This window comes from Spirillospora sp. NPDC052242 (genome assembly GCF_040679555.1).
Classification (GTDB): Bacteria; Actinomycetota; Actinomycetes; order Streptosporangiales; family Streptosporangiaceae; genus Spirillospora.
In genome coordinates, this window is sequence record NZ_JBFAUZ010000019.1 from 1 (window position 1) to 57,671 (window position 57,671).

At 75.3% G+C, this 57,671-nt stretch carries 39 protein-coding genes (1 of these 39 running past the window's edge); 26 read left to right on the top strand and 13 right to left on the bottom strand.

Going from position 1 to position 57,671, the window contains the following annotated elements; translation table 11 throughout:
* The first annotated feature begins 122 nt into the window (after positions 1-122).
* From AB0L25_RS17310 to AB0L25_RS17320, 3 genes are read left to right on the top strand one after another with little or no spacing between them, the layout of a single operon-like run.
* Positions 123-2,186: an alpha-L-rhamnosidase-related protein gene (locus tag AB0L25_RS17310; protein WP_500173109.1), complete on the top strand. Its 2,064-nt coding sequence runs from the start codon at positions 123-125 to the stop codon at positions 2,184-2,186.
* Positions 2,183-4,702: a glycoside hydrolase family 127 protein gene (locus AB0L25_RS17315; protein ID WP_500173111.1), complete on the top strand. Its 2,520-nt coding sequence runs from the start codon at positions 2,183-2,185 to the stop codon at positions 4,700-4,702. Before AB0L25_RS17310 ends, AB0L25_RS17315 begins: the two co-directional genes overlap by 4 nt.
* An 8-nt stretch (positions 4,703-4,710) precedes the next feature.
* Positions 4,711-7,839, top strand: a complete 3,129-nt coding sequence (locus AB0L25_RS17320; protein ID WP_500173114.1) for a family 78 glycoside hydrolase catalytic domain — start codon at positions 4,711-4,713, stop codon at positions 7,837-7,839.
* Between the two features lie 56 nt (positions 7,840-7,895).
* Here the strand turns inward: AB0L25_RS17320 and AB0L25_RS17325 are convergent, their stop codons facing one another.
* A complete protein-coding gene (locus AB0L25_RS17325; protein WP_500173116.1) occupies positions 7,896-8,246 on the bottom strand; it encodes a DUF1801 domain-containing protein in 351 nt (116 codons plus the stop codon).
* 95 nt (positions 8,247-8,341) lie between these two features.
* On the opposite strand from AB0L25_RS17325, the gene AB0L25_RS17330 reads away from it, so the two are divergent.
* The 3 genes from AB0L25_RS17330 to AB0L25_RS17340 all read left to right on the top strand — a co-directional run bounded on the left by AB0L25_RS17330 (position 8,342) and on the right by AB0L25_RS17340 (position 10,179).
* Complete coding sequence (locus AB0L25_RS17330) at positions 8,342-8,785, top strand: MarR family winged helix-turn-helix transcriptional regulator (protein ID WP_500173118.1); 444 nt, start codon at positions 8,342-8,344, stop codon at positions 8,783-8,785.
* Between the two features lie 25 nt (positions 8,786-8,810).
* The gene (locus AB0L25_RS17335) at positions 8,811-9,215 is read left to right on the top strand and encodes a zinc-binding dehydrogenase (RefSeq protein WP_500173119.1); all 405 of its coding nucleotides are present in this window, start codon (positions 8,811-8,813) and stop codon (positions 9,213-9,215) included.
* A gap of 169 nt (positions 9,216-9,384) precedes the next feature.
* Positions 9,385-10,179, top strand: a complete 795-nt coding sequence (locus tag AB0L25_RS17340; RefSeq protein ID WP_500173293.1) for an aldo/keto reductase — start codon at positions 9,385-9,387, stop codon at positions 10,177-10,179.
* On the opposite strand, the gene AB0L25_RS17345 is transcribed toward AB0L25_RS17340, so the two are convergent.
* On the bottom strand, positions 10,180-10,629 hold the full coding sequence (locus AB0L25_RS17345; protein WP_500173121.1) for a hypothetical protein: 450 nt from the start codon (positions 10,627-10,629) through the stop codon (positions 10,180-10,182).
* Positions 10,630-10,766: 137 nt separating this feature from the next.
* Between AB0L25_RS17345 and AB0L25_RS17350 the strand changes: the two genes are divergently transcribed.
* The 6 genes from AB0L25_RS17350 (at position 10,767) to AB0L25_RS17375 (ending at position 17,207) form a co-directional block, all read left to right on the top strand.
* Positions 10,767-11,357 carry a hypothetical protein gene (locus AB0L25_RS17350; protein WP_500173123.1) on the top strand — a complete coding sequence of 197 codons (591 nt, stop codon included), beginning with the start codon at positions 10,767-10,769 and terminating at the stop codon, positions 11,355-11,357.
* 81 nt (positions 11,358-11,438) lie between these two features.
* Positions 11,439-11,657 carry a hypothetical protein gene (locus AB0L25_RS17355; protein ID WP_500173125.1) on the top strand — a complete coding sequence of 73 codons (219 nt, stop codon included), beginning with the start codon at positions 11,439-11,441 and terminating at the stop codon, positions 11,655-11,657.
* A 101-nt stretch (positions 11,658-11,758) separates the two neighbouring features.
* Positions 11,759-12,829 carry a LacI family DNA-binding transcriptional regulator gene (locus AB0L25_RS17360; RefSeq protein WP_500173127.1) on the top strand — a complete coding sequence of 357 codons (1,071 nt, stop codon included), beginning with the start codon at positions 11,759-11,761 and terminating at the stop codon, positions 12,827-12,829.
* Entirely contained in the window at positions 12,826-14,337 is a 1,512-nt protein-coding gene (locus AB0L25_RS17365; protein WP_500173129.1) for a sugar ABC transporter ATP-binding protein, read from the top strand. The genes AB0L25_RS17360 and AB0L25_RS17365 overlap by 4 nt, the downstream gene beginning before the upstream one ends.
* Before the next feature lie 18 nt (positions 14,338-14,355).
* Positions 14,356-16,299: an ABC transporter permease/substrate-binding protein gene (locus AB0L25_RS17370; RefSeq protein WP_500173131.1), complete on the top strand. Its 1,944-nt coding sequence runs from the start codon at positions 14,356-14,358 to the stop codon at positions 16,297-16,299.
* Between the two features lie 17 nt (positions 16,300-16,316).
* Positions 16,317-17,207 carry a ribokinase gene (locus tag AB0L25_RS17375; protein WP_500173133.1) on the top strand — a complete coding sequence of 297 codons (891 nt, stop codon included), beginning with the start codon at positions 16,317-16,319 and terminating at the stop codon, positions 17,205-17,207.
* Here the strand turns inward: AB0L25_RS17375 and AB0L25_RS17380 are convergent.
* Entirely contained in the window at positions 17,180-17,608 is a 429-nt protein-coding gene (locus AB0L25_RS17380) for a PH domain-containing protein (protein WP_500173136.1), read from the bottom strand. The genes AB0L25_RS17375 and AB0L25_RS17380 overlap by 28 nt on opposite strands.
* A gap of 100 nt (positions 17,609-17,708) precedes the next feature.
* Here AB0L25_RS17380 and AB0L25_RS17385 point away from each other — a divergent pair, with 100 nt between their 5' ends.
* Positions 17,709-18,638 carry a Ppx/GppA family phosphatase gene (locus tag AB0L25_RS17385; protein WP_500173138.1) on the top strand — a complete coding sequence of 310 codons (930 nt, stop codon included), beginning with the start codon at positions 17,709-17,711 and terminating at the stop codon, positions 18,636-18,638.
* Positions 18,639-18,671: 33 nt separating this feature from the next.
* Here AB0L25_RS17385 and AB0L25_RS17390 read toward each other — a convergent pair whose 3' ends face one another.
* From AB0L25_RS17390 to imuA', 3 genes are read right to left on the bottom strand one after another with little or no spacing between them, the layout of a single operon-like run.
* Positions 18,672-21,944, bottom strand: coding sequence for an error-prone DNA polymerase (locus AB0L25_RS17390; protein ID WP_500173140.1), 3,273 nt, complete (start codon positions 21,942-21,944; stop codon positions 18,672-18,674).
* Between the two features lie 44 nt (positions 21,945-21,988).
* Entirely contained in the window at positions 21,989-23,494 is a 1,506-nt protein-coding gene (locus tag AB0L25_RS17395) for a DNA polymerase Y family protein (protein ID WP_500173142.1), read from the bottom strand.
* Positions 23,491-24,228: a DnaE2-dependent mutagenesis accessory factor ImuA' gene (gene imuA', locus AB0L25_RS17400; protein ID WP_500173144.1), complete on the bottom strand. Its 738-nt coding sequence runs from the start codon at positions 24,226-24,228 to the stop codon at positions 23,491-23,493. Before imuA' ends, AB0L25_RS17395 begins: the two co-directional genes overlap by 4 nt.
* Before the next feature lie 143 nt (positions 24,229-24,371).
* On the opposite strand from imuA', the gene mtnA reads away from it, so the two are divergent.
* Both mtnA and recD2 read left to right on the top strand, forming a co-directional pair.
* A complete protein-coding gene (gene mtnA, locus AB0L25_RS17405; protein WP_500173146.1) occupies positions 24,372-25,436 on the top strand; it encodes an S-methyl-5-thioribose-1-phosphate isomerase in 1,065 nt (354 codons plus the stop codon).
* Between the two features lie 11 nt (positions 25,437-25,447).
* Positions 25,448-27,655: an SF1B family DNA helicase RecD2 gene (gene recD2 / locus AB0L25_RS17410; RefSeq protein WP_500173148.1), complete on the top strand. Its 2,208-nt coding sequence runs from the start codon at positions 25,448-25,450 to the stop codon at positions 27,653-27,655.
* 59 nt (positions 27,656-27,714) lie between these two features.
* Here recD2 and AB0L25_RS17415 read toward each other — a convergent pair whose 3' ends face one another.
* Entirely contained in the window at positions 27,715-27,903 is a 189-nt protein-coding gene (locus AB0L25_RS17415) for a hypothetical protein (RefSeq protein WP_500173150.1), read from the bottom strand.
* Positions 27,837-28,229, bottom strand: coding sequence for an SDR family oxidoreductase (locus AB0L25_RS17420; RefSeq protein ID WP_500173152.1), 393 nt, complete (start codon positions 28,227-28,229; stop codon positions 27,837-27,839). Before AB0L25_RS17420 ends, AB0L25_RS17415 begins: the two co-directional genes overlap by 67 nt.
* Between AB0L25_RS17420 and AB0L25_RS17425 the strand changes: the two genes are divergently transcribed.
* On the top strand, positions 28,228-28,971 hold the full coding sequence (locus AB0L25_RS17425) for a helix-turn-helix transcriptional regulator (RefSeq protein ID WP_500173154.1): 744 nt from the start codon (positions 28,228-28,230) through the stop codon (positions 28,969-28,971). The two genes, AB0L25_RS17420 and AB0L25_RS17425, sit on opposite strands and share 2 nt — an antisense overlap.
* A gap of 26 nt (positions 28,972-28,997) precedes the next feature.
* On the opposite strand, the gene AB0L25_RS17430 is transcribed toward AB0L25_RS17425, so the two are convergent.
* The 5 genes from AB0L25_RS17430 to AB0L25_RS17450 all read right to left on the bottom strand — a co-directional run bounded on the left by AB0L25_RS17430 (position 28,998) and on the right by AB0L25_RS17450 (position 34,545).
* Positions 28,998-30,038: a helix-turn-helix domain-containing protein gene (locus AB0L25_RS17430; RefSeq protein WP_500173156.1), complete on the bottom strand. Its 1,041-nt coding sequence runs from the start codon at positions 30,036-30,038 to the stop codon at positions 28,998-29,000.
* The gene (locus AB0L25_RS17435) at positions 30,035-31,027 is read right to left on the bottom strand and encodes an alpha/beta hydrolase (protein WP_500173158.1); all 993 of its coding nucleotides are present in this window, start codon (positions 31,025-31,027) and stop codon (positions 30,035-30,037) included. The genes AB0L25_RS17430 and AB0L25_RS17435 overlap by 4 nt, the downstream gene beginning before the upstream one ends.
* A gap of 156 nt (positions 31,028-31,183) precedes the next feature.
* Positions 31,184-31,636 (bottom strand): hypothetical protein, encoded by a 453-nt coding sequence (locus AB0L25_RS17440; RefSeq protein ID WP_500173160.1) that lies wholly within the window; start codon positions 31,634-31,636, stop codon positions 31,184-31,186.
* A gap of 49 nt (positions 31,637-31,685) precedes the next feature.
* The gene (locus AB0L25_RS17445) at positions 31,686-33,011 is read right to left on the bottom strand and encodes an FUSC family protein (protein WP_500173162.1); all 1,326 of its coding nucleotides are present in this window, start codon (positions 33,009-33,011) and stop codon (positions 31,686-31,688) included.
* A 121-nt stretch (positions 33,012-33,132) separates the two neighbouring features.
* Complete coding sequence (locus AB0L25_RS17450) at positions 33,133-34,545, bottom strand: type I glutamate--ammonia ligase (RefSeq protein WP_500173164.1); 1,413 nt, start codon at positions 34,543-34,545, stop codon at positions 33,133-33,135.
* A 118-nt stretch (positions 34,546-34,663) separates the two neighbouring features.
* On the opposite strand from AB0L25_RS17450, the gene AB0L25_RS17455 reads away from it, so the two are divergent.
* The 10 genes in view from AB0L25_RS17455 to AB0L25_RS17500 are tightly spaced (at most 52 nt apart) and all read left to right on the top strand, a layout consistent with a single transcriptional unit that may run on beyond the window.
* Positions 34,664-35,797: an amidohydrolase family protein gene (locus tag AB0L25_RS17455; protein WP_500173166.1), complete on the top strand. Its 1,134-nt coding sequence runs from the start codon at positions 34,664-34,666 to the stop codon at positions 35,795-35,797.
* Positions 35,798-35,843: 46 nt separating this feature from the next.
* Complete coding sequence (locus tag AB0L25_RS17460) at positions 35,844-37,232, top strand: FAD-dependent oxidoreductase (RefSeq protein ID WP_500173168.1); 1,389 nt, start codon at positions 35,844-35,846, stop codon at positions 37,230-37,232.
* A 47-nt stretch (positions 37,233-37,279) separates the two neighbouring features.
* Positions 37,280-40,684, top strand: coding sequence for a DUF4132 domain-containing protein (locus tag AB0L25_RS17465; protein ID WP_500173170.1), 3,405 nt, complete (start codon positions 37,280-37,282; stop codon positions 40,682-40,684).
* A gap of 40 nt (positions 40,685-40,724) precedes the next feature.
* Positions 40,725-40,895: a hypothetical protein gene (locus AB0L25_RS17470; protein ID WP_500173172.1), complete on the top strand. Its 171-nt coding sequence runs from the start codon at positions 40,725-40,727 to the stop codon at positions 40,893-40,895.
* Positions 40,892-44,227, top strand: coding sequence for a DUF4132 domain-containing protein (locus AB0L25_RS17475; protein ID WP_500173174.1), 3,336 nt, complete (start codon positions 40,892-40,894; stop codon positions 44,225-44,227). Before AB0L25_RS17470 ends, AB0L25_RS17475 begins: the two co-directional genes overlap by 4 nt.
* On the top strand, positions 44,224-47,502 hold the full coding sequence (locus AB0L25_RS17480) for a DUF4132 domain-containing protein (RefSeq protein ID WP_500173176.1): 3,279 nt from the start codon (positions 44,224-44,226) through the stop codon (positions 47,500-47,502). The genes AB0L25_RS17475 and AB0L25_RS17480 overlap by 4 nt, the downstream gene beginning before the upstream one ends.
* A gap of 52 nt (positions 47,503-47,554) precedes the next feature.
* Positions 47,555-50,908, top strand: a complete 3,354-nt coding sequence (locus AB0L25_RS17485; protein ID WP_500173178.1) for a DUF4132 domain-containing protein — start codon at positions 47,555-47,557, stop codon at positions 50,906-50,908.
* The gene (locus tag AB0L25_RS17490) at positions 50,905-54,234 is read left to right on the top strand and encodes a DUF4132 domain-containing protein (protein ID WP_500173180.1); all 3,330 of its coding nucleotides are present in this window, start codon (positions 50,905-50,907) and stop codon (positions 54,232-54,234) included. The genes AB0L25_RS17485 and AB0L25_RS17490 overlap by 4 nt, the downstream gene beginning before the upstream one ends.
* Entirely contained in the window at positions 54,231-57,563 is a 3,333-nt protein-coding gene (locus tag AB0L25_RS17495) for a DUF4132 domain-containing protein (protein ID WP_500173182.1), read from the top strand. The genes AB0L25_RS17490 and AB0L25_RS17495 overlap by 4 nt, the downstream gene beginning before the upstream one ends.
* A 16-nt stretch (positions 57,564-57,579) precedes the next feature.
* Positions 57,580-57,671, top strand: the start of a protein-coding gene (locus AB0L25_RS17500) for a DUF4132 domain-containing protein (RefSeq protein ID WP_500173184.1). It continues 2,098 nt past the right edge of the window; only the first 92 of its 2,190 coding nucleotides appear in the window; its start codon is at positions 57,580-57,582; the stop codon falls past the right edge of the window.

Below are 57,671 nucleotides of genomic sequence, written 5' to 3' on the forward strand. Positions count from 1 at the left end.
ACCGCACCGAGGACTTCGTCGACGCCGGCCCGTACGACGTGATCCTCGACCTGATCGGTGCCAAGTACCTGGCCCGGAACGTGGCCGGCCGTCCTGCTCAAGACCGGAATAGCGAGGAATCCATGCACTCCAGCGTATCCAGGCGCCGCCGCGGGGCGGCCGCCCTCGCCCTCGGGCTGTCCGCCCTGGTGGCGGCCCAGGGAACCGCCCTGGCCGACCCCGGCCGCGGCAACGGAAACGGAAACGGCAACGGGTACGGCGCCCGCCCCTGGGAGAAGTACATCCTGTCGCCGTCGTCCCGGACGGTCCGCCCGGTGTCGGTGTTCCGCACGACCGGGACCGTGCACGACGCCGCGGCCGTCCTCAAGGGCCGCCGGACGACGCTCAGCGGCGCGGGCTCGTCGATCACGCTCGACTTCGGCAAGGAGGTCGGCGGCCTCACCAGCCTGCACTTCGCCGGGTCGGACGGCGCGCAGCAGGTCGGCGTCGCGTTCGCCGAGTCGTCGGTGTACGTCGACACGACGAGCGACGCGTCCACGGGCGGCCCGCGCTCCCGCGACGGCGCCCTCTCCGTCGACGTGGACGGCCGCACGTCCTACACCACGCCCGACCAGCACCTGCGGGGCGGCTTCCGGTACCTGACGATCTTCCTGAAGACCGCGGGGACGGTCGAGCTCGACAAGGTGTCCCTGCACTTCACCGCGGCCCCCAAGATGGAGGACCCGGCGGAGTACGCGAACTACTTCTACTCGTCCGACGACCTGCTCAACCGGATCTGGTACGCCGGGGCGTACACCGTCCAGCTCAACACGATCTCGCCGAAGCGCGGCCGGATCTGGGAGCCGCCCGCGGAGCTGTGGGACAACAGCGGCACCGTCGGCGTCGGCGACACGATCCTCGTGGACGGCGCCAAGCGCGACCGGACGGTCTGGCCGGGCGACCTCGGCATCGAGGTGCCCGCCGCCTACGCCGCGTTCGACGACACCGAGTCGGCCGAGAACGCCCTCACCACCGTGTACCAGCACCAGCGCGACACCGGCGAGCTGCCCTACGCCGGTCCCGAGCTGGACAAGTACGGCTCGGACACCTACCACCTGTGGACCCTCGCCGCCACGTGGGACCACTACCTGCACACCGGCGACCGGCGCTGGCTGTCGACGGTCTGGGACGACTACACCGAGGCCGTCGACTTCATCTCCGGCAAGATCCAGGACAAGGGCCTCGTCTACATCACCGGGACGAGCGACTCCGTCCGGATCCTCGCCAAGGGCGAGAACCTCCTCGCGAACGTGCTGATGTGGCGCGTCCTCGACACCGGCTCCAAGATGGCCGAGGCGCAGGGCGACCGCGGCCTGGCCCGCTCGTACGCCGAGCGCGCCGGCGCGATCCGCGAGGCGATCGACGCGCACCTGTGGGACGAGGAGGCCGGGGCGTACCGGTTCTACCCCGACTCCGCCATCCACCCGCAGGCGGGCAACTCCGTCGCGGTCTGGTACGGCCTCGCGGGCGACGCCAAGGCGCGGCGCATCAGCGAGAAGCTGAAGGGCAACTGGACGTCGATCTCCTCGACCGCGCCCGAGAACAAGGGCAACCCGGGCGTGTTCTCGGGATCGATGGAGGTCAACGCCCACTTCAACGCGGGGAGCCGCGCCGCCGACCAGGCGGGCGTCGACATCATCCGCCGCCAGTGGGGCTACATGCTGAACCACCCGGAGGGCACCAAGAGCACCTTCTGGGAGTCGTTCCGCAACGCCGAGGACGGCTGCGTGTTCTGCAGCTCCTACGTGTCCCTCGCGCACGCCTGGGCGACCGGCCCGACGCCCGCGCTCACCTTCAACGTCCTCGGCCTGAAGCCGACCGGCGTCGGCGGGCGCTCGTTCGACTTCGTCCCGCACACCGCCGACCTGACGTTCGCGAAGGGCAGCATCACGACGACGCTCGGGCAGGTCGAGGCGTCCTGGAACGTGTCGAAGCACGGCGTGTTCACCGCCCGCCTGGACGCCCCGCACCGGGCGACCGGACGCGTCGGCGTGCCGACGTTCGGCGAGCGCGTCGAGGTCCGGGTGGACGGCCGCCTGGTGTGGGACGGCCGCCGGGCGCACGCCCGCGGCGTCTCGTCCGACGGCGCCTACGTGTACGTCGAGGGCCTGCGCGGTGACCACCACATCCGGAGCAAGCGGGCATGACGGCCGCTCCGTTCACCCGCCGTGCCTTCATCGGCACGGCGGGTGCCACCGCCACCGCGCTCGCGCTCCCGGCGGCGCCCCCGGCGCTCGCCGGCACCGCCCCCGGGCGCCCGGCGGGCGGGGCCCTGGCGCCCTTCCCGCTGTCCGACGTCGCGCTGCTCGACGGCCCGTTCCGCGCGAACATGGCGCGGACCTGCGCCTACCTGAAGTTCGTCGACGCCGACCGGCTGCTGCACACGTTCCGGACGAACGCCGGGCTGCCGTCGTCGGCCGAGCCGTGCGGCGGGTGGGAGGCGCCGGACGTCCTGCTGCGCGGGCACTCGACGGGCCACCTGCTGTCCGGCCTCGCGCAGGCCCACGCGAACACCGGCGACGACGCGTTCGCCGCCAAGGGCCGGTACATCGTCGCCGAGCTGGCGAAATGCCAGGCGGCGGCCGCGGCGGCCGGGTTCACCGCCGGCTACCTGTCGGCGTTCCCCGAGTCGGTGTTCGCGGACCTGGAGTCCGGCGGGAAACCGTGGGCGCCCTACTACACGATCCACAAGATCATGGCGGGGCTGCTCGACCAGTACACGCTGAGCGGGAACCGGCAGGCGCTCGACGTCGTGACCGGCATGGCGGCGTGGGCGGAGGCGCGCAACGGCAAGCTCTCCCACGAGGAGATGCAGGAGATCCTGCGGGTCGAGTTCGGCGGCATGAACGAGGTGCTGGCCGCCCTCCACCAGGTGACCGGCGACCCCGCGCATCTGCGGACGGCCCGCCGGTTCGACCACGAGGAGATCTACGGCCCGCTCGCCGAGCGCCGCGACGCCCTCGACGGGTACCACGCCAACACCCAGATCCCGAAGATCGTCGGCGCGATGCGCGAGTACGAGGCGACCGGCGACGCCCGCTACCGCGACATCGCGGCGTTCTTCTGGGACACGGTCGTCCACCACCACACGTACGTGATCGGCGGCAACAGCAACAACGAGATGTTCTGCCCGCCGGACCAGATCGCGTCCCGGCTCGGCTCGGACACCTGCGAGAACTGCAACAGCTACAACATGCTGAAGCTGTCGCGGCTGCTGTTCCTGCACGACCCGGACGAGTCCGCGTACATGGACTACTACGAGTGGACCCTGCTGAACCAGATGCTGGGCCAGCAGGACCCCGAGTCCGAGCACGGGTTCGTCACGTACTACGCGGGCCTGTGGCCGGGCTCGCAGCGCGAGCCGAAGGGCGGCCTCGGCGCGGCGCCCGGCAGCTACAGCGGCGACTACGACAACTTCTCCTGCGACCACGGCACCGCCATGGAGACGCACACGAAGTTCGCCGACAGCATCTACTTCCACACGAAGGACGAGCTGTACGTCAACCTGTTCATCCCGTCCGAGCTGACGTGGCGGGAGCGCGGCATCGGGCTCAGGCAGGAGACCGGGTACCCGTACGCCGAACGGACCCGCCTCACCGTGACGCGCGGCTCGTCCCGCTTCGCCCTCAAGCTCCGCATCCCGGGGTGGCTGGGCGCCCGGGGCGGGCACCCGCGCGTCCGGGTGAACGGGCGGGCGGTGCCGGTGCGCGTCCGTCCGGGCCGCTACGCCGAGATCGAGCGGCACTGGCGGCGCGGCGACGTCGTGGAGCTGTCGACGCCGATGGCCCCGGTGTGGCGCAAGACCCCCGACAACCCGAACGTGCAGGCCGTCACCGTCGGCCCGGTCGTCCTGGCCGGACGGTACGGGGACCGGGCGCTCGCCACCTTCCCGGCCATCGACCCGCGGTCGCTGCGCCCCGACCGCCGCCGGCCGCTGCACTACACCGCCCGGGCCGACGGCGCCGACGTCGAGCTGAAGCCGTTCGCGGACGTCCAGCACGAGCGCTACACCGTCTACTGGCTGACGCCGGCGCACCGGCACCGGCCGGGGCTGCTGGCGCACTTCCCGCTGCGCGGCCGCGGCCTCGCCGACGCCGCGGGCCGCTGGCCGGACGCGAAGCTCGCCGCCGGGGCGTCCTGGGCGGAGGACGGCGATTCCGTCGTCCTCGACGGCCAGGGCGGGCACGTGCTGCTCCCGCCCGGGCTGCTCGGCGGCCTGGACGAGCTGACGGTCGTGCTCCGGGTCCGGCTCGACTCGCTCGTGAACAACGTGCGGGTCTTCGACCTCGGCTTCAACCGCGAGACGTACTTCGCGGTGACCGCCCGCACCGGTGCGGGCCGGGCGCGGTTCGGGATGCGCGTCACCGGCATGGAGGGCGAGGACGTCGCTGACGCCCCGTCCGCCCTGCCCACCGGCGCGTGGACGCACGTCGCCGTCACGGCCGGGAACGGCTCGGCCGTCCTGTACATCGACGGGGCCGAGGCCGGGCGCAACGACGGCCTCGTCATGAGCCCCCTCGCGCTCGGCGCGACCACCGCCAACTACCTCGGCGACCAGCAGGACACCCGCCGCCCCCACCTGCACGGCGCGGTGTCCGATTTCCGCCTCTACGACCACGCCCTCACGGCGGCCGAGATCTCGGCCCTGGCCGACACCCCGTAGGAGACCCCTTGCCCAAGAAGAAGATGCGCGGGCTCGCCGCGGCGGCGATCACCGTCGCGCTCCCGCTGACGCTCGTCTCCGCGCCCGCGCACGCCGCGGGCGGCGTCCGTCCCGTCGGGCTGGAGGCGTTCCACCTGAACGAGGCCCTGGGGATCGACGACACCACCCCGCCGCTCACCTGGCAGCTCCGCGGCGGACGGAACGTCACCCAGAGCGCGTACCAGATCCAGGCCGCCACCAGCGAGCGGTCGCTGCACCGCGGGCGTCCCGACCTGTGGGACTCCGGCCGCGTGGAGTCGGCGTTCCCGCAGGCCGACTACGCCGGGAAGAAGGTCGGCAGCCGCACCCGCGTGTACTGGCGGGTCCGCGTCTGGACGGACGGGCGCCCGTCCGGCTGGTCGTCGCCGTCCTGGTTCGAGACCGGCCTGACCGCGCAGAGCGACTGGCAGGGCCGCTGGATCACCCAGGAGGACTGGCAGATCAAGGACAAGCAGCCCGCCCCGATCGTGGTGGAGCTGCCGGACACCACCGCCCAGTTCGTCCGGCTGAACGTGACGGAGCTGGGTCTGCCGCTGGAGGAGACCCTCGACGGCGACACCTACCGGCTGGCGCTCGCCGAACTCGAGGTCCGCGACTCCGGCGACCCGGACACGAACCTCGCGAAGGGACGCACCGTGACGCCGTCCGACAAGGGCGGCAACGTCAACCGCAAGTGGGACGCGCGGCACCTCACCGACGGCACCCGCACCACGAACCAGGAGAAGGCGGGCTGGCGCAGCTCCGCGCACGGCGACGCGGACCTGTCGGACGAGCCGCTGACGCTGACCGTCGACCTGCGCGAGGCGAAGGAGTTCGACCAGGTCGTCCTGTGGCCGCGCACCGACCTGCCCGGCGAGGGCGGCAAGGCGCCGCACACGCCCGCCGACTTCACGGTCGGCACGGCCGACGCCGCCGACGGGCCCTTCACCGCCCGCACGGAGGTCGCGGACCGGGAGCCGCCGCCGGCGATCGTGCCGGAGGCCATGCCGATCTTCGCGAAGGACTTCCGGCTGCCCGGCGGCGTCCGCGACGCCCGCCTCTACATCGCCGGCCTCGGCGTCTACGAGGCGCGGCTGAACGGCCGCCGCATCGGCGACGCCGAACTCGAACCGGCCAACACCGACTTCGCCGACCGCGTCCAGTACGCGACCTACGACGTGACGAAGCTGCTGCGCTCCGGCGGCAACACCCTCGGCGTCGAGCTGGGCAACGGCATCGCCAACGTGATCTCCACGCCGGACCGGTACCGCAAGTTCGCCGACACCTTCAGCGACCCGAAGATGACGGCGCAGCTCGAGGTGACCCTCCGCGACGGGTCCGTGCGGCGCATCGTCAGCGACGGGAGCTGGAAGACCGTCCTCGGGCCCGTCACCTTCTCCAACTGGTACGGCGGCGAGGACCACGACGCCCGCCGCGAGCGTCCCGGCTGGGACCGCCCCGGCGCCTCCCGCGACGGCTGGGAGGACGCCGTCCCCGTGGCGGCGCCCGGCCCGCCGGCCGGCCGGATGTCCGAGCCGGTCCGCGTCATCGACGAGCTGCGGGGCCGCGAGGTCGGCTCCGGCGACGGCTACAAGGTGTTCGACGTCGGCCGCAACATCGCCGGCCGCCCGGAGATCACGATCGACGCGCCCGCCGGGACGTCCGTGCGGATCCTGCCCGCCGAGAGCCTCAAGGACGGGCGCGTCAACCAGTCGATCAGCAACGTGGGCGCGCCGATCTGGGACGAGTACACGACCCGGTCGTCCCGTCCGGAGACCTGGCACCCGCGGTTCTCCTACCACGGGTTCCGCTACCTGGAGGTCCAGGGACTGCCCGAGGGCGCGTCGATCCGCGTCAACGGGCAGGTGCTGCACGCCGACAACGACTCGGCCGGCTCGTTCAGCTCGTCCAACGACCTGATCAACGGCATCCATGGGCTGGTCCGCCGCGCCGTCGAGGGCAACATGATGAGCGTGTTCACCGACTGCCCGAGCCGCGAGAAGCTCGGCTGGCTGGAGCAGGACCACCTCGTCGGCCCGACCCTCGCCGCGAACTACGACGTCCACGCGCATCTGCGCAAGGTCGTCCAGGACATGGCGGACGCCCAGACCGAGACGGGCCTCATCCCCTCGACCGTCCCGGACTACACCGTCCTGGCGGGCTCGTACCGGGACGACTCGAACTGGGGCGGCGCGTTCGTCCACGTGCCGTGGCAGCTGTACCAGGAGTACGGCGACGTCGAGACGATGCGGACGTACTACCCGCAGATGAAGCGGTACGCCGCGCACATCGAGGGCCGCGTCGAGAACGGGCTGACCGACTACACGCTCGGCGACTGGTTCAGCCCCGACCGCACGTTCCCCAAGGTCGTCTCGGGCACGTTCGGCTGGTGGAGCCTCAACAACACCCTCGCCAAGATCGCCGAGACGCTCGGGAAGCCGGACGAGGCCGCCGCGTTCCGGGCCAAGGCCGACCTCAGCGCCAAGGCCCTGTCGGACGAGCTGTACGACCCGGCGACCGGGACGTTCGGCGGCGGCGGGCACGGCGCGGAGGCGATCGCGCTCGACATGGGCGCCGTCCCGGACGACCAGCGGCAGCGGCTGCTCGACCACCTGATCGCGTCCATCGAGGACAAGGGCTGGAACCTCGTCCTCGGCGAGATCTCGCTGCCCTCCGCGCTGCGCGTGCTGCCCGACGACGTCCTCTACAAGATCGCCACCCAGACCGACAGCCCGAGCTACGGGTACCAGGTCGTGCACGGCAACACCGCGCTCGGCGAGACCTGGGACGGCGGCAGCGGCCAGTCGCAGAACCACTTCATGCTCGGCGCGATCGACGCCTGGTTCACCGGCCACCTGGCCGGGATCCGGCAGGCCGACGGTTCGGCGGGCTACCGGAAGCTGCTGATCGCGCCGTCCGTCGTCGGTGACCTGACCGGCGCGTCCGCGACGCGGCAGACGCCCTACGGCGAGGTCCGCTCGTCGTGGCGGCTGGACGACGGCCGCGTCACCTTGAAGGTGACCGTGCCGGCGGGCAGCACCGCCGAGGTGCGCGTCCCCGGCCGCGACGCGCCGGTGACCGTCGGCTCCGGCGAGCACACCTTCCGCGGCACGGTCTGACCGGCCTCCGGAACCGCACTCGAAACCGCCCCCGGGCCGTGCCCGGGGGCGGTTTCTCATGCGCGGTCGAGCGCGACGGCCTGGGCGATGTAGCCGCGCAGGGCCGTCTCGTCGAGGTCGGCCCCCGGCTTGATCTTGACGTGCCGGGTCCGCTTCCCGACGCCCTGCAGCAGGCCGTGCGGGTCGTCGAACTCCGCGCCGCGCTCGAAGGCGAAGGTCAGGTGCGTCTTGCTCGGGCTGATCACGGCGAGGATCTTCGTCCCCCGCCAGGCCGGGGAGCCGTAGGTGAGGCACTCCGCGGCGTCCGGCGCGGCGTCGGCCATCAGGGCGCGCAGGGCGGCGACGGTGTCGTGATGCTTCGGGTCGAGCTTGGTGTCGATGTAGACGTCCACGTCCGTGCTGCTCATGGGCCCGGTCCCTTCGGGGAGGTGCGTTGCGGTATGCCACCACGATATAATCAAGAACGTTGATGGTCAAGGATCGTGACTAAATTGGGGAGAAGATGGGCGAGGAGCAGGGAGGACCCGACTTGGGCATGCTCGCCGGGCAGCTGATGCGCGCGCTGCAGGACGAACTGTTCGAGCGGCTCGCCGAGCAGGGGCACCCCGACGTGCGCCCGCGGCACGGGAGCGTCCTGGCCTTCCTCGGCCGGGACGGCGCCCGCGCGACCGAGCTCGCCGCGCGCACCGGCCAGCACAAGCAGATCGTCGGCACGATCGTGGACGAGCTCGCCGCGCTCGGCTACGTCCGCCGCGAACCCGACCCGGACGACCGCCGCGCCAAGCGCGTCGTCCCCACCGACCGCGGCCGCGACGAGGTCGCCAAGGCCCGCGCGATCCTCGCCGACATGGAGCGCCGCCACGCCGAGAACCTCGGCGCCGAGCGCTACGCCGCCTTCAAGGACGCGTTCCAGGAGGTCGTCCGCGCGCAGCGCGAGCGCACTTGACCTCGAGCATGCTCGAGGTCCCAGGATGGTCCGCGTCACGAAAGATCGACGAGGGGGTCCTGATGAGGGTCGTGCGCGTGGAACGGTTCGGCGGGCCGGAGGTCCTGGTGCCGGCGGCGCGATCGGCCGCGCGGCGTTCGACGTGACCGCGGCGGGCGGCCGGTTCTCCGTGCACGGCGCGGCCGGGGGAGCCCCCACCGAGATCACGCCGGACGAGGCGGCCCGCCGCGGCGTCACCGTCATCGGCCTGGAGCAGCTCATGGAGCTGCGGGCGGGCGGCCGGGAACGGGCGGAGCGCGCCCTGGCCGAGGCCGCCGCCGGGCGGCCGGCGCCGGTCGTCGGCCGCACGTTCCCGCTCGAGCGCGCCGCCGAGGCGCACGCCGCGATCGAGGCGCGCGCGGTCGTCGGCAAGACGCTGCTGACCGCCTGAGGTCGGCCGAGCGGTCGCGGGGCGCGGATAGGATCACAATTTCGACCATCGTGGGCGTCGTGCCCGATTCGGACGCCGTCCACCGGGCACGAACGCCACCGCACGTGCACGCCAGAGGGGGGACGGAACCGTGACCGTACCGAACGTGGACCTCATCGACGGCCGCGCCATGCCGCAGCTGGGCTTCGGGGTCTTCCAGGTGCCCGACGACGAGGCCGAGCAGGCCGTGACGACGGCGCTGGAGAACGGCTACCGCAGCATCGACACGGCCGCCGTCTACCGGAACGAGCGCGGCACCGGACGGGCGCTGCGCGCGGCGGACGTCCCGCGCGAGGAGCTGTTCGTCACCACCAAGCTGTGGAACAGCGACCAGGGGCGCGACAATACGCTCCGGGCGTTCGAGGCCAGCATGGAGCGCCTCGGCCTCGACTACATCGACCTGTACCTGATCCACTGGCCGATGCCGCAGCACGGCAGGTACCTGGAGACGTGGCGCGCGTTCGAGGAGCTGCAGCGGGACGGACGGGTCCGCTCGATCGGCGTCTCGAACTTCACCGTCGAGACGCTGCGGCACGTCCTGGAGGAGACCGACGTCGTCCCGGCGGTCAACCAGATCGAGCTGCACCCCTACCTGCAGCAGGCGGGCCTGCGCGCCTTCCACGCCGAGCACGGCGTCCGCACCGAGGCGTGGTCGCCGCTCGGGCAGGGGCAGGGCCTGCTGGACGACCCGGCGCTCGCCGAGATCGGCCGCGCGCACGGCCGCACCCCCGCGCAGGTCGCGCTGCGGTGGAGCCTGCAGCTCGGCAACGTCGTCATCCCGAAGTCGGTGACGCCGTCCCGCATCGCCGAGAACATCGACGTCTTCGGCTTCGAGCTGACCGAGGACGACATGAAGCGGATCGGCGAGATGGACCAGGGCACCCGCGTCGGTCCCGACCCGGCCACCTTCGACGGCGGGGCCTGATCAGCCGATCGCCAGCCGGGCCCGGTACTCCGCGGCGGGCACCCCGCCCTGCCGCGCCGCGGGGGCCAGGCCCAGCAGGCGCACCGTGCGCCCGCCGGCCGCCGTCGCGGTGGCGAACCGGCGGTTGGTGTGCAGCTCCCGCGCGACCGGCGACGCCCCCGCGGCGGTGATCTCGACGGTCACCGTCGCGTCGCCCTCCCAGGCGCAGTCCACCTCTTGAGGGCACCGGCTGTCCTCCGGGACCCCGGTGAAGCGGACCGCGAACCCGTCGGCGGTCCGCGCCGCGCCCCCGGGCGCGAGCGTGAACTCCTCCCCGGCCCGCACCGTCCGGCCGCCGTCCCCGCCGGGTGCCGGACCGTCCGGTGGGGTCGCGTTCGCGGCGCCGCAGCCCGCCGCCCCCGCCACCGCCGCGCCGAGCAGCGCGCCCGCGATCAGCCGCCGCAACGCCATGGGACCCCTCCTCCGAGCGACGGACCGGACACCCTTCCGACGCACTCCCTACCCGTCCGGTTCCGGTAACACGCCGTCCGTCCCGGGCAGAACTCTCCGGCTCTTTCCCGCATCCAACCTCCCGATCGGAGGTGCGGATGAGGTACGCGGGCGCCGTGGTGGGCGTGCTGTTGGTGGCGGCGGCGATCTTCGGCATGGAGAATCCGTACCGCTGGCTCGGAATGGGCGGCCTCGGGCTGCTCTGGGCGGGCCTGCTGGTGGCCGGGCTCCTCGTGCTCGGCGTGGTCGTCGCGAGGACGAGGCTTCCCGGGCCGTCCTGGCTTCCGATGGCGGGCGCCTACGTTTTCGCCGCGCTCGCCGTCACCGTCACGTGCCTCGTCGCCTTCGTCTCCCTGATCGATTTCGGCGGCACCGGAAGCACCCGGGTCGTGGACGTGTCCGCGGACGGCGAGTTCCGGCTCGTGATGCACGACACGTCCAACATGATCGACCCGGTGGTGGCCCTGTACGTGGAGAGCGACGACGGGTTCTTCGCCAAGCGCGCGTTCCTGGGCTGCCGCAACTCCGATTCCGGGGTCGGCTGGATCGACTCCGCCCGCTTCGGCGGCCCGGACACCGTCATCGTCGAGGCCGAACGCCGGTGGACGCTGACCTTCGACCCGGACGACGTCCGCGCGATCGACACGCTGTCGGACGACATCTGCCTGCCCGGCCTCTACACGGGCTGACCGTCCCCCGCCGGGGGAGCCGGGCGCGCCCGGGCCACCGCGCCGTGAATGCGGAGAGTCAGTGATCGTAACGTTCTGTATATGGAGGACGTGCGTGCGAGCTGGGTGGGGCCCGACGGGCTGCAGGTGACGGCGGTGCGGTTGTCGGGGGCGCACCGCGTGTGGGCGGAGTTCATGGGCGTGCGGGGCGACAGCGCCCTGCTGGCGACCAGGGGCGGCGCCCTCGTGGGGCGGGGCTATTACCGGACGGTCGAGGAGCTCTCGGACGTCGTCGATCTCGCGGAGCTGTACCTCCGGTGACGCGCGGGCGAACTCGGGCTTGCCAGGAATGCGGCCGGTCGTGTAAACGTTTACAAGCACAGCTTTGAAAACGATTACACGTAGATGCGCGGGGAGGCGGGATGGCCGGCGTCAAGGACGTCGCACGCCGTGCGGGCGTGTCGGTCGCGACGGTCTCGCGGGTGCTCAACGACAGCGCCCGGGTGACGGCGGAGACGCGCGCGCGGGTGCTGGCGGCCGTCGAGGAGCTGGGCTACCGGCCCAACGCCGTCGCCCGCTCGCTGCGCACCGACACGACCCGGACGATCGGCCTGGTCATCGGGGACATCCTCAACCCCTTCTTCACCGAGCTGGCCCGCGCGGTCGAGGACGAGGCGCGCGGCGCCGGGTACTCGGTGGTGATCGGCAACGCCGACGAGCGGGCCGAACGCCAGGACCACTACGTCCGCACCCTCCTGGAGCAGCGGGTGGACGGCCTGCTGCTGTGCCCGACGGCCGAGGTCACGCCGCTGGTGCGCGACGTCGTCCGCGACGGCGGCCCGCTGGTGTTCCTCGACCGGACGCTCCCGGGCCTGGACGTCCCGACCGTGCGGGCGGACGGGACGGCCGCCATCGGCGAACTGGTCGCGCACCTGGCGGCGCTCGGCCGCCGCCGGATCGCGTTCGTGTCCGGACCGGCGCTGCTGTCGACCGGCCGGGAGCGCACGGAGGCGTTCACCGCCGCGCTGCGCGCGTGCGGGCTGCCCGTCCGCCCCGACTACGTGCAGGCCGGCGACTTCCAGGCGGCCAGCGGGCGGGCGGGCGCCGCGCGGCTGCTCGACCTGCCCGAACCCCCCGACGCGATCTTCGCGGGGGACAACCTGATGGCCCTCGGCGCGCTGGACGAGATCCGCGCGCGGGGCCTCGCGATCCCGGGGGACGTCGCGCTGGCGTCCTACGACGACGTCCCCTGGTTCACCCATCTCGACCCGCCGATCACCGCGATCGGCCAGCCGGTGCAGGAGCTCGGCCGCCGCGCGGTCCGGGCGCTGCTGGACCGCATCGACGGCCGCCCGGTGGAGCCGGTGGTGCTGGACGCGCGGCTGGTGGTGCGCCGCTCCTGCGGCGAGCCCGCCGACCCCGCCGGCCCCGGCGCACCGGATGAACGGCACGAACAGGGATCCGACGAGACCGAAGGGAGGCGCCCGCGATGAGCAGTGCAGACGACGGTGAGATCCTGCGCGTCCGGGGCCTGCGCAAGACGTTCCCCGGCGTGGTGGCGCTGGACGGCGTGGACTTCGCGCTGCGCCCCGGCGAGGTCCACGTGCTGCTCGGCGAGAACGGCGCCGGGAAGAGCACGCTGATCAAGACGCTGTCCGGCGCGCACCGCCCCGACGAGGGGACGATCGAGGTGGACGGCGAGCCCGTGCGGATCCGCTCCGCGCAGGACGCCGAGGACCTCGGCATCGCGACGATCTACCAAGAGTTCAACCTCGTCCCCGAGCTGTCGGTCGCCGAGAACCTGTTCCTGGGCCGGCCGCCGCGCCGGTTCGGGCTGGTCGACCGGCGCGCGATGAACGCCGCCGCCCGCGACCTGCTGGCGCGGGTGGGCGTCGCCGCGGAACCGTCCGACCGGATGGCGGGCCTCGGCATCGCCCGCAGCCAGATGGTGGAGATCGCGAAGGCGCTGGGCCAGAACGCCCGGGTGCTGATCATGGACGAGCCGACGGCCGTCCTCACCACCGGCGAGGTCGACCGGCTGTTCGAGATCGTCGCCCGGCTCCGCGACGAGGGCGTGGCGATCATCTTCATCACGCACCACCTCGAGGAGATCCCCCGGATCGGCGACCGCGTGACGGTCCTGCGGGACGGCCGCTCGGTCGCCGAGGTGCCCGCCGACACCCCCGAGGACGAGCTCGTACGGCTGATGGTCGGCCGCCCGATCGACGCGCAGTACCCGCGCGAGCGCACCGAGCCGGGCCCGGCCCTGCTCGAGGTCCGCGGCCTGACCCGCGCGGGCGTCTTCCGGGACGTCTCGTTCGAGGTCCGCGCGGGCGAGGTCGTCGGGCTCGCCGGGCTGGTCGGCGCGGGCCGCACCGAGGTCGCCCGCGCGGTCTTCGGCGCGGACCGCCCGGACGGCGGCGAGGTGCGGGTGGACGGCCGCGCGCTGCCGCCCGGCGACGTGCAGGCCGCGATGAAGGCGGGGCTCGGGCTCGTCCCCGAGGACCGCAAGGGGCAGGGGCTCGTCCTCGGCGCCGACGTGCAGGAGAACCTCGGCCTGGTCACGCTGGGCCGCGCCAGCCGCGGCGGCGTCGTCGACCGGGCCGGGCAGCGGCGCGGCGCGGGCGAGATCGCGGGCCGGCTGAACGTGCGGATGAGCGGGCTCGCCCAGGAGGTCCGCACCCTGTCGGGCGGCAACCAGCAGAAGGTCGTGATCGGCAAGTGGCTGCTGGCCGACGCGAAGGTCCTGATCCTGGACGAGCCGACGCGCGGCATCGACGTCGGCGCGAAGGTCGAGATCTACCGGTTGATCAACGACCTCACCGCCTCCGGGCACGCGGTGCTGATGATCTCCAGCGATCTGCCCGAGGTGCTGGGGATGAGCGACCGGATCCTCGTGATGGCGCGGGGCGGGATCGCCGGCGAGCTGCCGGCGGGCGAGGCGACCCAGGACGCGGTCATGGCGCTGGCCGTATCGGGCCAGGACGACGCGGCGGAATGAACATGTCAGGGAGTAGCGATGTCCACTGAAACCTTGCGCAAGCGGCCGGAGGGAGAGCGGGACGGCGGCGCGCTGCGCACCACCGCGCGGCTGCTGGGCGAGAACGGCGCGCTGGCCGGCCTGGTGATCCTGGTGCTGGCGCTCGCCGTCGCCTCCGACGACTTCCTCACGGTGACGAACCTGCTGAACGTGGGCGTGCAGGCCGCGGTCGTCGCGATCCTGGCGTTCGGTGCAACGTTCGTGATCGTCACCGCCGGGATCGACCTGTCGGTCGGCTCGGTCGCCGCGCTGTCGGCGGTCGTCCTGGCCTGGACGGCCACCGAGCAGGGGATGCCGTGGCCGGTCGCGCTCGTGTTCGCGATCGCGGCCGGGCTCGCGGCCGGGCTCGTCAACGGGCTGCTGATCACCTACGGCAAGCTGCCGCCGTTCATCGCGACGCTCGCGATGCTCGGCATCGCCCGGGGACTCGCCCTGGTCATCTCCGACGGCAGCCCGATCGCGTTCCCCGGCGCGGTCACCCACCTCGGCGACACGATCGGCGAGTACCTGCCGGTCCCCGTCCTCGTCATGATCGTGATGGGGCTGCTGACCGCGCTGATCCTCGCCCGCACCTACAGCGGCCGCGCGATGTACGCGATCGGCGGCAACGAGGAGGCCGCGCGGCTGTCGGGCATCCGCGTCGACCGGCAGAAGCTCGTCACCTACGCCCTGTCGGGCGCGTTCGCGGCCGTCGCGGGCATCGTCCTCGCGTCCCGGCTGGCGTCCGCGCAGCCGCAGGCCGCCGAGGGCTACGAGCTGGACGCGATCGCGGCGGTCGTCATCGGCGGCGCGAGCCTGTCGGGCGGCAAGGGCCGCGCGTTCGGCACCCTCGTCGGCGCGCTCATCCTGGCGGTGCTGCGCAACGGCCTGAACCTCCTGTCGGTCTCGGCGTTCTGGCAGCAGGTCGTCATCGGCGTCGTCATCGCGCTCGCCGTGCTGCTGGACACCGTCCGGCGCCGGGGCGTGAAGTTCAGCCCCCGGACGTTCTGGGCGGGCGGCGGCGCGGCCGTCGCGGTGATCGTCGCGCTCTCCGCGGGGCTCGCCCTGACCGGCGGGAACGGCGGCGGAGCCGCCGGCGGCGGCACCAAGATCGGCCTGTCGGTCTCCACCCTCAACAACCCGTTCTTCGTGCAGTTCCGCGACGGCGCGCAGGCCGAGGCGAAGCGGCTCGGCATCGACCTGACCGTCTCGGACGCGCAGAACGACGCGTCGCAGCAGGTCGACCAGGTGCAGAACTACGCGAGCCAGGGCATGGAGGCGATCATCGTCAACCCGGTCGACTCCGACGCCGCCGCGCCAGCCGTGCAGGCCGCGAACCGGGCCGGCATCCCGGTGATCGCCGCCGACCGGACGGTCAACGGCGCCGACGTCGCGCAGCTCGTCGCGTCCGACAACGTCGCGGGCGGCAAGCTCGCGGCCGAGGAGATGGCGCGGCAGCTGGGCGGCGAGGGCCGCATCGTGATCCTGCAGGGCCAGCCGGGCACGTCGGCGTCCCGCGAGCGCGGGCAGGGCTTCGCCGAGGGCATCGCGGCGCACCCCGGCATCGAGGTCGTCGCCAAGCAGCCCGCGGACTTCGACCGCACCAAGGGCCTGAACGTCATGACGAACCTGCTGCAGTCCCACCCGGACGTCACCGGCGTGTTCGCCGAGAACGACGAGATGGCGCTCGGCGCGATCAAGGCGCTCGGCGACCGGGCGGGCCGCGACGTCAAGGTCGTCGCGTTCGACGGCACTCCGGGAGGCATCGAGGCCGTGCAGAACGGCACCATGAACGCGACCGTCGCGCAGCAGCCGCGGCTGCTCGGGAAGATGGCCGTGGAGAGCGCCCTGAAGGCGGCGGACGGCGAGGACGTCCCGGCCGACGCGCCGGTGCCGGTCAAGATCGCCACCCGTGAGAACGCCCAGCAGTTCGTCACCGACTGAGCCGGAGGAAGACCGTGATGTGGGAAGTCGTCGTCGTCGGCTCGGTCAACGCCGACCTCGTGGTGAAGGTGGACCGGCGGCCCGCGCCGGGGGAGACCGTGCTCGGCTCCGACCTGGTCGTCCATCCGGGCGGCAAGGGCGCGAACCAGGCGGTCGCCGCCGCGCGGCTCGGCGGCCGCACCGGGATCGTCGGCCGGGTCGGCGACGACAGCCACGGCCGCCTGCTGCGGGACGCGCTCGCCGCCGACGGCGTCGACCTCGCCCACCTGACGACGACGCCCGGCCCGAACGGCGTCGCGCTGATCACCGTCGGCCCGGACGGCGACAACAGCATCATCGTGTCGCCCGGGGCCAACGCCCGGGTCTCCCCGGCCGACGTCGCCGCCGCCCGCGACATGATCGCGGGCGCGGCCGTCGTGTCGTTCCAGCTCGAGGTGCCGCTCCCGGCGGTGCAGGCCGCCGCCCGCACCGCCGCCGAGGCGGGCGGCCGGGTCGTGCTGAACCTGTCGCCGCCCGCGCCCGTCCCGACCGACCTGCTCGCCCTATGCGACCCGCTCGTCGTCAACGAGCACGAGGCCGCGTACCTGCTCGGCGGCGGGGAGCCGGGGGAGCCCGCCGCGATGGCGCGGGCGCTGCTGGAGCGCGGGCCCCGCTCGGTCGTCGTCACCCTCGGCGCCGACGGCGTGCTGGTCGCCGACGCGTCCGGCACGGCGGCCGTCCCGTCCCCGCGGGTCGAGGCCGTGGACACCACCGGCGCGGGCGACGCGTTCACCGCCGCGCTGTGCCTGCGGCTGGCGCGCGGCGACGGCCTGCGGGAGGCGGCCGCGTACGCTGCGCGGGCGGGCGCCGCCGCGGTCCGGCGGCCGGGCGCGCAGCCGTCCTACCCGACCCCGGACGAGCTGCCCTGACGCAGCTCGCCGAGCGCGGCGGCGACGTCGTCGACCTCGGCGCCGAGGTCGAACCGGCTGAACAGGTGCAGGTCGTCGGCCGTCTCGATCTCCAGCAGCCGGGTGTGGAGCAGCAGCCGCCGCCGCTCGTCCACCCGGACGGCCGCGACCTCGCCCCACGGGATCCGCCGGCGGCCCGCGTAGCCCGTCACCACGGTGACGCCCGCGGCGTCGGCCGCGAGCCGCACGGAGGCGAGGACGTCCCGCAGCGCCAGCGCGGCCAGCCCGGCGGCGGCCGCGGCGGCGAGCAGCAGGAACTGGCGGTCGCCGGCCGACACGGCGGCCAGGGCCGCGACGGCGACGGCGGCGGCCCCCTTGGCCGCGACCTGCGCCACGGGCACGCGCCATTCCCGTTCCGCCATGGTCGCCAGCCTACCGGCTAGGGAGTTCCATCCCTTTTCGTATGCGCTTTGTACGCCCTCAACCGCTTCGTACCGGACGGCCGTCCGATATTTTCGGGGCATGAGACTCGGCGTGCTGGACGTGGGCTCGAACACGGTTCACCTGCTCGTGGTGGACGCCCACCGGGGGGCGCGCCCGCTTCCCGCGTACTCCCACAAGGCGGAACTGCGGCTCGCCGCCCACCTGGAGGAGGGCGACCGGCTCTCCAAGGAGGGCGAGAAGCTGCTGCGCGAATTCGTCGACGAGGCGCTGCAGATCGCCGAGGACAAGGGCGTCGAGGACCTCGTCGCGTTCGCCACCTCGGCCGTCCGCGACGCCGCGAACGGCGAGGAGGTGCTGGCCCGCATCCGGGAGGAGAAGGAGGTCGGCATCGAGGCGCTGTCCGGCGAGGACGAGGCGCGGCTGACCTTCCTCGCCGTCCGCCGGTGGTTCGGCTGGTCCTCGGGACGGCTGCTGGTCGTCGACATCGGCGGCGGCTCCCTGGAGATCGCCGTCGGGATCGACGAGGAGCCCGACGCGGCGTTCTCGCTGCCGCTCGGCGCGGGCCGCCTCACCCGCGACTGGTTCACCGGCGACCCGCCGCCCGCCGACGAGGTGCGCAAGCTGCGCCGGCACGTCCGCGCGGAGATCGCCCGGCACGTCGGCGACGTCGCCCGCTACGGGCCGCCCGACCACGCCGTCGCCACGTCCAAGACGTTCAAGCAGCTCGCCCGCATCGGCGGCGCCGCGTCGACGTCCGAAGGACCGTTCCAGCGGCGGGTGCTCGGCGCCGCCGGCGTCACCGAGTGGGCCGACCGGCTCGCGAAGATGCCCGCGGACGAGCGCGCCGGACTGCCCGGCGTGTCCGAGCGGCGCGCCCCGCAGCTCGCCGCGGGCGCGATCGTCGCCGACGCCGCCATGGACCTGTTCGGCCTCACCGAGCTCGAGGTGTGCCCGTGGGCGCTCCGCGAGGGCGTCATCCTGGAACGCCTCGACGCCCTCACCTCCTGACGGGCGGCCCGGCCGGCCCGGGCGGCCCGCCGTTCAGCGGAAGTCGCGGGTGCGGACGCGGCCCGGGACGGGGAGCCGCCGCAGCCGGTGCGCGCGGACGTTCGTCACGCCGTCGGCGCGCTCCAGCCGACCGCTCACCAGCAGCGCCTGCGCGTCGACCGCGAGGCCGCGGTGCCGCTCGAACACCGGCGGCGGGCAGATCACGTTGGCGATGCCGGTCTCGTCCTCCAGGCTGAGGAACACGATGCCGCCGGCGGTCGGGGGCCGCTGCCGGTGCGTGACGAGTCCCGCGACGAGCACGTTCGTCTCGGCGCGGACGTCCGCGAGCCGCCCGGCCGGCAGCGCGCCCAGCTCGTCGAGGGCCTCCCGGACGTGCGCGACCGGGTGCGTGCCGGACACGCCGGTGGCCCACAGGTCCGCGAGGGTCTCCTCGACCGGGGTCATCGCGGGCAGCGCGGGCGCGTCGGTGCCGGGCGCGATCCCCTCGAGCTGCCCGGGGCCCGCGCCGGCCAGGGCGCCCGCCGCCCACAGCGCCTCCCGCCGCGACAGCCCGAAGCAGCCGAACGCCCCGGCCGTCGCGAGGGCCTCCAGCGCCCCCGGCGACAGCGGGACGCGCCGCGCCAGGTCCTCCATGCCCGCGTAGGGGCGGCCCGCCGCGACCGCCTCCGCCGCCTCCGTGCCGAGGTTGCGGACGCCGTCCAGGCCGAGCCGGATCGCGGGCTGCGGCTCCTCCGGCGCGTGCGGGTGCGCCGACCGGACCTCCACGGGCTCCTCCAGCGTGGGGTGGACGTCGCTGACGTTGACGTCCACGCCCCTCACCTCGACGCCGTGCCGCCGGACGTCCGCCAGGAGGCTGTTCGGGGAGTAGAACCCCATCGGCTGGTTCCGCAGCAGCGCCGCCGTGAACGCCGCCGGGTAGTGGCGCTTGAGGTAGGCGCTCGCGTACACCAGGTGCGCGAAGCTCTGCGCGTGCGACTCGGGGAACCCGTAGCCGGTGAAGCCGAGGATCTTCCCGTAGACGTCCTCGGCGACGTCCGGGGGGACGCCGCGCTCGGCCATGCCGTCCAGGAGGCGCCGCCGCAGCCGCTCGACCCGCTCCGGCGCGCGCTTCGCGCCCATCGCCTGCCGCAGCTCGTCGGACTCCTGCGGCGTGAACCCCGCGCAGTCCACGGCGAGCTGCATCATCTGCTCCTGGAACAGCGGGACGCCCAGTGTGCGCGCGAGGGCCTTCTCCATCAGCGGGTGCGGGCACGTCGCGGGCTCCTCGCCCTTGCGGCGGCGCAGGTACGGGTGGACGGACCCGCCCTGGATCGGCCCCGGGCGGATCAGCGCCACCTCGACGACGAGGTCGTAGAACTCCCGGGGGCGCAGCCGCGGCAGCGTCGCCATCTGCGCGCGCGACTCCACCTGGAACACCCCGACCGAGTCGGCGTCGCACAGCATGTCGTACACGGCCGGGTCCTCGGCGGGAAGGGACTGCAGGTCGAACCGGCGGCCGTGGTGCGCGGCGACGAGGTCGAACGTGTCGTGCAGCGCCGACAGCATGCCGAGCCCGAGCAGGTCGAACTTCACGAGGCCCGCGGCGGCGCAGTCGTCCTTGTCCCACTGCAGGACGCTGCGGCCCGGCATCGTCGCCCACTCGATCGGGCACACCTCCCCGACCGGGCGGTCCGCGATCACCATCCCGCCCGAGTGGACGCCCAGGTGCCGGGGGAGGGCCAGCATCCGCCCCGCGAGCTCCCGGACGGGCGCCGGGATGCGGTTCTCCGTCCCGACCGGGTCCCGCGAATCGACGCTCTTCGACCACGCGTCCTGCTGGCCGGGGGAGAACCCCAGCGCGCGCGCCGCGTCCCGCACCGCCATGCGCGGCCGGTAGCTGATGACGTTCGCGACCTGCGCGGTGCACTCCCGCCCGTACTTCCCGTAGACGTACTGGATGACCTCCTCGCGGCGCCGGTGCTCGATGTCGAGGTCGATGTCCGGCGGCCCGTCCCGGCCCGGCGACAGGAACCGCTCGAACAGCAGCTCGTGCCGGACCGCGTCCACCCCGGTGATCCCGAGCGCGTAGCACACCGCCGAGTTCGCCGCCGAGCCCCGCCCCTGGCACAGGATGCCGCGGCTCCGGCAGAACTCCACGATGTCGTGGACGATCAGGAAGTAGCCGGGGAACCCGAGCCCCTCGATGACGTCCAGCTCCCGCGCGATCTGCGCGTGCGCGCCCGGCACCCGCTCCGCCTCCGGCGGCCCGTACCGCTCCCGCGCCCCGTCCGTCGCGAGCCGCCGCAGCCAGCTCGCCTCCGTGTGCCCCTCCGGCACCGGCCATTCGGGCAGGTTCGGCGCCACCACCGCGAAGTCGAACGCGCACGCCCGCGCCAGCTCGACCGTCCGCTCCCGGACGCCCGGGAACCGCGCCAGCCGCGCCGCCATCTCCGCCCCGCTCCGCACGTGCGCCGCGCCGGACGCCGCGAGCCACCCCTCCATGGCGTCCAGGCTCCGCCGGGACCGGACGGCCGCGAGCGCCTGCGCGAGCCGCGCGTCCGCGCCCGGCGCCGCGTGGTGCACGTTGTTGGACGCCACCGCGCCCACCCCGACGCGCGCCGCGAGCTCCGCGAGGACGTCGTTGCGCTCGTCGTCCTCCGGCATCCCGTGGTCGATCAGCTCGGCGAACACGTTGTCCCGCCCGAACACGTCGACGAGCCGCCGCAGCTCCGCCTCGGCCGCCGCCGGCCCGCCCGCCGCGAGCGCCGCCGGGACCGGGCCCTTGCGGCACCCGGTCAGCACCGCCCACGCGCCCCCGTGGGCCCCGGCGAGCGCGTCCTCGTCGTACACCGGACGTCCCTTGCGGCCGCCCGCGAGCTGCGCCCGGGTGATCGTCGAGCACAGCCGCGCGTACCCCTCCGGGTTCCGCGCGAGTACCAGCAGGTGGCGGCCCGCCGGATCGGGCGCCCCCGCGCGCGGGCCCGGCGCCCCGAGGGTCAGCTCCGCGCCGAACACCGTCGCCACCCCGGCCTCCCGCGCGGCCTGCGCGAAGTTCACCGCCCCGTACATCCCGTCGTGGTCGGTGACCGCCATGGTCTCGACGCCCCGCCGCGCCGCCTCCGCCACCAGCGCCGCCGGATCGTTCGCGCCGTCCAGGAAGGAGTACGACGAGTGGCAGTGCAGCTCCGCCCACGGCACCCCGCCCTCGACCCGGCGCGGGACGACCGGTTCCGGCGCGGGCCCGGCGGCCCGCGGCGCCTTCGGCCGCCACGACAGCCGCTCCTCCAGCTCCCGCCACGGCACCGGCGGGTTGTACCAGCCGGTCATACGCGCCCTCCGGTCATATGCGGCCTCTGGTCATGCGCGGCCGACTAGTCATATGCGGCCTCGATGTGCCACCGGCCGCCCTCGACGGCGACGAGGTACGCGGCGCCGTCCTCGGTCACGACCTGCAGGCGCGCCCGGCGCCGCGCCCGCTCGGGGTCCCACCACCGCTCGTCCGCGGGCCACGGCCCCGCCCACGCGACGACCGCCGCCGGGGCGTCCCCGACGACGAGCGCGGCGGGCGGCGCCGACACCGTGCGGCGCGCCGACACCGCCACGTCCGCCCCGGCCGCGTCCACCAGCCGGACGGGCACCGGCGCGGCCGGGACGACCGCCGGCGCGGGCGCCCCGAGCCGCCCGGGCCACGGGCCGTCCCGCTCGTCCGGCGGCAGGTCCCCGACCGGCACCTTCACGACCTGCTCGGCGGGCCCGCGCCCGCCGGTCAGCACCGGGCGGGTGATCGCCCGGTGCCCCAGCAGCGCCTGCACCCGGTCCGCGGCGCGCGCCACCGGGTCGGTCACCCGGCCCCACAGCGCCTCCTGCCGCCCGGTGTCCGCGACGAGCTGGTCGGGCACGAGGCCGAGCCGCACGACCCCGCCCCACTCCGCGCCGTCCTCCGCGGGCCGCCACGCCGCGAGCTGCCACCGCACCCGGTCGGCCACCGCGAGCGCCGACAGCAGCCCGTCGTGCCGCCACAGCCGCCGCGACTCCCGCCCGTCCGCGAACTCCACCGCCACCTCCAGCCGGACGCACGCCGCGCCCGCCGCCGCGAGCCCCGCGTGCAGCTCGTCCGCCAGCCGCTTCGCGGTGAACACCACCCGGTCGGCCCGTTCCGCGGGCGGGTCGAACACCGTGTGCGCCGCCAGGTCGGCGGCGCCGTCCACGGCCGCGAGCGGCCGCGGCTCCTCGCCCCGCGCGAGCCGGTGCGCCAGCGCCCCCTCCGCCCCGAACCGCGCGGCGACCCGCCCCGCGGGCAGCGCCGCGAACGCCCCGAGCGTCCGGACGCCGAGCCGCCACAGCAGCTCCGCCAGCTCCGGACGGCCCAGCACCACCGGCGAGTACGGCGCCAGGAACTCCGCCGCGCCGCCCTCCGGCACCACCACCCCGCCGTTCCCGGCCCGCGCCGCCAGCTCGGCGGCGAACAGCCCGTCGGCGATCCCGGTCCCGCAGTCGTGCCCCGCCTCGACCACGGCGTCCTGCAGCAGCACCCGCAGCGACTCCTCGCCGCCGTAGAACCGCGCCGCGCCCCGCACCGGCACCGCCAGCAGCCCCGGCCGCACCACCTCGACCTTGGGCGTCAGCTCCGCGACCGCCGCGACGACCGCCTCGAACGCCCGCCCCTCCGCGTCGGCGTCCCGGTCCCGCACGACCAGCCCCGGGCACCGCCGCTGCGCGTCCCGCAGCGCCTGCCCCCGCCGCACCCCGTCGGCCCGGGCCGCCGCCGAGCACGCCGCGACCCGCCCGCCGGACACGACCGCGCCCGGCGTGGCGGCGTCGATCCCGGCCGCCGTCACCGGCCAGTCCGGGCACCACACCACCAGCACCCGGCTCACGCCGCACCCCCGCCTCGCCGGTGGACGGGGGCGCCCTCGCTGACGCGGGTGGGTTCGCCGACGAGCTGGAGGGCGGGACGGGCGGTGTCCGGGGCGACCGTGCCGTCCGGGGCGGGGAGCCACAGGCGGGCGCGGCGCCCCCGCGGCACGTCCCGGCCCTCGGCGACGACCTCGGCGCGGCGGCCGCGCAGCCGGCCGTGCCCCGCGCCGAGGCCCTCCCACGACGGCGCGGCCGTGCGCAGCCGCAGCCGGACGCCCGGCCAGGCGGGCGCATCCGCCAGCGCGAGGACCGCGCCGTGCCGGCGGGCGAGCGCGGAGAGGCGCCGCACGGCGGCCGGGTCGGGCCGGTCGGGCGGGCGCAGCAGGATCAGGTCGACGGCCTCGACCAGGGCCGCCACCACGTCCGCCCAGCGGCCGCCGGGCTCGTCCACCAGCAGCAGCCGCTCCGGGGCGGCGCCCATCCCGGCGGCGGCCCGCACCCCGAACGCGGGCAGGCCGACGACGCCGCACCAGCCGCCCGTCCCGTCCGCGCCGCCGTGCCGGGACGCGCCCGCCACCAGCGCCGCGCCGAGCGACGCCGCGCCGGGCCCGTCCAGGCCGACGAGCGAGCCCGCGCGGAGCCCGCCGGGCAGGACGGCGCGGAGCGCGGGCAGCACCGGTAGCGCCGCCCGCGCCGCGCCCGGCGACACGGCGTCGCGCAGCGCGGTCGCGTCGCGCAGTGCCGCCTCGGCCACGTCCGTCCCCTTTCCCGCTCCCGCATAATTTCGAACATCGGTTCGATCGATGTCAAGTTTACGCAGGTCACGCGATGGTTCGGGGGCGCCGCAAAGCCCTGCGGGATAAGGGCGGACGCGACTTGCGAGGCATCATGGACACCATGACGACCGATGTGCGGACCATCGCCTGGACGGGCGACGCCCTGCGGCTGCTGGACCAGACCGTCCTGCCCGCCCGCGTCGAGTACCTGGAGGTGCGGGACGTGGACGCGCTCGTCGACGCGATCCGGCGGCTCGCGGTGCGGGGCGCGCCCGCGCTGGGCGTCGCGGGCGCGTTCGGCGTCGCGATCGCCGTCCGGCAGGCCGAACGGGAGGGCTGGGACGGCGCCGCCCGGGACGCCGCGATCGCCCGCATCCGGGAGGCCCGTCCCACGGCGGTGAACCTCGCGGCGGGCGTCGACCGGGTCCTGCCGCGCGTCCCCGAGGGCGCCGCCGCCGTCGCCGCCGAGGCGCAGGCCGTCCTGGACGAGGACGTCCGCGCCAACCGGGCGATCGGCGAGCACGGTGCCGACTGGCTCGAGTCCCGCCGTCCCGGCCGTCCGCTGCGCCTCCTGACGCACTGCAACGCGGGCGCCCTCGCGACCGCCGGATGGGGGACGGCCCTCGGCGTCGTCCGCGAGCTGCACGCGCGGAACCTGGTCGAGCTGGTGTACGCGGACGAGACGCGCCCGCTGCTGCAGGGCGCCCGGCTCACCGCCTGGGAGCTGCGGGAAGCGGGCATCCCGTGCACGGTGCAGGTCGACGCCGCCGCGCCGGGCACGATCATGCGGGGCCTGGTGGACGCGGCCGTCATCGGCGCCGACCGGATCGCCGCCAACGGCGACACCGCGAACAAGGTCGGCTCCCTCGGGGTGGCGCTCGCGTGCGCGGCGGCCGGGATCCCGCTGATGGTCGCGGCGCCGTGGAGCACGATCGACCTCGCGACGCCCGACGGCGACGCCGTCCCCATCGAGGAGCGCCCCGCCGAGGAGGTCCTGGCCTTCGGCGGGACGCCCGCCGCACCGGACGGCGTCCCGGCGTTCAACCCCGCGTTCGACGTGACCCCCGCCCGCCTCGTCACCGCGCTCGCGACCGAGACGGGCGTGCTCGAAGTGGCGTCGGGCGTCACGCCGGGGAGCCGTCCACAGGTTCGCGAACCCGTGACGGAGCGTCCGGCCCACCTGTGATCATGTCGGACGTGACCACACCGACTCCGCCCCGGGCCGTCCTGGAGGCCGTGCTCGAGCGCATCACCTACGCCAACGACGAGACCGGCTACACCGTCGCCCGCGTCGCCACCGAGCGCGCCGGCGACGACCTGCTGACGGTCGTCGGGGCGCTGCTGGGCGCCCAGGTCGGCGAGAGCCTGCGGCTGACCGGCCGGTGGCGCTCGCACCCGAAGTACGGGCGGCAGTTCGAGGTCGAGTCGTACACGACGGTGCTGCCCGCGACCGTCCAGGGCATCCGCCGCTACCTCGGCTCGGGGATGATCAAGGGCATCGGGCCGGTGATGGCCGACCGGATGGTGGAGCACTTCGGCACCGACATCCTGCGGATCATCGAGGAGGAGCCGGAGCGGCTCGTCGAGGTCCCCGGCCTCGGCCCGAAGCGCACCAAGCGGATCGGCGACGCGTGGGAGGAGCAGAAGGCCATCAAGGAGGTCATGGTCTTCCTGCAGGGCGTCGGCGTCTCCACCTCCCTGGCCGTCCGCGTCTACAAGCAGTACGGCGACGCGTCCATCGACACCGTCCGCCGCGACCCCTACCGGCTCGCCGCGGACGTCTGGGGCATCGGCTTCCGCACCGCCGACACGATCGCCCGGGCGATCGGCGTCCCGCACGACAGCCCGGAACGCATCAAGGCGGGGCTCCAGTACACGCTGTCGGAGGCCGCCGACGACGGGCACTGCTTCCTGCCCGAGCCGAACCTCGTCACCGACGCCCAGAAGATCCTCGAGGTGCCCCGCGAGCTGATCGTCCCGGCGCTGGACGAGCTGGCCGCGGCCGAGGGCGTCGTGCGGGAGCCGATCCCCGGGGACGCCGCGACGATCCCCGCCGTGTACCTCGTCCCGTTCCACCGCGCCGAACGCTCGCTCGCCCGCGGCCTCCGCGAACTCCTCGACGCGAAGGAGGACCGGCTCGCCGCGTTCGCCGGCGTCGACTGGGACAGGGCGCTGCCGTGGCTGCGGAAGCGCACCGGCACCGATCTCGCGGCCGAGCAGGAGGAGGCGGTCAAGCTCGCCCTCACCTCCAAGGTCGCGGTCCTCACCGGCGGCCCGGGCTGCGGCAAGAGCTTCACCGTCCGCTCCGTCGTCGAGCTGGCCGCCGCGAAGCACGCCAAGATCGTCCTCGTGGCGCCGACCGGACGCGCGGCCAAGCGCCTCGCCGAGCTGACCGGCCACGAGGCGGCGACCGTCCACCGGCTCCTCCAGCTCCAGCCCGGCGGCGACGCCGCCTACGACCAGGACAACCCGCTGGACGCCGACCTCGTCGTCGTCGACGAGTCCTCGATGGTCGACCTTATCCTGGCGAACAAGCTGGTCAAGGCGATCCCCCGCGGCGCGCACCTGCTGCTGGTGGGGGACGTCGACCAGCTCCCGTCCGTCGGCGCCGGGGAGGTGCTCGCCGACCTCCTCGGCTCCGCGACGATCCCGCGCGTCCGCCTCACGAAGATCTTCCGGCAGGCGCAGCAGTCGGGCATCGTCGTCAACGCCCACCGGGTCAACTCCGGCGAGCACCCGCACACCCGCGGCTACGCCGACTTCTTCCTGTTCCCGTGCGAGGAGCAGGAGGAGGCCGCGGAGCTGACCGTGGACGTCGTCGCCAACCGCATCCCCCGCAGGTTCGGCCTCGATCCCCGCCGCGACGTGCAGGTCCTCGCGCCCGTCCACCGCGGCGCCGCCGGCGCGGGCGCGCTGAACGGCCTCCTCCAGGAGGCGCTCACCCCGCACCACGACTCCCGCCCCGAACGCCGCTACGGCGGCCGCGTCTTCCGCGTCGGCGACAAGGTCACGCAGCTCCGCAACAACTACGACAAGGGCGAGGCCGGGGTGTTCAACGGCACCGTCGGCGTCGTCACGAAGGTCTCCCTGGAGGACCAGTCGCTCACCGTCCTCACCGACGAGGACGAGAGCATCGACTACGCGTTCGACGAACTCGACGAGCTCGCCCACGCCTACGCGATCACGATCCACCGCTCGCAGGGCAGCGAGTACCCCGCCGTGGTCGTCCCGCTCACCACCGGCGCCTGGACGATGCTGCGCCGCAACCTGCTCTACACGGGCATCACCCGCGCGAAGAAGCTCGTCGTCCTCGTCGGCTCGCGCCGCGCCCTCGCCGCCGCCGTCCGCACCGCCGGCGCGGGCCGCCGCCACACCGCCCTCCGCCACCGCCTCGACCACGCGTAGCGCACCGGAAGACCGAGGGGCGGCCCGGCCGGGCCGCCCCTCGGTCTTGTCCGGACGCGCTAGATGATCTGCTCGGTCGGCAGGACGGTGATCTCGGTGAGGTTGACGTGCCCGGGCACCGCGCTCATGAACGCGACCGTCTCCGCGACGTCTTCGGGCGAGAGGACGTCGATCTGGGCGATCAGGTCGGCCATGAGCTTGCTCGCGGCCGGGTCGGTGACGTGGTCGGGCAGCTCGGTGTCGACCATGCCCGGCTCGATCGTCGCCACGCGGATCTTCTTGCGGCCCAGCTCGGTGCGCAGCAGTTGACGAGCTGGGTGACGTAGGCCTTGGTCGCGGAGTAGACCTGGAAGCCCTCCAGGATCCGGACGGCGGCGATCGACGACGTGGTGATGAGGTCGGCGCTCCGGCCGTCGGCCGCGGCCGACTCCAGGGACGGCACGAACGCCTGGATCGTGTTCATGACGCCCTTGATGTTGAGGTCGATCTGGGCGTCCCAGTCGGCGGTGGCCAGGTCGGTGATGCCGGAGATGAGCTGCACGCCGGCGTTGGCGATGTTGGGCGAGTTCCTCATGACCCGCCGCGCCAAGGTGACGCCCGAGGCAGTCGGAATGCCGGCGGCGGGCGAGCGCCGCGTCCCCGGCCTGCGCCGCGAAGAGGTCGCCGTGCTGGCCGGAGTGAGCGTCGACTACTACCGCGGCCTGGAGCAGGGCAAGGAGACCCGCCCCTCGCCGGAGGTCCTCGCCGGCCTCTCCAGGGCCCTGCGGCTGACCGAGGCCGAGGAGCGGCACCTGTACGCACTGGCCGGCGTCGCGCACCGCCTCGGCGAGGAGGCGACGGTCCGGCCGGTGCCGGCCGAACTGCTGGACCTGATGGACTCCTGGAGCGACTCCGGCGCGATCGTGCTGGATCCGGTGCTCGACGTCCTGGCGATGAACGCCGAGGCGCGCAAGCTGTTCGCGGGCTTCGCGGAGACCGCGAACCTGCTGGAGATGGTCCTGCTGGACCCCGAGGGCCGCCGGTTCTTCGTGGCGTGGGAGGCCTCCGCCGAAGCGACCGTGGCCAACCTGCGCGCCAGCGCCGACTTCGCCGCCGCCCCCGCCCGGCTCCGCGAACTGCTCGACCGGCTGGAGGCCGAGAGCCCGGAGTTCCCCGGCCTGTGGGCGCGCCATGACGTGCAGCCCAAGACCCACGAGACGAAGGTGCTGCGCCACCCCGTCCGGGGCCTGCTGAGCATCGACTTCCACGCCTTCGACGTCGCCGGCGTGCCCGGATACCAGCTCCTGGTGTACCGGGAGAACCCCGGCGACGTCTGAGCGCCCCGGCTCGCGGGCCGGGTGGTCTACGGCGGCGGGGGGCGGTGGAGGCGGCGCAGGACGAGCGCGAGGTGCAGGCGGAACCGACCGGGGGTGTCGGCGAGCGACCAGCCGATGAGCCGTTCCGCGTGCGCGAGGCGTTCCTGCAGGGTCGAGTGGTGGATGCGCAGGGCGGCCGCCGCCGCGCGGACGCTGGACGCGCCCGCGACGGCGTCGAGCGTCGCGAGCACCCACGGCGCGGCCCGCGCGGCGTGCTCGACGGCGGTGACGTCGGGGATCTTCGGCGAGTCGGGGCCGACGGCGCGGGCGAGCGCGAGCAGACCGCCCGCCTCGTCCGCGTGCACGACGCGCGGTCCCGGGTCGTCCGGTGTTCCCTCGGCGGTGAGCCGCAGGGCGGTGCGCGCCGCCTCCCACGAGTCCGGCAGGCCGTCCACGTCGACCGCCGGCCCGACCCCGGCCCGCGCCCCCTCCGGGGCGGGCGCGACGTGTCCGGCCGCCGGTGCCGGGCGGGTGCCCGGGGCGGGTTCGTCCTCGGGGTCGGCGGCGACGCGGAGCAGCGCGGTTCCGTCGTGCAAGGCGACGGCTCTGATGCGGGCGGACGCGGGCAGTCCGAGCCGGCGGGCGGCGGTCGTCCGGGCCTGCGGGGACGACGCGGGGTCGAGGAGGGTCTCGACGGACGCGGTGTCGTGCGGGTCCGCCCGGCCCCGGGTGCGGTCGAGGACGGCGGTGGCCGCGGCAGCCGCCCGTTCCAGCACCATCGCGTCGGCGGGACGGGGCGGGCCGGAGTGCTCGAGCCACAGCACCGCCGACCCCGCGGGCACGCTCGGCCAGGCGGGGTCGGGGGACGCGGCGGGGGTGCCCGTGCGGCCCTGCGCGTCGACCCGGATCCGGACGCGCCGGGCCTCGTCGACGAGCGCGGCGGGGACGGCGGCCAGCACCGCGGCGCCCCGGACGATCGCCTGCAGGGTCGCGCCGTGGGCCGTCAGGTCGTCGAAGTAGGCGATGACGCGCAGCGCCGCGCTCGCCTGCGGGTCCAGCGCGTCGAGCCGCACGGTCAGGTCCCTCATCGGCCGAGCAGCCTCCGCAGCCAGTGGAGCCGGGCGGCGCGGGCGTCCTGCGACACCGCCGCCTGCGGGGCCATCATGTCGAACCCGTGGAAGCCGCCGGCCCACACGTGCAGTTCGGCGCGGCCGCCCGCCTGCCAGATGCGCGTGGCGTACGCGACGTCCTCGTCCCGGAACGTCTCGGCGGAGCCCACGTCGATGAACGCGGGCGGGAGGTCCGACAGGTCGGTGGCGCGGGCGGGCGCGGCGTAGGGGGAGACGGCGTCGGTGCCGCGCGCGTCGCCGAGCAGCGCGGTCCAGCCCGCCCCGTTGGACGCGCGGTCCCACACGCCGAGCCCGGCCATCTGGACGGCCGACGGGGTGTCGTTGCGGTCGTCGAGCATGGGGCACAGGAGGAGCTGCCCGGCCAGGGCGGGGCCGCCGCGGTCGCGGGCCATGAGGGCGAGGGCGGCGGCGAGCCCGCCGCCGGCGCTGGCGCCGCCGACGATGACGCGCGCCGGGTCGGCGCCGAGTTCGGCGGCGTGCTCGGCCGTCCAGCGGAGCCCGGCGTAGCAGTCCTCGACGGGGCCGGGGTGCGGGGCGCCCGGCGCGAGCCGGTACTCGACCGACACCACGGCGGCGCCGACGTCCGCGGCGAGGTCGAGCATCTCGGGCAGGCCCATCCGGTTGTTGCCCGTGACCATGCCGCCGCCGTGCGTGTGGTAGAGCACGGGCACCGGTTCCCGGGCCGCCGCCGGACGGCAGATCAGCAGCCCGACGTCCGGTGCGCCCTCGGGGCCGGGCACGGAGCGCTCCTCGACCGTGAACGCGCCGTCGCGGGCGAGGGCCTCGTCCGTGGGCGGCTCCATGAGCGACGGGCGGTCGTTCAGCGCCGCGAGGACGGCGGGGTCGGCGAGGGCGTCCGGGGCGAGGAACTCGTTGATGATGCGCAGGGCGGGGACGAGTTCGGGATCGAACGGCGGGGGAGGCCCGACGGGGCGGTCGATGGTCATCGTCGACTCCAGGGGGTGATGTGATCGGCGTCACGATCATCGGTGACCCGGAGGCGTCGGATCGACCGCCGATCGGCGGATTCTACCCGCCGGACGGCGGGGTGCCCCGCGCGCGCCCGGCCCGGATTCGGCGTCCGGGCCGGGCGCGGCGCGCCGTCAGGGCGCCCAGGCGTAGAGCATGCGCTGCCCCTGGCCGGAACCGTCCTCGGCCGCGCCCGGGTGCTCGGCGACCGTCCACATCTCGCCGAGCGTCGGGGCGGTGGGGGTGCCGCCGGGCCAGTGGGACAGGTCCTCGGGGCCCTTGCTGATGGGCTTGTCACTCGCGATGCTCAGGGTGCCGGTCGCCGAGGTGATCGGCCGGGTCGTGTAGAAGGTGCCGTTGTTCGTGATGCCGCGGCTGCGCGACGGGTACCAGCGGTCGTTGAACCGCGTGGCGCCCTGGATGTTGCTGTCCGGCAGGTTGTAGGCGGCGTCCGCGTTCCACCGATGGTCGGCGCCGCTGCGGTCGAGGGAGACGTAGGAGAAGTTCGGGGACCCGTCGTCCGCGGTGCACTTCTCGCCGGTGGCCGCGGTGCGCGTCCACGAGCCGACCTGCGGCATGACGTACACGACCACCCGCCATCGGGACGCGCCGGAAGCGGGCTCGGCGCCCGGAGGGTTACGTGCCGGGCGGGCGGCGGCGGGGGCGGAGTTCCTCGTCGGTCTCCCGCGCGTGCTGTTCCGCGGCGGCCGCCGCGGACCCGGCGGCGCGGCGCAGCTGCGACCCCGCCTGCCGGACGACCTTCGCGGGGCGCTCGGGCAGGTGGCGGGCCGTTCCGCGGTGCCGCCGCCACTGCTCGCGGGCGCGGGCGCGGTGCTCGACGCGGAGCTGCTCGACGAGGCGGTCGACGTCCATCGAGATCTCGCCGTACAGCGGCCACAGGTCACCGGCGGCGGCCCGCTCGTGCAGTTCCCGCGCGAGCCGGGCGCGCCGCTCGCGGGCGATGTCCACCCGCACCTCGAGGTCCTGCTCGGCCTTGAACGGACGGGCGCGGCGGTCCAGGTCGGAGCGCGCGAGGCGCCCGTAGGCGGCGATGCCGTCGGCGACGCCCGCCAGCGCGTCGGCGAGCCGGGGCCGCAGCACCGGGTCGGTGAGCAGCCGCCCGTGCCGGCCGAGCCGCTCGTCGTCGACCAGCGAGCGGGTGAGGCCGCGCAGCGTGAGCGTGAAGTGCTCCATGGTCTCCATGGCGTTGCGCAGCGCGACGCCCGCGTCGACCAGCCGCCAGGCGCGCGGGTTGAGCTTGACGCTCTGCTCGGCTGCGCCGAGCGCCTGGTCGGTGCGGGCGAGGTCGCGGGCGAGGCGCTCGGTCTCCTGCTGCCAGCGGACGGCCTCGCCGGGGCTGCGCTCGCCGCGCAGGCCCTCGGCGATGTGCGAGATCAGCTCCCGCAGCCGCTCGGAGATGTCGGCCACCGCCTCCTCGGCGGGCCGCACCACCACCGACGGGACGAGGAACGTCGCGACGAGCCCGGTGGCGGCGCCGACGATCGTCTCCATGAACCGGTCGAAGGCGCCGGACTCGCTGGCCGCGCCCAGCGCGAAGATCAGCATGGCGCTGATCGCCGCCTCCAGCACGTGCTCGCGCAGCCGCAGCACGTGCCCGATCGTCAGCGCGGCCAGGATCGCCAGCCCGAGCGTCCACCAGGTGAACCCGATCGTCTCGGCGAACATCACCGCGACCAGCACCCCGGAGGTGACCGAGCCGACCCGCAGGATCCCGGCGCGGATCGTGTCGTACACCGAGTACTGGACGACCAGCAGCGCGGTCAGCGGCGACAGCAGCGGCGCCGGGCCGCCCGCGGGCAGCAGGTACAGCGCCAGGAGGTACGCCATCGTGGCGGTGATCGACAGCCGCGCGATGCGGTAGACGGTCGACTGCACTTCGGTGGCGACGCTGAACGGCGAGCGTCCGGCGCGGTCCGGCCGGCGGATGAACGGGATGGGCATCGGTGGAACCGGGATCGGTCGGGAACGTGGCCGTACGGGCTCCGCCCGGAGCGAGGACGCGCGGAGGCCGTACAGATCCCGTGTGCCCACCGATGCCGTGTTCACTCCCGGTGCACTCCCGTCAGTGGCGCCAGCGGGTGGCGGCCGCGACCTGCTCGGGCGTGGCGTGCGCGAGCAGCTCGGCCTCGCCGCGGCGGACGGCCGCGACGGTGTCGACGACGGCCTCGCCGAGCGCCTCGCGCAGCACGTCGTCCTGCTCGAACGCCGCGACGGCCGCGTCGAGGGACGCCGGCAGCGGCGCGATCCCGCGGGCCGTGCGCTCGTCGTCGGTGAGGGCCGCCGGGTCGACGCCGACCGGTTCGGGCAGCGTGAGCCCCGCGGCGAGCCCGTCCCGTCCGGCGGCCAGCAGCGCGGCGAGCGCCAGGTACGGGTTGGCGGCCGGGTCGAAGCACTTGACCTCGAGGTTCGCGGCCTCGTCCCGCTCGCCCTGCACGCCGGTGACGAAGCGGAGGGCGGCCTCCCGGTTCTCCGGCCCCCAGCACGCGAACGCGCCGGCCCAGTGGGACGGGACGAGCCGCAGGTAGCTGGCGACCGACGGCGCCCCGATCGCGAGCAGGGCGGGCAGCCGCCGGAGGATCCCGGCGGCGAACGCCTCCCCGTACGCGCTCATCCCGCACGGGCCCGCGCCGCCCGTCATCGCGTTCGCGGGGCCGTCCACGGCGTTGCGCCGCCACAGGCTGAGGTGGACGTGCCCGCCGTTGCCGACCGAGTCCGCCTCGACCTTCGGGGAGAACGACGCCCGCATCCCGTGCCGCAGCGTCACCGCCCGGATCGTCTCCCGCACGAGGACGGCCGTGTCGGCGGCGGCGACCGGGTCCTCGGCCTCCACCGAGACCTCGAACTGCCCGGCCGCGTACTCGGGGTGCAGTTGCAGGACGGTCACGCCGCTGCCCGCGAGGTCCGCCAGCAGTTCCCGCAGGTAGCCGGACAGCTCGGTGATCCGCGTCATCCCGTAGGCGGGGCCGCGCGCCGCGGGGACGAACGCGTCGCCGTCCCCGGCCGACACCGCCCACTCGACCTCGAACGCGGCCTTCGCCTCCCAGCCGGCCTCGCCGAGCCGCACGACCTCCCGGTACAGCAGGGCGCGGGCGTCGAGGGGGTGCACGGTCCCGTCCTGGGCGAACCGGACGGCCGGGGCCTGCGCCCAGCCGGGCAGCGCGGCCAGCGGCACGACCCGGTCCAGGACGGGGTGCAGCCGCAGGTCGCCGACGGGCCCGCCGATGTGCCGGCCGGAGACGATCGAGTCGTCCAGCAGGTACACGTCGAACACCGGGGACATCCCGACGCCCCACGCGGCGGCGTGCTCGAGCCGGTTCACCGGGACGGCCTTGGTGCGCGTGATCCCGCTGACGTCCACCCAGGTCAGCGCGACGGCGACGACGTCCTGGCCGGCCAGCCGACGGGCGGTCTCGGCGGCCCGGGCGCCCATCTGGGCGCGGTCGTTGCCGCCGAGGGTCGCTGGGATCTGTTCCACGTTCGATCTCCCGGTTCTTCGCAGGGTTGTCCGCGCCGGGACGTTGGAGCGTTCCCGGTCACCAGGGCATCGTAGGAACATCTTCCCGTCGTTTCCGGGAAGGGCCTGCTGTCGGGACATGTCGTGTGGGAGGAAGCGGGCCGTGCTGGAGTACCTGGAGTCGCTGCCGCTCGTCGACCACCACTGCCACGGGGTGTTCGAGGCGGACCTGGACCGCGCCGCGTTCGAGGCGGCGCTGACCGAGGCGGACGCCCCGGGCCCGCCCGGCGCGTCCCTGTTCGACTCGCAGATCGGTTTCGCGCTGCGCCGCTGGTGCCCGCCCGTCCTCGACCTGGACGCGCACGCCGAGCCCGGCGACTACCTGGAGCGGCGCGCGGACCTCGGGGCCGCCGAGGTGAACCGGCGGTTCCTCGCGGCGGCCGGCCTGCGCGCCCTGTGCGTGGACACCGGGCACGCCCCGCGGCCGATCCTGGGCCCGGCCGCGCTCGGGGAGCTGGCGGGGGCGCCCGCCCACGAGGTGCTGCGGCTGGAGACGGTCGCGGAGGAGGTCGCGGCCGAGGGGGTGTCGGCGTCCGGGTTCGCCGCCGAGGTCCGCTCCCGGATCGAGGCGCGCGCCCCGTCGGTGGTCGCGGCCAAGTCGGTCGCCGCGTACCGGGCGGGGCTGGAGATGCCGGGGCACCGGCCGTCGGAGGCGGAGGTCGCGGCGGCCGCCGGACGGCTCATGCGGCACCTCGAGCCGCGCGCGTCCGAGGAGCCGCTGCACCGGTTCCTGGTGTGGTGCGCGGTGGACGCGGGCCTGCCCGTCCAGTTCCACGTCGGATACGGCGATCTGGACGCCGACCTGCGGCGCGGCGACCCGCTGCTGCTGATCGACCTGCTGCGGGCGATGAACGACGCGGGCGTCCCGGCGATGCTGCTGCACAACTACCCGTTCCACCGTAACGCGGGCTATCTGGCGCAGGTCCTCCCGAACGTGTACGTGGACGCCGGTCTCGCCATGAACAACCTCGGGCACCGCGCGCACGTCCTGCTGGACGAGCTGCTGGAGCTGGCGCCGTTCGGGAAGGTGCTGTACTCGTCCGACGCCTACGGCCTCGCCGAGCTGTACCACCTCGGGTCGCTGCTGTTCCGGCGGGCGCTCGCCGGGCAGCTCGCCGGGGGAGTGGACGACGGCGCCTGGACGGCCGGCGACGCGCGGCGGGTCGCGGAGATGATCACGCGCGGCAACGCGGAGCGCGTCTACGGCCTCTGAACGCCCGGTAGCCTCGGGAACGATCATCGGGGACGGGAGGACGGACATGGCCGGACGCGAACGCCTGCTGGTGATCGGCGGGGACGCCGCGGGGCTGAGCGCCGCGTCGCAGGCCCGCCGCCGCCGCGACGCCGCCGACCTGGAGATCGTCGCGTTCGAGCGCGGCCGGCACGCGTCCTACTCGGCCTGCGGCATCCCGTACTACGTGGGCGGCGTCGTGGACGGCGCCGACCGGCTGATCGCCCGGACGCCGGAGGAGTTCGCCGCCCGCGACATCGACCTGCGGCTCCGCACCGAGGCCGTGGAGATCGACACGGCGGGCGGACGGGTGCGGGTGCGCGACCTCGCGTCCGGCGCGGAGGGGTGGGAGCCCTACGACGACCTGGTGGTCGCGACGGGCGCGGTCCCGGTGCGGCCGCCGCTGCCGGGCGCGGACGCGCGCGGCGTGCACGGCGTGCAGACGCTCGACGACGGGATCGCGATCCTCCGCGCGCTGGAGGCGGACGCCCCGCGCCGCGCGGTCGTCGTGGGCGGCGGCTACATCGGCCTGGAGATGGCGGAGGCGATGGTGATGCGCGGGCTGCAGGTCGCGCTCGTCGACGCCGCCGAGCAGCCGATGACCACCCTCGACCCCGACATGGGGGCGCTCGTCGCGGACGCGATGCGCGGCCTCGGCATCGGGCTGCACCTCGGCGAACCGGTCGCGGGCTTCGACACCGCCGCGTCCGGCCGGGTCACGGCCGTCCGCACGGAGGCCCGGACGCTGCCCGCCGACATCGTCGTCCTCGGCCTGGGCGTCCGGCCGGGCGGCGGCCTGGCGCGCGACGCGGGGATCGAGGTCGGCCCGACCGGCGGGATCGTCACCGACCGCCGCATGCGGACCCGCACCGAGCGGGTCTGGGCGGCGGGCGACTGCGTGGAGTCCCGCCACCTGGTGTCGGGCGCGCCCGTCGCGATCCCGCTCGGCACCCACGCCAACAAGCAGGGCCGCGTCGCCGGGATCAATCTCGGCGGCGGTTACGCGACGTTCCCGGGCGTGCTCGGCACCGCGATCTCCAAGATCTGCAGCGTCGAGGTGGCGCGCACCGGCCTGAACGAGCGGGAGGCGGCCGCGGCCGGTTTCGCGACGCTCAGCGTCGCGGTCGAGTCCACGACCCGCGCCGGGTACCACCCGGACACCACCTCGATGACGACTAAGCTGGTCGTCGAGCGCCGCTCGGGGCGGCTGCTGGGCGCGCAGATCGTCGGCGAGGAGGGCGCGGCGAAGCGGGTGGACGGCCTCGCGGTGATGCTCTGGAACCGGATGACGGTCGAGGAGATGACGGGACTCGACCTCGCCTACGCGCCGCCGTTCTCGCCCGTCTGGGACCCGGTGCTGATCGCCGCCCGCAAGGCCGCCGAACGCGTCGAGCGGGACATGCGCGACCTGGAATGAGCCGTTCCGAAGGGCTTTGTCGGTGATCTCCCGTACGGTACGTCACCATGATCGAACCGCCGGGCCCCGACGAGAACACGCTGGTCATGCCGGACTCCTGGCTGCGCGCGCGGCATCCGCGCCGCGACCGCCCCGGGGTTCCGGCGCCGCCCGCGCCCGGCCGGTCCGCCGCCGAGCGGGTGCGCGGCCTCGTGGCCGCCGTGCGCGACGACATCGACCACGTCCTCGGGCTCCCGGACGCCGCGCCCGACATCGCCGACGCCGCCCGCACCCACCTGGGCGGCGAGCCCGACCCGCTCGGCGCGGCCGCGGTCGCGTTCGTCGTCGCGCCGCTGAACCGGCTGCACGAGAGGCACGACCCCGAGCCCGGCCGCCTGTTCACCGACGCCCTGGTCGCCGAGCACGGCGTCGCGTTCGCCGCCCGCGCCTACACGGAGTGGGCCGGGATCGTGACCGTGAACCCCCAGTGGCCCGACGCCACCTACCTGCCGATATCGAACACCTGGCCGTGGGGGCGGGACACGCTGCGGTCGATGATCGTCCGCCACCACGCCCCCGACGAGATGCGCTGCCACTGGTGGCTGACCAGGGGGAGCGCCCGGTCGCTGCGCGCCCGGCTCGCCGCCGCCCCGGACGACGTCTACGCCGAGGCCGTCGACGGCATCGCCGGCGCCCGCCGCCACCCGCTGCAGAAGCTCGTCGCCGCCTACCTGGCGCCGACCCGCGACGACTGGGTCGAGGACCTGTGGGCGCGCCCCGGCGAAATCCCGTTCGGCCACTTCTCGGCGGGCTGGCTGGCCCTCTGCGCGCTGGGCCGCCCGCACCAGCCCGCCGTGCTCGGCGAGCCGCTGCGCTTCCACTGCGACCGCGAGGTCGTCGCGACGCTGATCGACGGCGTCGGCGTCGACGCCGTCGTGCCGCTACTGAGCGAGGCGCTGAACGGCCCGTACGTGAGCACCACCGACGACATCAGGCGGACGCTGGGATTCCTCGCCGCGATGCCGCGGGACGAGGCGTTCCAGACGCTCGTCGACCGGATCGACAAGCCCGGCGTCGTCCCCGCGCTCCTGGAGGCCGCCCGCCGCTTCCCGCGCCGCGCGATGCGGCTGCTGCCGGGCTCCCCGGCCGCGCAGGCGGCGGACCTGCTGTCCGCGCACGTCCGCGCGAACCCCGGCATCGCCGCGGAGGTCGCGCCCGGCCTCCCGGACGAGGAGCGGGCGAAGATCCGCGAGATCCGCGACGCGCACACGCGCGTCCCGCCCGCCGCGGACCTGCCGCCGCTGCTGACCGAGCCGCCGTGGACCCGCGCCCGCCGCCGGACCGAGCCCGTCGTCATCGAGGGCCTGCCCCTGCCCGGCACCCGCGCGGTCGCCTGGGGGCCGGGCGAGCGCGACGAGTGGGCGGGACGGCAGGCCGACCTGTGGAACCTGCGCGCGGCAGGGGCGGACTTCGCCGACCTGGCCGCGAAGATCGCGTCGGGAGGGTCCTCCTACTGGTACGAGGGGCCCCTCCTGTTCCTCAGGGGCCCCGAGGAGACGGCGCGCCCGCTGCTGGAGAAGTGGGAACCGCGCGACTTCTGGGAGGCGCACGAGTGGCTGCCGGTGCTCGTCGCGCGCCACGAGGCGGCCGCCTGCGCCCCCGCCCTGTCCGTCGCCCGCAGGGATCCGGCGTCCTACGGGCGGTACGTGCTGCCGCTGCTGTCCGACGAGATCGCGCGGACGATGGCCGACTGGCTCGTCCGGCTCAAGGGCGGCGGGAGGACGGCCCGCGCCTGGTTCCGCCGCCACGGGACGGCCGCCGCGCCCGCCCTGGTCCCGGACGCGCTCGGCAAGGCGGCGCCCGCCCGCCGCGCGGCGGAGGCGGCCCTGCGGCTGATCGCCGACCGGCACGGCCCGGACGCGATCGTCGCGGCGGCGCGCGTCCACGGCGACGCGGCGGCCGCCGCGATCGAGGCGCTGCTGGCCGCCGACCCGCTGGACGACCTGCCGAAGAAGGTCCCGGCCGTGGAGTGGGCGGAGCCGCGCGTGCTCCCGCAGATCCTGCTGCGGGACCGGACGCGCGTCCTCCCGGACGAGGCGGCCGGGCACGTCCTGACGATGCTGGCGATGTCGAAGCCGGACGACCCGTACGCGGGCGTCCGGATCGTCCGCGACCTGTGCGACCCGGAGTCGCTCGCCGAGTTCGGCTGGGCGCTGTTCCGCTGGTGGGAGACGTGCGGCGCGCCGTCGAAGGAGAACTGGGCGCTCGCGCAGCTCGCGCTGACCGGCGACGACGACACCGTCCGCCGCCTCACGCCCGTCATCCGGGCCTGGCCGGGGGAGGGCGGCCACGCCAAGGCCGTGAACGGACTGGACGTCCTCGCCGCCATCGGCACCGAGACGGCGCTGATGCACCTGCACGGCATCGCGCAGCGGGTGAAGTTCAAGGGGCTGAAGACCCGCGCGCAGGAGAAGATCCAGGAGGTCGCGGCGGAGCTCGAACTGTCCGCCGACCAGCTCGCGGACCGCGTCGTCCCCGACCTGGGCCTGGACGCGTCGGGGACCCTCGCCCTCGACTACGGCCCGCGCCGCTTCCGCATCGGCTTCGACGAGATGCTCAGGCCGACGGTCGCCGACGAGGACGGCGCGCCCCGCAAGTCGCTGCCGAAGCCGGGCGCCAAGGACGACCCCGAGCTGGCCCCCGCCGCGTACAAGCGGTTCTCGGGCCTCAAGAAGGACGTCCGCACGATCGCGGCCGACCAGCTCGCGCGCTACGAACGGGCGATGGTCACCGGACGCCGCTGGGCGCTCCCGGAGTTCCGCGACCACCTCGCCGGGCACCCCCTCGTCGGTCATCTCGTGCGGCGCCTGGTGTGGCTGGCCGAGGACGGCGGCGCCGCGATCACGGCGTTCCGCGTCGCCGAGGACGGCACGTTCGCGAACGCCGCGGACGACGCCGTCGCCCTCCCCGGCACCGCGCAGGTCCGCGTCGCGCACCCCGTTCACCTGGGCGACGAGCTGAAGGCGTGGGCGGACCTGTTCGCCGACTACGAGATCCTGCAGCCGTTCGAGCAGCTCGGCCGCCCCGTCCACACCCTCACCGCGGAGGAGCTCGACGGCGGCCGCCTGCCCCGGTTCGAGGGCGCGGAGGCGTCCATCGGCGTCCTCCTCGGTCTCACACGGAGCGGCTGGGAGCGCGGGGCGCCGATGGACGCGGGCATCGAGCACTGGATCTCCAAGCCCCTCACCGAGGGCCGCCACCTCGTCCTCGGCATCACCCCCGGCATCACCGTCGGGATGCCCGACGACTTCGGGGACCAGACCCTCACCGACGTCCGGATCGCCGCGTCGCCGGGCGAGTACCGGCCGTCCCAGCCCGCGTCCCTCCGCTTCGGCGACCTCGACCCGGTCACCGTCTCCGAGATGCTCACCGACCTCCTGCGCCTGACCGGCCGGGCGGAGACGACCGCATGACCGACCTGACCGGCGAGGACGCCCTGGTCGTGCCGCCCGCGTGGCGGCGCGCGCGGCACCCGCGCCGCGACCGCCCGCGGTCCCGCCGGCGCCGGACGAGCGCGCGGCCGGCGCGCCCGACCTCCTCGGCGACCTCGACCCCGTGCTCGGCTCCGAGCTCCTCACCGACCCGGCCCACCTGACCGAAGCGACGGACGGAACGCCCCGATGACCGACGAGAACACGCTGATCATGCCGGACGCCTGGCGGGAGGCGGTCCACCCGCGACGCGGCGGCGGGCACGTCCCGGAGCCGCCCGCGCCCGGCGCGGCCGTCGAGCGTGTGCGCGCCGTCATGGACGGCGTCCGCGACGGCGTCCGCGCGGTCATCGACCACCCGGGCACCGCCCCGGACATCGCCGCCGCCGCACGCGCGCACCTGGGCGGCGAGCCGGACGCGCTCGGCGCGGCGGCGGTCGTGTTCGCCGCCGTCCGGCTGAGCGGGCTGTCCACACGGTCCAGCGGCCCGCCGGAGGGCCCGTCCGTCGAGGCGCTGTTCGCCGACGCGCTCGTCGCCGAACACGGCGTCGCGTTCGCCGCGCACGCCTTCACCGAGATGGCCGGGATCGTGCTCGCGGCCCCGCGGCAGGGCGACCTGTACGGCGCCGGCCACCGCCCCGCCCCCGCGATGTACGGCAGCGAAGGGTTCTCGCGGGAGGCCGCCCGGTCGCTGCGGGGCCGCCTCGCCGCGGCGCCCGACGACGTGTACGCCGAGGCGGCCGAACGGCTGGAGGGCGCCCGCCGGCACGACTGGCAGCGGATGCTCGCCGCCTACCTGCTGCCGACCCGCGAGGACTGGGGCGAGGACCTGTGCGCGAACACCCCCGGCTTCCCGGAGCGCTTCGGCCTTTCCGAGGAGTGGATGCTGTACTGCGCGTTCGGCCGGCCGCACCAGCTCGCGGCGATGGGGCGCCGGGTCGGCCGGCAGTACGACTACGAGGTCTTCGCGACGCTGATCGACGCCTTCGGGCCCGCGGAGGTCGTGCCGCTCCTGGCCGAGGCGCTGGACGCCCGGTCGAGCGGCGACCGGCTGCCGCTCGCGTTCCTCGTGCCGCTGCCCGTGGACGACGCCTTCCAGGCGCTCGTGTCCCGGCTCGGCCGTCCCGGCCTCCGCGACGCGCTCCGGGAGGCCGCCGAGCGCTTCCCCGAACGGGGGGTGCGGCTGCTGTCGGCCTCGTCGTCGCGGCTCGCCGCGGACGTCCTGTCCCAGCACGTCCGCAGGCACCCGGCCGTCGCGGAGCGGGTCGCGGCGGACCTCCCGGCGGGGCGGCGGGCGGCGGTCCGGTCGATGCTCGAGCGCCGTCCGGCGCCCGCGGAGCTGCCGCCGCTGCTGACCGAGCCGCCGTGGACCCGCGCCGCCGCCGGCGCGAAACCGGCCGTCGTCGCGGGCCTGTCCGCGCCCGGCGTCCGCGCGGTCGCCTGGGCGCCCGGCGAGCGCGACGCCTGGCGGGCGGAGGTTCCGGACGGGTGGCGCCGCACGGACGCCGACTTCGCCGAGGCGGCCGCGAACTTCCCGCGCGGCGGCCACTCCCCGCTGCGGACGGCCGAGTTCCTGGCGGTGGGGCCCGAGGAGCTGCTGCGGCCGCTTATGAAGGGCTGGGAGCCCGAGAACCCGTGGCTGGCGGACACCTGGCTGCCGGCGCTCGTCGCGCGCCTCGAACTGGACGCGTGCGACCCCGCCCTGCACCTCGCCCGCCACAACCCGGACGCCTTCGGCCGGTACGTGCTGCCGCTCCGCACCGACGAGATCGCGCGAACGATGGCGGACTGGCTTGTCCGCCTCAAGACCGCAGGGCGGACGGCCCGCGCCTGGTTCCGCCGGCACGGCGCGGCCGCCGCGCCGTCGCTCGTCCCGGACGCGCTCGGGAAGGCGGGCCCCGCCCGCCGCGCCGCCGAGCACGCCCTCCGGTTCGTCGCCGGGCACGACGGGCCGGCGGCGGTCGTCGAGGCGTCCCGCGTGCACGGGGACCGGGCGGCCGCCGCGGTCGAGGCGTTGCTCGCCGCCGACCCCCTGGACGACCTGCCCAAGAAGATTCCGGACGTCGGGTGGGTCGAGCTCGGCGTCCTCCCGCAGATCGTGCTGCGCGACCGCGGGCACGCGCTTCCGGACGACGCGGCGCGGCACGTCCTGACCATGCTCGCGATGTCCCGGCTCGACGACGCGTACGCGGGCGTGCGGGTCGTCCGGGAGCTGTGCGACCCGGAGTCGCTGGCGGAGTTCGGGTGGGCGCTGTTCCGCGAGTGGGAGTTCACCGGCGCGCCGTCCAAGGAGAACTGGGCGCTGACCCAGCTCGCGTTGACCGGGGACGACGAGACGGTGCGGCGGCTCGCGCCGGTGATCCGGGCCTGGCCGGGCGACGGCGGCCACGCGAGGGCCGTCACCGGACTCGACGTCCTCACCGCGATCGGCACCGAGACCGCGCTGATGCACCTGCACTCGATCTCCCAGCGGGTGAAGTTCAAGGGGCTCAAGGCGCGCGCGCAGGAGAAGATCGAGGAGCTCGCGGCCGAACTGGAGTTGACGGCCGATCAGCTCGCGGACCGTCTCGTCCCGGACTTCGGCCTGGACGCGTCGGGCACGCTGACGCTCGACTACGGCCCGCGCCGGTTCGTGGTCGGGTTCGACGAGCTGCTGAGGCCGACGGTCGCCGACGAGGACGGCAAGGTCCGCAAGTCGCTGCCCAAGCCGGGCGCGGCGGACGACCCCGACCTCGCGCCCGCCGCCCACAAGCGGTTCGCCGAGCTGAAGAAGGACGTGCGCGCGGTCGCGACCGACCAGATCGGCCGGCTGGAAGCGGCCATGGCGTCCCGGCGGCGGTGGCGGGTCGCGGAGTTCCGCGACCATCTCGCCCGGCATCCGCTCGTCGGGCATCTCGTCCGCCGCCTGGTCTGGCTCGCCGAGGACGATGCCGACGGCGGCGACGGCGGCGGCCCGGTCGCGTTCCGCGTCGCCGAGGACGGCACGTTCGCGGACGCCGCCGACGAGAGCGTCACCGTCCCCGAGGGCGCCGCCGTCCGCGTCGCCCACCCCGTCGACCTGGCCGACGCGCTGCCCGCGTGGGCGGCCCTGTTCGCCGACTACGAGATCCTGCAGCCGTTCGAGCAGCTCGCCCGTCCCGTCCACGCCCTCACCGACGACGAGCGCGAAGGCGGACGCCTGGCCCGGTTCGAGGGCCGCAGGGCGGACGTCGCCGCCCTCCTCGGCCTGGCCCGGCGCGGCTGGGAGCGCGGCGCGCCGATGGAGGTCGGCCTCGAACGCTGGATCTCCCGCCCGCTGCCCGGCGACCGGCACCTCGTGGTCACCTTCGAACCCGGCTTCTATGTCGGCGACCCCCACGAGATGGGCGACCAGATCCTCGTCGACGTCCGGCTCGCCGGGGTCCCGTACGAGTCCCCGAAGGGGAGCCCCGAGCCGAGGCTGCGCCTCGGCGACGTCGACCCCGTCACCGTCTCCGAGATGCTCGCCGAGCTGACCGGGCTCGCCGCGGAGGAGGCGGCCCGGTGACGGACGAGAGCACTCCGGCCGTGCCGGACGAGTGGCGGGACGTCCTGCACCCGCGCCGCGACCGTCCCGGCGGGCCGGCGCCGTCCCCGCCCGACCCGGAACGGGTGGACCGGGCCCGCTCCCTCGTGGACGGCGCCCGCGCGGAGATCGAGCGGGCCCTGGCGTCGCCCGGCGGCGACCCGGAGATCGCGGCGGCCGGACGCGCGCACCTGCGCGGCGACGCGAGCCCGCTCGGCGCCGCGGCGGTCGCCGCCACCGTCGACCGGGACGTGCGGGAGCCCGCGTTCGCCGAGGCGTGGCTCGCCGAGCACGGCGCCGCGTTCGCCGCGGCCGCGTTCACGGCGTGGGCCGGCCTCGACGCGTCCGACACGGGCGTTCGCCGGCTCCCCGCCGACGCGTCCCTGGGCTTCCGCGTCGGCGGGGAGCCCGCGAGGTGGCTGCGCGCCCATCTCGCCGCCGCCCCGGACGACGTGTACGCCGCGGCCGTCGCGGGCATCGGCGAGCACCGCGGCGACCCCCTGCAGGACATCGTCGCCGCCTACCTCGTCCCGACCCGCGAGGACTGGGTCGAGGAGGTGTGCGCGTTCCCCGACCGGGCCTCCGCCCGGTACGCCTACCAGCGGTGGCTGGCGCTGTGCGCGCTCGGCCACCCGCACCAGGCGACGGCGCTGCCGTTCGACCCCTTCGACCAGCGGCTCGACGTCGTCGCGACGCTCGTGGACGGCGTCGGCCCCGAGGCCGTCGTCCCGCTCCTCGCCGCGGCGCTGGACGGCGCGACCGCGCCCGACGCGGTCCGCGAGCTGAGCGGCATGCTCGCCGTGCTCCCCGTGGACGGCGCGTTCCGGGCGCTCGCCGCGCGCATGGGACGTCCGGCCGTCCCGCCCGCCGTGCTGGCGGCCTCCCGCCGCTTCCCGGTCCGGGCGCTGCGGCTGCTGCCGGAGGCGACGGCGCCGCGCGCCGCCGAACTGCTGGCCGCGCACGTCCGCACCCACCCGGACCTCGCCGCGCGGACGCTCCCCGCGCTCCCGCCCGGCCCCCGGGACGCCGTCCGGGCCGTCCTGGACGCGGGCACCCGCCCGCCGAGCCCCGCGGACCTGCCGCCGCTGCTGACCGCGCCGCCGTGGACCCGTCCCGGGGCCGCCGCGGCACCCGTCGTCGTCAAGGACCTGGCGCCGCCCGGTGTCCGGGACATCGCCTGGCGGCCGGGCGAGCGAGAGGAGTGGGCGCGGGAGCCCGCCCGCTGGCGGCAGCTCGGCGAGGAGATCGACTACGCGGACGCCGCCGCGCGGTTCAGGGCCGGGACGTGCGGCCAGTACGTCCAGGACCGGCTCCTGGTGAAGGGCCCCGACGAGCTGGTGCTCCCGCTGCTGGACGGCTGGGAGCCCCGGGAGATCTGGAGCGTGCACGACTGGCTGCCGCCGCTCGTCGCGCGGTTCGGGACGCTCGTCCACGACCCCGTGCTGTCGGCCGTCCGCCGCGACCCGGCCGGGCTCGCCGGATACCTGATGCCGCTGGTGTCCGACGAGATCGCGCGGTCGATGGCGGGCTGGCTGCGGCCGAAGCGGGTGCGGCCCGCGGCCCGCGCCTGGTTCGTCCGGCACGGCCCCGCCGCCGCGCCGTCCCTCGTCCCCGACGCGTTCGGCGCGGCGGGCCCCGCCCGGCGCGCCGCCGAGGAGGCCCTGCGGCTCGTCGCGTCCCGGCACGGCGCGGAGCCGGTCGTCGCGGCGGCGCGCGTCCACGGCGACGCGGCGGCGGCCGGCATCGAGGCCCTGCTGTCGACCGACCCGCTCGACGTCCTCCCGACGAAGATCCCGCCGGTCGACTGGATCGACGTCCGCGTGCTGCCGCCGCTCCTCCTGCGCGACCGGACGCACGCACTGCCGGACGAGGCCGCCGCGCAGGTCCTCACGATGCTGGCGATGTCCACGCCGGACGCCCCGTACGCGGGCGTGCGGGTGGTCCGGGAGCTGTGCGATCCGGAGTCGCTGGCGGAGTTCGGGTGGGCGCTGTTCCGCTGGTGGGAGATGTGCGGTGCGCCCTCGAAGGACGGCTGGGCGCTGTCCCAGCTCGCGTTGACCGGGGACGACGAGACGGTGCGGCGGCTCGCGCCGGTGATCCGCGCCTGGCCGGGCGAGGGCGGCCACGCGAAGGCCGTCACCGGGCTGGACGTCCTGGCCGGGATCGGCACCGAGACCGCGCTGCTGCACCTGAACTCGATCGCGCAGCGGGTGAAGTTCAAGGGCTTGAAGACGCGCGCACAGGAGAAGATCGAGGAGCTCGCGGCCGAACTGGAGTTGACGGCCGATCAGCTCGCGGACCGGCTCGTCCCGGACTTCGGCCTGGACGCGTCGGGCACGCTGACGCTCGACTACGGTCCGCGCCGGTTCGTGGTCGGGTTCGACGAGCAGCTCAAGCCGGTGATCGCCGACGAGGACGGCAAGGTCCGCAAGGCCCTGCCCAAACCGGGCGCGGCGGACGACCCCGACCTTGCCCCCGCCGCCCACAAGCGGTTCGCGGGCCTGAAGAAGGACGTCCGGACGGTCGCGGCCGACCAGATCGGCCGCTTCGAGCGGGCCATGGTCACCGGCCGCCGCTGGACGCTCCCCGAGTTCCGCGACCACCTCGCCGGGCACCCGCTCGTCGGGCATCTCGTCCGCCGCCTGGTCTGGCTCGCCGAGGACGGCGACGCCGACGGCCCGGTCGCGTTCCGCGTCGCCGAGGACGGCACGTTCGCGGACGCGGCCGACGACGCGATCGTCCTGCCGGAGACCGCGAGGGTCGGCGTCGCCCATCCCGTCCACCTCGGCGACGAGGTGAAGGCGTGGACGGAGGTGTTCACCGATTACGAGATCCTGCAACCGTTCGAGCAGCTCGCACGTCCGACCCACATGATCGCCCCCGACGAGCGCGACGGCGGACGGCTGCCCCGGTTCACGGGCGCGGACGTCCACGTCGGTGCGCTGCTCGGCCTCACCGGGCGCGGCTGGGAGCGCGGGACGCCGCTGGAGGCGGGCGTCGAGCGGTGCGTGTCCCGCGAACTCGCCCCCGGCCGGTACCTGGTCGTCTCCCTCGCCCCCGGCATCCCCGCCGGGGACCCCGACCTGCTCGGCGAGACGCAGACGCTCACCGACGTCCGCGTCGCCGCCGACCGCGACCCCCACCGGCCGGACGAGCCCGCGTCCCTCCGGTTCGCCGACCTCGATCCCGCCGTCGTCTCCGAGGTCCTCGCGGACCTCGTCCGCCTGACCGGCCGAGCGGAGGCGACGGGCGGATGAGCGGCGCGAGCACGCCCGTCACCGACCTCGTCCGACCGACACGGGAATTCGCATGAGCGACGAGAACGCCTTCACCATGCCGAGCGGCTGGCGCCGCGCGCTGCACCCCCGCCGCGACCGCCCGCCCGTCCCGGCACCGCCCGGACCCGGCCCGGACGACGTCGCCTCCGTTCGGGCGCTGGTGGACGACGGCCGTGCCGACATGGACATGGTCTTCGGCCTGCCCGGTACCGACCGGGCGATCGCCGAGGCGGCCCGCGCGCACCTGCGCGGCGCGGCGAACCCCGCGGGCGCGGCGGCGGTCGCGCTCGTGGCCCTCGCGCTGAAGCGGGCGTCTCGCGACACCGGGAAGCGGTCGTTCATCGACGCCTGGATCGCGGAGCACGGCGTCGTGTTCGCCGCGTGCGCCTTCGCGGAGCTGCACGCGATCGGCGCGGACTACGTGGTCGAGAGCGCCACCGTTCGGCATTTCGCGGACCACACGGAGATCGGGACCGGCCTCGGCTGGCAGGGCGTCCGGCCGCGCCGCCCCGACGAGGCGCAGCTCGAATGGTGGGTCGAGCCGGACGCCGTCCGGCGCCTGCGGGCCCACCTCGCCGCCGCGCCGGACGACGTCTACGCGGCGGCGGTCGAGGGACTCGGACGGCGGCGGGGACACGAACTGCAGCGGCTGATCGCCGCCTACCTCGTGCCGACCCGCGAGGACTGGGTCGAGGACCTCTGCGCGGACCCCGCCCGCATCACGATCGGCGACGCCCGAAGCCAGTCGATGCTGTTCTGCGCCCTGGGCCGCCCGCACCGGCCCGCCGCGCTCGGCCTGCCGCTCGGCTACGCCGACCGCGACCTCGGCGTGCTGGCGACCCTGGTGGACGGCGTCGGCCCCGAGGCCGTCCTCCCGCTCGTCGTCGAGGCGGCGGACGAGGAGTACATCCCCCTCGACCAGATGCGCACCGTTCTCGACGTCCTCGCGGCGCTGCCGCTGGACGACGCGTTCCGGGCCCTCGCCGACCGGGCCGGGCGCCCGGTCGTCCGGCCCGCGCTGGTCGCCGCGGCGCGCCGGTTCCCGGCCCGGGCGATGCGGCTGCTGCCCGAGGCCGACGCCCCGCAGCTCGCCGACCTGCTGGCCGTGCACGTCCGGTCCCATCCGGATCTCGCCGAGGAGACGCTCCCGGCGCTGTCCGGCCCGGCGCAGGCGCGGGTCCGGGAGATTCTCGACGCGAACACGCGGGTCCCGGCCGCCACGGATCTGCCGCCGCTGCTGACCGAGCCGCCGTGGACGCGGACCCGCGCGAAGTCGAAGCCCGTCGTCATCGAGGACCTGCCGCCGTCCGGTGTCCGCGCGGTCGCCTGGGAGCTGGGCGAGCGCGAGGAGTGGACCGGCCGGCCGGTGCCCGTCGAGCACTGGGCGGGCCCGCAGGACCCGGCGGAACTCGCCGCGCGGTTCACGGCCGGTGAACTGAAGCCGCATCTGCAGACGATCCTGTTCGCGAGGAGCGCGGACGGCACGGTCCGCCCGCTGCTCGCGGGCTGGGAACCGTCGTACGACTGGGAGACGGGCGACTGGATGCGGGTGGTCGTCGGACGGTTCGAGCTCGACGCGCACGACGCCGCCCTGTTCGCCGCTCGCCGCAGCCCGGCGGCGGTCGCGGAGCTCCTGCTGCCGCTGCTCAGCGACGAGATCGCGCGGACGATGGCGGACTGGCTCGTCCGCCTGAAGACCGCGAGCAGAACGGCCCGGGCCTGGTTCGCCCGGCACGGTGCCGCCGCCGTGCCCGCGCTCGTCCCGGACGCGCTGGGCAAGGCGGGCGCGGCGCGCCGCGCCGCCGAGGCCGCGCTGCGCCTGATCGCCGACCGCCGCGGGCCGGAGCCGGTCGTGGCCGCGGCGCGTGTCCACGGGGACGCGGCGGCGGCCGCGGTCGAGGCGCTGCTCGCCGCCGACCCGCTCGACGACCTCCCGAAGAAGATCCCGTCCGTCGGCTGGGCGGAGCCCCGGATGCTGCCGCAGATCCTGCTCCGCGACGACCGGACGCGCGCCCTCCCGGACGAGGCCGCCGCGCACGTCCTCACGATGCTGGCGATGTCCACGCCGGACGCCCCGTATGCGGGTGTGCGCGTGGTGCGGGAGCTGTGCGATCGGGAGTCGCTGGCGGAGTTCGGGTGGGCGCTGTTCCGCTGGTGGGAGACGTGCGGTGCGCCCTCGAAGGACGGCTGGGCGCTGACCCAGCTCGCGCTGACCGGGGACGACGAGACCGTCCGCCGCCTGTCTCCGGTCATCCGCGCGTGGCCGGGCGAGGGCGGCCACGCGAAGGCCGTCACCGGGCTGGACGTCCTCGCCGGGATCGGCACCGACACAGCCCTCGCGCACCTGCACTCCATCTCTCAGCGGGTGAAGTTCAAGGCCCTCAAGGCACGCGCGCAGGACAAGATCGACGAGGTCGCCGCCGGGCTCGAACTCACCCCCGACCAGCTCGCGGACCGGCTCGTCCCCGACCTCGGCCTCGACGCGTCCGGAACCCTCACGCTCGACTACGGTCCCCGCCGGTTCGTCGTCCGGTTCGACGAGCGGCTCAAGCCGGTGATCGCCGACGAGGACGGCAAGGTGCGCAAGGCGCTGCCGAAGCCGGGCGCCAAGGACGATCCCGACCTCGCGCCCGCCGCGCACAAGCGGTTCGCGGCCCTGAAGAAGGACGTGCGGACTGTCGCGTCCGACCAGATCCGCCGCCTGGAACAGGCCATGGTCACCGGCCGCCGGTGGCAGCTCGGCGAGTTCCGCGACCTGCTCGCCGGGCACCCGCTGGTCGGGAACCTCGTGCGCCGCCTCGTCTGGCGGACCGACGACGGCCCGATCGCGTTCCGCGTCGCGGAGGACGGCACGTTCACCGACGCCGCCGACGACGCGATCGTCCTGCCGGAGACCGCGCGGGTCGGGATAGCCCACCCGCTCCACCTGGACGACGCCGTGGAGGCGTGGTCGAGCCTGTTCGCCGACTACGAGATCCTGCAGCCGTTCCCGCAGCTCGGACGGCCCGTCCACGGCCTCACCGACGACGAGCGGGAGAGCGGACGCCTCGCCCGGTTCGAGGGGGCGAAGGCCCCGGCCGGTGCCGTCCTCGGCCTGGTGAACCGAGGCTGGGAACGCGGCGAGCCGCAGGACGCGGGCATGGAGAACTGGATCTCCCGCCGCCTCGCCGCGAACCGGTATCTCGTCGTCGGCCTCCAGCCCGGCATTCCCGTCGGCGCGCCCGACCAGTTCGAGGACCAGGAGTTCCACTCCGTCCGGCTCGCCGAGCGTCCCGAAAACCACTGGTACGGCGCCCGCGAGTCGCCGTCCTTCCACGGCCTCGACCCGGTGATCGTGTCCGAGGCCCTCGCCGACCTCTCCCACCTGACCGGGGACCCCCAATGAGCGACGAGAACACCTTCACCATGCCGGACGGCTGGCGGCGCGTGCTGCACCCGCGCCGGGACCGTCCGCCGGTCCCGGCGCCGCCGGCCCCCGACCGGGACGCCGCCGACCGCGTGCGGTCGCTCGTCGATGAGCGGCGCGACGAGATCGAGGAGATCGTCGCGCTTCCCGGCACCGACGCCGCGGTCGCCGAGGCGGCCCGCGCCCACCTGAACGGCGACGCGGACCCGCGGGGCGCGGCGGCGGTCGCGCTCGTGACCGTCGCCCTGGCGGCGCTGCACCGGGAAGGCGCGGACCGGCTGTTCGCCGACGCCTGGACGGCCGACCACGGCGTCGCGTTCGCCGCGTGCGCGTTCGCGGAGATGTGCGGGCTCCGCGCCGAGTACGAGGTCGCCGCCCCGTCCCCGCGGGGGAGGGGGCGCGGCGGGCCGACCTGGACGGGCGTCCGGTTCCGCCGCCCGGCCGACGGGCAGCTCGAGTGGTGGATCCAGCGGGACGCCCTCCGGCGGCTGCGCGGCCGCCTCGCCGCCGCGCCCGACGACGTGTACGCCGACGCGGTGGAGCGGCTCGCGGGTCACCGCGACCGCCACCACCCGCGGTTGATCGCCGCCTACCTGGCGCCGACCCGGCGGGACTGGGTCGAGGACCTGTGCGCCGACCCCGGCCAGACCGCCACCCGGCTCTCCCCGGAGCGGTGGATGCTGTTCTGCGCGCTGGGCGAGCCGCACCAGCCCGCCGCGCTCGGCCTGCCGCTCGACCACAACGACCGCGCCCTGGACGTCCTGGCGACCCTGGTGAACGGCGTCGGGCCCGAGCCGGTCGTGCCGCTCCTCGTCGACGCCGCCGACGACGGCTACATCGGCGTCGACCATCTCCGCCTCCTCCTCGGGGTCCTCGCCGCGCTGCCGACGGACGACGCGTTCCGAACCCTCGTCGAGCGGATCGGCCGTCCGGGCGTTTCGCCCGCGCTGCTGGCCGCCGCCCGCCGGTTCCCGGCCCGGGCGATGCGGCTGCTGCCGGAAGCCGATGCCTCACAGGTCGCGGAGCTGCTCGCCGGGCACGTCCGCTCCCATCCGGACCGCGCCGAGGAGACGCTCCCGGCGCTTTCGGCTACGGCGCGGACGCGGGTCCGGGAGATCCTCGACGCGAACACGCGCGTCCCGGCCGCCACGGATCTGCCGCCGCTGCTGACCGAGCCGCCCTGGACACGGCCCCGCGCCAAGGCGAAGCCCGTCGTCCTCAGGGACCTGCCGTCGCCCAATGTCCGCGCGGTCGTCTGGGAGCCGGGCGAGCGCGCGGAGTGGTCCGGCCGGGCGGTGTACGTCCGGGGAGGGGCCGACCGGCGGGATCTGGCGAAGCTCGCCGCGGACTTCACGGCCGGTGAGCTGACCCCTCCGCAAGAGCCGCTGCTGTTCACGAAGGGCGACGACGCCACCGTCCGCCCGCTGCTCGCGGCCCTGGAGCCCGCGGACACCTGGGAGCCCGGCGACTGGATGCGGGTCGTCGTCGGACGGTTCGAGCTGGACGCGCACGACGCCGCCCTGTTCGCCGCCCGCCGCGACCCGGCGTCCGCCGGAAAGCTTCTGCTGCCGCTGCTGAGCGACGAGATCGCGCGGACGATGGCGGACTGGCTCGTCCGCTTGAAATCCGCGGGCCGCACCGCCCGTGCCTGGTTCGCCCGGCACGGCGCCGCCGCCGCGCCCGCGCTCGTCCCGGACGCGCTCGGCAAGCCCGGTCCCGCCCGCCGCGCCGCCGAGGCGGCCCTCCGCCTGATCGCGGACCGGCACGGCGCCGAACCGGTCGTCGCGGCGGCCCGCGCGCACGGCGACGAGGCGGCCGCGGCGGTCGAGGCGCTGCTGGCCGCACCCGGCGACGACCTCCCGAAGAAGATCCCGTCCCACGACTGGGTCGAGGTCCGGGCGCTCCCGCAGATCCTCCTCCGCGACCGGGCGCACGCCCTCCCGGACGAGGCGGCCGCGCACGTCCTCACCATGCTCGCGATGTCGGCGCCGGGCGCCCCGTACTGGGGCCTGGAGGTCGTCCGCGAGATCTGCGACCCGTCGTCCCTGGCCGAGTTCGGGTGGGCGCTGTTCCGCCGGTGGGAGCTGTGCGACGCACCGTCGAAGGAGAAGTGGGCGCTGTCCCAGCTCGCGTTGACCGGGGACGACGAGACCGTCCGCCGCCTGTCTCCGGTCATCCGCGCGTGGCCGGGCGAGGGCGGCCACGCGAAGGCCGTCCTCGGCCTGGACGTCCTGGCCGGGATCGGCACCGCCACGGCCCTGACCCACCTGGCCTCCCTGTCCCAGCGGGTGAAGTTCAAGGCGCTCAAGGCACGCGCGCAGGAGAAGATCGAGGAGGTCGCGGCCGGGCTCGGACTCACCGGCGACCAGCTCGCGGACCGGCTCGTCCCGGACTTCGGACTCGACGCCTCCGGCACGCTCACCCTCGACTACGGTCCCCGCCGTTTCATCGTCGCGTTCGACGAGCGGCTCAAGCCGGTGATCGCCGACGAGGACGGCAAGGTGCGCAAGGCGCTGCCGAAGCCGGGCGCCAAGGACGATCCCGACCTCGCGCCCGCCGCGCACAAGCGGTTCGCGGAGCTGAAGAAGGAGGCCCGGGCGGTCGCGTCCGACCAGATCCGCCGCCTCGAACGGGCGATGGTCACGGGCCGCCGGTGGCCGCTCGGCGAGTTCCGCGAGCTGCTCGCCGGGCACCCGCTGGTCGGGCACCTCGTGCGCCGTCTCGTCTGGCGGACGGACGACGGCCGGGCCTTCCGCGTCGCGGAGGACGGCACGCTCGCGAACGCGGCCGACGACGCGATCGTCCTCTCCGGGACCGCCCCGATCGGCATCGCCCACCCCCTGCATCTGGGCGAGGAGGAGAAGGCGTGGTCGGAGGTGTTCGCCGACTACGAGATCCTGCAGCCGTTCCCGCAGCTCGGACGTCCCGTCCATGCGCTCACCGGTGAGGAGCGGGAGAGCGGACGCCTCGCCCGGTTCGAGGGGGCGAAGGTCCCGGCCGGGGCCGTCCTCGGCCTGGTGCACCGGGGCTGGGAGCGGGGCGCGCCGCTGGACAACGGCATCGAGACGTGGATCTCCCGCCGCCTCGCCCCGGAACGGTTCCTGGTCGTCGGCCTCGATCCCGGCATTCCCGTCGGCGCGCCCGACCAGTTCGAGGACCAGGTGCTCGAAGACGTCCGGCTCGCCGACCGGCCGGACCGCCACCGGCGGCACAACGCCCCGCCGCTCCGCTTCGGCGACCTCGATCCCGTCATCGTGTCCGAGGCCCTCGCCGACCTGATCCACCTGACCGGGGACCCGCAATGAGCGACGAGAACACCTTCACCATGCCGGACGGCTGGCGGCGCGTGCTGCACCCGCGCCGGGACCGTCCGCCGGTCCCGGCGCCGCCGGCTCCCGACCGGGACGCCGCCGACCGCGTGCGGTCGCTCGTCGATGAGCGGCGCGACGAGATCGAGGAGGTTCTCGCACTCCCCGGCACCGACGCGGCGGTCGCCGAGGCGGCCCGCGCCCACCTGAACGGCGACGCGGACCCGCGGGGCGCGGCGGCGGTCGCGCTCGTGACCGTCGCCCTCTGCCAGATGCACCACGAGAGGGCGGACCGGCTGTTCGTCGACGCCTGGACGGCCGGCCACGGCGTCGCGTTCGCCGCATGCGCGTTCACGGAGATGGGCGGGCTCCGCGCCGAGCACGCCGTCACCCACCAGCCCCCGCGCCGGAAACGGCGGGCGAAGGGCGGCGGCGGGCTCAGGTGGACGGGCGTCCGGCCGCGCCGCCCGTCCGACGCGAGCTTCGAACCGTGGATCGAGGAGGGCACCGTCCGGCGGCTGCGCGCCCGGCTCGCCGCCGCGCCCGACGACGAGTACGCGGCGGCCGTCGAGGGGCTCGCGCGGCGGCGCGACCACCACCTCCGGCGGCTGATCGCCGTGTACCTCGCGCCGACCCGGCGGGACTGGGTCGAGGAGTTCTGCGAGAACTCCGGCCGGCACACCCCGGAACGGTGGTGGATGCTGCTGTGCTCGCTGGGCGAGCCGCACCAGCCCGCCGCGCTCGGCGTGCCGCTCGACCGCCACCACCCGACGCTCGACGTCCTGGCGACCCTCGTGGACGGCGTCGGCCCCGGGCCCGTCCTCCCGCTCCTCCTCGACGCCCTGGACGACGACCACCTCGCCGGCGACCGCGTCCTCCTCGAGGTCCTCGCGGCGCTGCCGCTGGACGACGCGTTCCGGGCGCTGGTCGAGCGGATCGGCCGTCCGGGCGTCCCGCCCGCGCTGCTGGCCGCCGCCCGCCGGTTCCCGGCCCGGGCGATGCGGCTGCTGCCCGAGGTCGACGAGCCGCAGGTCGCCGAGCTGCTCACCGGGCACGTCCGGTCCCATCCGGACCTCGCCGAGGAGACGCTCCCGGCCCTGTCGGCCACGGCGCGGACGCGGGTCCGGGAGATTCTCGACGCGAACACGCGCGTCCCGGCCGCCACCGATCTGCCGCCGCTGCTGACCGAGCCGCCGTGGATGCGGCCCCGCGCCAAAGCGAAGGCCGTCGTCATCAAGGGCCTGGCCCCGACCGGGCATCGCGCGGCCGTGTGGGAGCCGGACGAGCGCGAGGCGTGGACGTCCCGGACGCCTTACCTGTGGCGGTGGTCCGACCGGCTCGACTTCGCGAAGCTGGCCGGGAAGTTGGACAAGATCCCCCCGCACCAGCAGGTCGTCGTCCTCGTGAAGGGCCCCGAGGACGCCGTCCGGCCGCTCCTCGCGGGCTGGGAGCCCCCGGCCGCCTGGGACACGGCCGACTGGATGCGGGTGCTCGTCGGACGGTTCGGGACGGACGCGCACGATCCCGCGCTGTCGGCCGCCCGCGCGAACCCGGCGAACCTCGCCGGGGTCCTGCTGCCGCTGCTCAGCGACGAGATCGCGCGGGCGATGGCGGACTGGCTCGTCCGCCTGAAGACCGCGAGTCGGACGGCCCGGGCCTGGTTCGCGCGGCACGGTGCCGCCGCCGTGCCCGCGCTCGTCCCGGACGCGCTGGGCAAGGCGGGCGCGGCGCGCCGTGCCGCCGAGGCCGCGCTGCGCCTGATCGCCGACCGCCACGGGCCGGAGCCGGTCGTCGCGGCGGCGCGCGTCCACGGGGACGCGGCGGCGGCCGCGGTCGAGGCGCTGCTCGCGGCCGACCCGCTGGACGACCTCCCGACGAAGATCCCGTCCCACGAGTGGGTCGACCCGCGCGTCCTCCCTCGGCTCCTCCTGCGCGACCGGACGCGCGCCCTGCCCGACGAGGCCGCCGCGCACGTCCTCACGATGCTGGCGATGTCCACGCCGGACGCCGCGTACGCGGGTGTGCACGTGGTGCGGGGGCTGTGCGATCGGGAGTCGCTGGCGGAGTTCGGGTGGGCGCTGTTCCGTTGGTGGGAGACGTGCGGTGCGCCCTCGAAGGAGAACTGGGCACTGACCCAGCTCGCGCTGACCGGCGACGACGAGACCGTCCGCCGCCTCACGCCGGTCATCCGGGCCTGGCCGGGGGAGGGCGGGCACGCGAAGGCCGTCACCGGGCTCGACGTCCTCGCCGGGATCGGCACCGACACGGCCCTCATGCACCTGCACTCCATCTCCCAGCGGGTGAAGTTCAAAGCCCTCAAAACCCGCGCGCAGGACAAGATCGACGAGGTCGCCGCCGGGCTCGAACTCACCCCCGACCAGCTCGCGGACCGGCTCGTCCCCGACTTCGGCCTCGACGCGTCCGGGACCCTCACCCTCGACTACGGCCCGCGCCGCTTCACCATCGGCTTCGACGAGCAGCTCAAGCCCACGATCACCGACGGCGACGGCGACACGCGCAAGGCCCTGCCGAAGCCGGGCGCCAAGGACGATCCCGACCTCGCGCCCGCCGCCCACAAGCGGTTCGCGGCCCTGAAGAAGGACGTCCGGACGGTCGCGGCCGACCAGGTCACGCGGCTCGAACGGGCGATGGTGGACCGCCGCCGCTGGTCCGTCCCCGAGTTCCGCGACCTGCTCGCCGGGCATCCCCTCGTCGGCCACCTCGTCCGCCGCCTGGTGTGGCTCGCCGAGGACGACGGCCAGGCGATCACACCGTTCCGCGTGGCCGAGGACGGCACGTTCGCCGACGCGGCCGACGACGCGATCGTCCTCCCCGAGACCGCGCGGGTCGGGGTCGCGCACCCGCTCGACCTCGGCGACGGCGTCGCGGCCTGGGGCGAGGTGTTCGCCGACTACGAGATCCTGCAGCCCTTCGAGCAGCTCGGCCGCCCCGTCCACGTCCTCACCGAGGACGAGCGGGCCGCCGCCGCGCTGGCCCGTCTCGACGGGCTGAAGATCCCGCCGGGCGCCGTCCTCGGCCTGGTGAACCGGGGCTGGGAGCGCGGCGCGCCGCAGGACGCGGGCGTCGAGGACCGGATCTCCCGCCGCGCCGGGACCGGACGGTTCGTCGTCATCGACCTCACTCCCGGGATCACCGTCGACCGCCCCGACGAGTTCGGCGACCAGACCCTCGGCGTCCGGATCGCCGACCGGCCCGGCGAACGCCACTCCGCCCGGGGCACCGGCCTCACGTTCGGCGACCTCGATCCCGTGACCGCGTCCGAGATCCTCGCCGACCTCGCCCGCCTCGCCGCCGCCGCCCGCTGACCGGAAGGCAGTTCCCATGACACCGACGCTCCCCGAGGCCCTCACCGACCCGCCCTGGCTGCGCAGGCCGAAGCGGACCGCCGACTGGAAGGCGGTCATCGTCGAGGG

Bases quoted from the DNA above. Each gene is read 5' to 3' on its own strand.
- AB0L25_RS17310 (WP_500173109.1), top strand. From the start codon at position 123: ATGCACTCCAGCGTATCCAGGCGCCGCCGCGGGGCGGCCGCCCTCGCC.
- AB0L25_RS17315 (WP_500173111.1), top strand. From the start codon at position 2,183: ATGACGGCCGCTCCGTTCACCCGCCGTGCCTTCATCGGCACGGCGGGT.
- AB0L25_RS17325 (WP_500173116.1), bottom strand. From the start codon at position 8,246: ATGAGCAGCACGGACGTGGACGTCTACATCGACACCAAGCTCGACCCG.
- AB0L25_RS17330 (WP_500173118.1), top strand. From the start codon at position 8,342: ATGGGCGAGGAGCAGGGAGGACCCGACTTGGGCATGCTCGCCGGGCAG.
- AB0L25_RS17335 (WP_500173119.1), top strand. From the start codon at position 8,811: ATGGTCCGCGTCACGAAAGATCGACGAGGGGGTCCTGATGAGGGTCGT.
- AB0L25_RS17340 (WP_500173293.1), top strand. From the start codon at position 9,385: ATGCCGCAGCTGGGCTTCGGGGTCTTCCAGGTGCCCGACGACGAGGCC.
- AB0L25_RS17345 (WP_500173121.1), bottom strand. From the start codon at position 10,629: ATGGCGTTGCGGCGGCTGATCGCGGGCGCGCTGCTCGGCGCGGCGGTG.
- AB0L25_RS17350 (WP_500173123.1), top strand. From the start codon at position 10,767: ATGAGGTACGCGGGCGCCGTGGTGGGCGTGCTGTTGGTGGCGGCGGCG.
- AB0L25_RS17355 (WP_500173125.1), top strand. From the start codon at position 11,439: ATGGAGGACGTGCGTGCGAGCTGGGTGGGGCCCGACGGGCTGCAGGTG.
- AB0L25_RS17360 (WP_500173127.1), top strand. From the start codon at position 11,759: ATGGCCGGCGTCAAGGACGTCGCACGCCGTGCGGGCGTGTCGGTCGCG.
- AB0L25_RS17365 (WP_500173129.1), top strand. From the start codon at position 12,826: ATGAGCAGTGCAGACGACGGTGAGATCCTGCGCGTCCGGGGCCTGCGC.
- AB0L25_RS17370 (WP_500173131.1), top strand. From the start codon at position 14,356: ATGTCCACTGAAACCTTGCGCAAGCGGCCGGAGGGAGAGCGGGACGGC.
- AB0L25_RS17375 (WP_500173133.1), top strand. From the start codon at position 16,317: ATGTGGGAAGTCGTCGTCGTCGGCTCGGTCAACGCCGACCTCGTGGTG.
- AB0L25_RS17380 (WP_500173136.1), bottom strand. From the start codon at position 17,608: ATGGCGGAACGGGAATGGCGCGTGCCCGTGGCGCAGGTCGCGGCCAAG.
- AB0L25_RS17385 (WP_500173138.1), top strand. From the start codon at position 17,709: ATGAGACTCGGCGTGCTGGACGTGGGCTCGAACACGGTTCACCTGCTC.
- AB0L25_RS17390 (WP_500173140.1), bottom strand. From the start codon at position 21,944: ATGACCGGCTGGTACAACCCGCCGGTGCCGTGGCGGGAGCTGGAGGAG.
- mtnA (WP_500173146.1), top strand. From the start codon at position 24,372: ATGACGACCGATGTGCGGACCATCGCCTGGACGGGCGACGCCCTGCGG.
- AB0L25_RS17415 (WP_500173150.1), bottom strand. From the start codon at position 27,903: ATGGTCGACACCGAGCTGCCCGACCACGTCACCGACCCGGCCGCGAGC.
- AB0L25_RS17425 (WP_500173154.1), top strand. From the start codon at position 28,228: ATGACCCGCCGCGCCAAGGTGACGCCCGAGGCAGTCGGAATGCCGGCG.
- AB0L25_RS17420 (WP_500173152.1), bottom strand. From the start codon at position 28,229: ATGAGGAACTCGCCCAACATCGCCAACGCCGGCGTGCAGCTCATCTCC.
- AB0L25_RS17430 (WP_500173156.1), bottom strand. From the start codon at position 30,038: ATGAGGGACCTGACCGTGCGGCTCGACGCGCTGGACCCGCAGGCGAGC.
- AB0L25_RS17435 (WP_500173158.1), bottom strand. From the start codon at position 31,027: ATGACCATCGACCGCCCCGTCGGGCCTCCCCCGCCGTTCGATCCCGAA.
- AB0L25_RS17445 (WP_500173162.1), bottom strand. From the start codon at position 33,011: ATGCCCATCCCGTTCATCCGCCGGCCGGACCGCGCCGGACGCTCGCCG.
- AB0L25_RS17455 (WP_500173166.1), top strand. From the start codon at position 34,664: ATGTCGTGTGGGAGGAAGCGGGCCGTGCTGGAGTACCTGGAGTCGCTG.
- AB0L25_RS17460 (WP_500173168.1), top strand. From the start codon at position 35,844: ATGGCCGGACGCGAACGCCTGCTGGTGATCGGCGGGGACGCCGCGGGG.
- AB0L25_RS17465 (WP_500173170.1), top strand. From the start codon at position 37,280: ATGATCGAACCGCCGGGCCCCGACGAGAACACGCTGGTCATGCCGGAC.
- AB0L25_RS17475 (WP_500173174.1), top strand. From the start codon at position 40,892: ATGACCGACGAGAACACGCTGATCATGCCGGACGCCTGGCGGGAGGCG.
- AB0L25_RS17485 (WP_500173178.1), top strand. From the start codon at position 47,555: ATGAGCGACGAGAACGCCTTCACCATGCCGAGCGGCTGGCGCCGCGCG.
- AB0L25_RS17490 (WP_500173180.1), top strand. From the start codon at position 50,905: ATGAGCGACGAGAACACCTTCACCATGCCGGACGGCTGGCGGCGCGTG.
- AB0L25_RS17495 (WP_500173182.1), top strand. From the start codon at position 54,231: ATGAGCGACGAGAACACCTTCACCATGCCGGACGGCTGGCGGCGCGTG.